At 69.9% G+C, this 56403-nt stretch carries 52 protein-coding genes (2 of these 52 cut by a window edge); 23 read left to right on the forward strand and 29 right to left on the reverse strand.

Going from position 1 to position 56403, the window contains the following annotated elements; all coding sequences use genetic code 11:
* Positions 1–2389 carry the 3' end of a trifunctional serine/threonine-protein kinase/ATP-binding protein/sensor histidine kinase gene (locus tag VZQ01_RS42555; RefSeq protein ID WP_426746509.1) on the forward strand. 2927 nt of this gene lie to the left of the window's left edge, so 2389 of the gene's 5316 nt are visible here — the last part of the coding sequence; the start codon falls outside the window, past its left edge; it ends in the stop codon at positions 2387–2389.
* 81 nt (positions 2390–2470) lie between these two features.
* Here VZQ01_RS42555 and clpX read toward each other — a convergent pair whose 3' ends face one another.
* The 3 genes from clpX to VZQ01_RS42570 all read right to left on the reverse strand — a co-directional run bounded on the left by clpX (position 2471) and on the right by VZQ01_RS42570 (position 5573).
* On the reverse strand, positions 2471–3748 hold the full coding sequence (gene clpX, locus VZQ01_RS42560; protein ID WP_141323921.1) for an ATP-dependent Clp protease ATP-binding subunit ClpX: 1278 nt from the start codon (positions 3746–3748) through the stop codon (positions 2471–2473).
* Positions 3749–3971: 223 nt separating this feature from the next.
* Positions 3972–4628: a hypothetical protein gene (locus VZQ01_RS42565; protein ID WP_223784435.1), complete on the reverse strand. Its 657-nt coding sequence runs from the start codon at positions 4626–4628 to the stop codon at positions 3972–3974.
* Between the two features lie 27 nt (positions 4629–4655).
* A complete protein-coding gene (locus tag VZQ01_RS42570) occupies positions 4656–5573 on the reverse strand; it encodes an AgmX/PglI C-terminal domain-containing protein (RefSeq protein ID WP_408890529.1) in 918 nt (305 codons plus the stop codon).
* A gap of 44 nt (positions 5574–5617) precedes the next feature.
* Here VZQ01_RS42570 and VZQ01_RS42575 point away from each other — a divergent pair, with 44 nt between their 5' ends.
* Positions 5618–6466: a tRNA pseudouridine synthase A gene (locus VZQ01_RS42575; protein WP_267696332.1), complete on the forward strand. Its 849-nt coding sequence runs from the start codon at positions 5618–5620 to the stop codon at positions 6464–6466.
* A gap of 25 nt (positions 6467–6491) precedes the next feature.
* Here VZQ01_RS42575 and VZQ01_RS42580 read toward each other — a convergent pair whose 3' ends face one another.
* The 9 genes from VZQ01_RS42580 to VZQ01_RS42620 all read right to left on the reverse strand — a co-directional run bounded on the left by VZQ01_RS42580 (position 6492) and on the right by VZQ01_RS42620 (position 11948).
* Positions 6492–6656: a ribbon-helix-helix domain-containing protein gene (locus VZQ01_RS42580; RefSeq protein ID WP_074956984.1), complete on the reverse strand. Its 165-nt coding sequence runs from the start codon at positions 6654–6656 to the stop codon at positions 6492–6494.
* 59 nt (positions 6657–6715) lie between these two features.
* Complete coding sequence (locus VZQ01_RS42585) at positions 6716–7240, reverse strand: hypothetical protein (RefSeq protein WP_426749036.1); 525 nt, start codon at positions 7238–7240, stop codon at positions 6716–6718.
* 101 nt (positions 7241–7341) lie between these two features.
* Positions 7342–8226, reverse strand: coding sequence for an ATP-dependent sacrificial sulfur transferase LarE (larE, locus tag VZQ01_RS42590; RefSeq protein WP_426746510.1), 885 nt, complete (start codon positions 8224–8226; stop codon positions 7342–7344).
* A gap of 103 nt (positions 8227–8329) precedes the next feature.
* On the reverse strand, positions 8330–9121 hold the full coding sequence (cysC, locus tag VZQ01_RS42595; protein WP_408890531.1) for an adenylyl-sulfate kinase: 792 nt from the start codon (positions 9119–9121) through the stop codon (positions 8330–8332).
* Positions 9122–9314: 193 nt separating this feature from the next.
* The gene (locus tag VZQ01_RS42600) at positions 9315–9737 is read right to left on the reverse strand and encodes a M67 family metallopeptidase (protein WP_426746511.1); all 423 of its coding nucleotides are present in this window, start codon (positions 9735–9737) and stop codon (positions 9315–9317) included.
* On the reverse strand, positions 9734–10366 hold the full coding sequence (locus VZQ01_RS42605; RefSeq protein WP_223749928.1) for a HesA/MoeB/ThiF family protein: 633 nt from the start codon (positions 10364–10366) through the stop codon (positions 9734–9736). The genes VZQ01_RS42600 and VZQ01_RS42605 overlap by 4 nt, the downstream gene beginning before the upstream one ends.
* A 6-nt stretch (positions 10367–10372) precedes the next feature.
* Positions 10373–10645 (reverse strand): MoaD/ThiS family protein, encoded by a 273-nt coding sequence (locus tag VZQ01_RS42610; RefSeq protein ID WP_223749929.1) that lies wholly within the window; start codon positions 10643–10645, stop codon positions 10373–10375.
* A gap of 7 nt (positions 10646–10652) precedes the next feature.
* A complete protein-coding gene (locus tag VZQ01_RS42615; RefSeq protein ID WP_223749930.1) occupies positions 10653–10892 on the reverse strand; it encodes a sulfurtransferase TusA family protein in 240 nt (79 codons plus the stop codon).
* Positions 10893–11180: 288 nt separating this feature from the next.
* Positions 11181–11948: a HesA/MoeB/ThiF family protein gene (locus VZQ01_RS42620; protein WP_223784429.1), complete on the reverse strand. Its 768-nt coding sequence runs from the start codon at positions 11946–11948 to the stop codon at positions 11181–11183.
* A 99-nt stretch (positions 11949–12047) separates the two neighbouring features.
* On the opposite strand from VZQ01_RS42620, the gene VZQ01_RS42625 reads away from it, so the two are divergent.
* The 3 genes from VZQ01_RS42625 (at position 12048) to VZQ01_RS42635 (ending at position 14717) form a co-directional block, all read left to right on the forward strand.
* Positions 12048–12545 carry a hypothetical protein gene (locus VZQ01_RS42625; protein ID WP_426746512.1) on the forward strand — a complete coding sequence of 166 codons (498 nt, stop codon included), beginning with the start codon at positions 12048–12050 and terminating at the stop codon, positions 12543–12545.
* 106 nt (positions 12546–12651) lie between these two features.
* A complete protein-coding gene (locus VZQ01_RS42630) occupies positions 12652–13935 on the forward strand; it encodes a sensor histidine kinase (RefSeq protein WP_046713561.1) in 1284 nt (427 codons plus the stop codon).
* Positions 13932–14717 carry a response regulator gene (locus VZQ01_RS42635; protein ID WP_223749933.1) on the forward strand — a complete coding sequence of 262 codons (786 nt, stop codon included), beginning with the start codon at positions 13932–13934 and terminating at the stop codon, positions 14715–14717. Before VZQ01_RS42630 ends, VZQ01_RS42635 begins: the two co-directional genes overlap by 4 nt.
* A 69-nt stretch (positions 14718–14786) precedes the next feature.
* On the opposite strand, the gene VZQ01_RS42640 is transcribed toward VZQ01_RS42635, so the two are convergent.
* On the reverse strand, positions 14787–16028 hold the full coding sequence (locus VZQ01_RS42640; protein ID WP_426746513.1) for a glycoside hydrolase 5 family protein: 1242 nt from the start codon (positions 16026–16028) through the stop codon (positions 14787–14789).
* A gap of 39 nt (positions 16029–16067) precedes the next feature.
* Here VZQ01_RS42640 and VZQ01_RS42645 point away from each other — a divergent pair, with 39 nt between their 5' ends.
* Together VZQ01_RS42645 and VZQ01_RS42650 are read left to right on the forward strand one after the other, a co-directional pair.
* Positions 16068–16949 (forward strand): ABC transporter ATP-binding protein, encoded by an 882-nt coding sequence (locus VZQ01_RS42645; RefSeq protein ID WP_267696339.1) that lies wholly within the window; start codon positions 16068–16070, stop codon positions 16947–16949.
* 1 nt (position 16950) lies between these two features.
* Positions 16951–20553: an ABC transporter permease/M1 family aminopeptidase gene (locus tag VZQ01_RS42650; protein WP_426746514.1), complete on the forward strand. Its 3603-nt coding sequence runs from the start codon at positions 16951–16953 to the stop codon at positions 20551–20553.
* Positions 20554–20574: 21 nt separating this feature from the next.
* Here the strand turns inward: VZQ01_RS42650 and VZQ01_RS42655 are convergent, their stop codons facing one another.
* Positions 20575–21108, reverse strand: a complete 534-nt coding sequence (locus tag VZQ01_RS42655) for a DUF2378 family protein (RefSeq protein ID WP_141325060.1) — start codon at positions 21106–21108, stop codon at positions 20575–20577.
* 58 nt (positions 21109–21166) lie between these two features.
* Positions 21167–22267 (reverse strand): ankyrin repeat domain-containing protein, encoded by a 1101-nt coding sequence (locus tag VZQ01_RS42660; RefSeq protein WP_223784424.1) that lies wholly within the window; start codon positions 22265–22267, stop codon positions 21167–21169.
* Between the two features lie 239 nt (positions 22268–22506).
* Between VZQ01_RS42660 and VZQ01_RS42665 the strand changes: the two genes are divergently transcribed.
* The 5 genes from VZQ01_RS42665 (at position 22507) to VZQ01_RS42685 (ending at position 31457) form a co-directional block, all read left to right on the forward strand.
* On the forward strand, positions 22507–24369 hold the full coding sequence (locus tag VZQ01_RS42665; RefSeq protein WP_426746515.1) for a methylmalonyl-CoA mutase family protein: 1863 nt from the start codon (positions 22507–22509) through the stop codon (positions 24367–24369).
* Positions 24369–26558, forward strand: a complete 2190-nt coding sequence (scpA, locus tag VZQ01_RS42670) for a methylmalonyl-CoA mutase (RefSeq protein WP_426746516.1) — start codon at positions 24369–24371, stop codon at positions 26556–26558. The genes VZQ01_RS42665 and scpA overlap by 1 nt, the downstream gene beginning before the upstream one ends.
* Positions 26555–27538 carry a methylmalonyl Co-A mutase-associated GTPase MeaB gene (gene meaB / locus VZQ01_RS42675; protein WP_223749941.1) on the forward strand — a complete coding sequence of 328 codons (984 nt, stop codon included), beginning with the start codon at positions 26555–26557 and terminating at the stop codon, positions 27536–27538. The genes scpA and meaB overlap by 4 nt, the downstream gene beginning before the upstream one ends.
* A gap of 75 nt (positions 27539–27613) precedes the next feature.
* Positions 27614–31081 (forward strand): methylmalonyl-CoA mutase family protein, encoded by a 3468-nt coding sequence (locus VZQ01_RS42680; RefSeq protein WP_426746517.1) that lies wholly within the window; start codon positions 27614–27616, stop codon positions 31079–31081.
* Positions 31082–31148: 67 nt separating this feature from the next.
* Positions 31149–31457 (forward strand): hypothetical protein, encoded by a 309-nt coding sequence (locus VZQ01_RS42685; RefSeq protein ID WP_426746518.1) that lies wholly within the window; start codon positions 31149–31151, stop codon positions 31455–31457.
* Positions 31458–31475: 18 nt separating this feature from the next.
* Here the strand turns inward: VZQ01_RS42685 and VZQ01_RS42690 are convergent, their stop codons facing one another.
* Entirely contained in the window at positions 31476–32102 is a 627-nt protein-coding gene (locus VZQ01_RS42690) for a TetR/AcrR family transcriptional regulator (RefSeq protein WP_223749942.1), read from the reverse strand.
* Positions 32103–32164: 62 nt separating this feature from the next.
* On the opposite strand from VZQ01_RS42690, the gene VZQ01_RS42695 reads away from it, so the two are divergent.
* Both VZQ01_RS42695 and VZQ01_RS42700 read left to right on the forward strand, forming a co-directional pair.
* Positions 32165–32590 (forward strand): PaaI family thioesterase, encoded by a 426-nt coding sequence (locus tag VZQ01_RS42695; protein ID WP_426746519.1) that lies wholly within the window; start codon positions 32165–32167, stop codon positions 32588–32590.
* A complete protein-coding gene (locus tag VZQ01_RS42700; RefSeq protein WP_408890542.1) occupies positions 32587–33120 on the forward strand; it encodes a pyridoxamine 5'-phosphate oxidase family protein in 534 nt (177 codons plus the stop codon). The genes VZQ01_RS42695 and VZQ01_RS42700 overlap by 4 nt, the downstream gene beginning before the upstream one ends.
* 225 nt (positions 33121–33345) lie before the next feature.
* Here the strand turns inward: VZQ01_RS42700 and VZQ01_RS42705 are convergent, their stop codons facing one another.
* From VZQ01_RS42705 to VZQ01_RS42720, 4 genes are all read right to left on the reverse strand, one after another.
* The gene (locus VZQ01_RS42705; protein WP_267696345.1) at positions 33346–34830 is read right to left on the reverse strand and encodes a DEAD/DEAH box helicase; all 1485 of its coding nucleotides are present in this window, start codon (positions 34828–34830) and stop codon (positions 33346–33348) included.
* A gap of 390 nt (positions 34831–35220) precedes the next feature.
* Positions 35221–37329: an elongation factor G gene (gene fusA / locus VZQ01_RS42710; protein ID WP_426746520.1), complete on the reverse strand. Its 2109-nt coding sequence runs from the start codon at positions 37327–37329 to the stop codon at positions 35221–35223.
* A 466-nt stretch (positions 37330–37795) separates the two neighbouring features.
* Positions 37796–38992 (reverse strand): cyclic nucleotide-binding domain-containing protein, encoded by a 1197-nt coding sequence (locus tag VZQ01_RS42715; protein WP_223749947.1) that lies wholly within the window; start codon positions 38990–38992, stop codon positions 37796–37798.
* 155 nt (positions 38993–39147) lie between these two features.
* Positions 39148–39636 carry an FKBP-type peptidyl-prolyl cis-trans isomerase gene (locus tag VZQ01_RS42720; protein ID WP_248545650.1) on the reverse strand — a complete coding sequence of 163 codons (489 nt, stop codon included), beginning with the start codon at positions 39634–39636 and terminating at the stop codon, positions 39148–39150.
* 190 nt (positions 39637–39826) lie between these two features.
* On the opposite strand from VZQ01_RS42720, the gene VZQ01_RS42725 reads away from it, so the two are divergent.
* The 7 genes from VZQ01_RS42725 to VZQ01_RS42755 all read left to right on the forward strand — a co-directional run bounded on the left by VZQ01_RS42725 (position 39827) and on the right by VZQ01_RS42755 (position 45476).
* Positions 39827–41023 (forward strand): metallophosphoesterase, encoded by a 1197-nt coding sequence (locus VZQ01_RS42725; protein ID WP_426746521.1) that lies wholly within the window; start codon positions 39827–39829, stop codon positions 41021–41023.
* Positions 41024–41147: 124 nt separating this feature from the next.
* A complete protein-coding gene (locus tag VZQ01_RS42730; RefSeq protein WP_223750037.1) occupies positions 41148–41693 on the forward strand; it encodes an RNA polymerase sigma factor in 546 nt (181 codons plus the stop codon).
* Positions 41690–42358: a DUF1109 domain-containing protein gene (locus VZQ01_RS42735; protein ID WP_141325045.1), complete on the forward strand. Its 669-nt coding sequence runs from the start codon at positions 41690–41692 to the stop codon at positions 42356–42358. Before VZQ01_RS42730 ends, VZQ01_RS42735 begins: the two co-directional genes overlap by 4 nt.
* A complete protein-coding gene (locus tag VZQ01_RS42740) occupies positions 42355–42684 on the forward strand; it encodes a Carotenogenesis protein CarS (protein WP_223749951.1) in 330 nt (109 codons plus the stop codon). Before VZQ01_RS42735 ends, VZQ01_RS42740 begins: the two co-directional genes overlap by 4 nt.
* Before the next feature lie 43 nt (positions 42685–42727).
* Positions 42728–43486, forward strand: a complete 759-nt coding sequence (locus VZQ01_RS42745; protein ID WP_426746522.1) for an RNA ligase family protein — start codon at positions 42728–42730, stop codon at positions 43484–43486.
* A complete protein-coding gene (locus tag VZQ01_RS42750; RefSeq protein ID WP_426746523.1) occupies positions 43483–44679 on the forward strand; it encodes a non-canonical purine NTP pyrophosphatase in 1197 nt (398 codons plus the stop codon). The genes VZQ01_RS42745 and VZQ01_RS42750 overlap by 4 nt, the downstream gene beginning before the upstream one ends.
* Positions 44676–45476, forward strand: coding sequence for a nucleotidyl transferase AbiEii/AbiGii toxin family protein (locus VZQ01_RS42755; protein WP_426746525.1), 801 nt, complete (start codon positions 44676–44678; stop codon positions 45474–45476). The genes VZQ01_RS42750 and VZQ01_RS42755 overlap by 4 nt, the downstream gene beginning before the upstream one ends.
* 12 nt (positions 45477–45488) lie before the next feature.
* On the opposite strand, the gene VZQ01_RS42760 is transcribed toward VZQ01_RS42755, so the two are convergent.
* On the reverse strand, positions 45489–47246 hold the full coding sequence (locus tag VZQ01_RS42760) for a hypothetical protein (protein WP_426746526.1): 1758 nt from the start codon (positions 47244–47246) through the stop codon (positions 45489–45491).
* 61 nt (positions 47247–47307) lie between these two features.
* Entirely contained in the window at positions 47308–48477 is a 1170-nt protein-coding gene (locus VZQ01_RS42765; RefSeq protein WP_426746527.1) for an AI-2E family transporter, read from the reverse strand.
* A gap of 102 nt (positions 48478–48579) precedes the next feature.
* Here VZQ01_RS42765 and VZQ01_RS42770 point away from each other — a divergent pair, with 102 nt between their 5' ends.
* A complete protein-coding gene (locus VZQ01_RS42770; RefSeq protein ID WP_223749957.1) occupies positions 48580–49065 on the forward strand; it encodes a hypothetical protein in 486 nt (161 codons plus the stop codon).
* Positions 49066–49095: 30 nt separating this feature from the next.
* Here VZQ01_RS42770 and VZQ01_RS42775 read toward each other — a convergent pair whose 3' ends face one another.
* From VZQ01_RS42775 to VZQ01_RS42805, 7 genes are all read right to left on the reverse strand, one after another.
* A complete protein-coding gene (locus VZQ01_RS42775) occupies positions 49096–49212 on the reverse strand; it encodes a hypothetical protein (RefSeq protein WP_046713536.1) in 117 nt (38 codons plus the stop codon).
* A 43-nt stretch (positions 49213–49255) separates the two neighbouring features.
* The gene (locus tag VZQ01_RS42780; protein ID WP_426746528.1) at positions 49256–50635 is read right to left on the reverse strand and encodes a DmpA family aminopeptidase; all 1380 of its coding nucleotides are present in this window, start codon (positions 50633–50635) and stop codon (positions 49256–49258) included.
* A gap of 104 nt (positions 50636–50739) precedes the next feature.
* Entirely contained in the window at positions 50740–52986 is a 2247-nt protein-coding gene (locus VZQ01_RS42785; RefSeq protein WP_223784414.1) for a D-alanine--D-alanine ligase family protein, read from the reverse strand.
* A complete protein-coding gene (locus tag VZQ01_RS42790) occupies positions 52971–53585 on the reverse strand; it encodes an RDD family protein (protein ID WP_223750038.1) in 615 nt (204 codons plus the stop codon). The genes VZQ01_RS42785 and VZQ01_RS42790 overlap by 16 nt, the downstream gene beginning before the upstream one ends.
* A 23-nt stretch (positions 53586–53608) precedes the next feature.
* Positions 53609–54112, reverse strand: coding sequence for a type IV pili motility protein SglS (gene sglS / locus VZQ01_RS42795; RefSeq protein WP_223749960.1), 504 nt, complete (start codon positions 54110–54112; stop codon positions 53609–53611).
* A 74-nt stretch (positions 54113–54186) separates the two neighbouring features.
* Entirely contained in the window at positions 54187–55155 is a 969-nt protein-coding gene (hemB, locus tag VZQ01_RS42800) for a porphobilinogen synthase (protein WP_223749961.1), read from the reverse strand.
* Positions 55156–55219: 64 nt separating this feature from the next.
* Positions 55220–55429, reverse strand: a complete 210-nt coding sequence (locus VZQ01_RS42805; RefSeq protein WP_141331311.1) for a hypothetical protein — start codon at positions 55427–55429, stop codon at positions 55220–55222.
* Positions 55430–55678: 249 nt separating this feature from the next.
* Here VZQ01_RS42805 and VZQ01_RS42810 point away from each other — a divergent pair, with 249 nt between their 5' ends.
* Positions 55679–56403, forward strand: the 5' portion of a protein-coding gene (locus VZQ01_RS42810; protein WP_223784412.1) for an ABC transporter ATP-binding protein. 220 nt of this gene lie beyond the right edge of the window; 725 of the gene's 945 nt are visible here — the first part of the coding sequence; it begins with the start codon at positions 55679–55681; its stop codon lies off the right edge, out of view.

Genomic DNA, 56403 nt, shown 5'->3' on the forward strand with positions numbered 1-56403 from the left:
GATGGTGCACTTCGTCTTCAACCTCTTCATCCGCCACTGGAAGGAGCCGCTGGGCACGTGCCTGGATGACTTCTTCGCCGGCGCGAGCAAGGGCCAGGAGACGGGCGACATCGAGTACTTCGCCTACAACGCGAGCGCCGGCTGCGCCGTGTCCCTCATCGGCCGGGACGGGCTCCTGGAGCATGGCCCCCGCGTCGACCGCTTCCGCGACGCGCTCGCGAGCCACCGGCACACGAACGTGCCGTTCCTCCAGTACACGCGGCACACCCTCGACGTGCTCACCGGCGCGTTCACCGGCGACGTGGAGGCCCGGGAGCGGGACATCGTCGCGCCGTACCACCAGGCCGGCTACTCCAACGGCATCGCCACCTGCGAGGTCATGCGCACCATGCGCCGCTGGCTGTGGCGCGACGCGAAGGGCGCCCTGGAGAGCGCGGCCGCGGTGGATGCCCGCGCGGAGCTCATCACCGGGCAGATCTACCTGCCCTGGTACAAGTTCTTCCAGGGCCTGGCCCTGCTCGAGTTGCACACGTCGCGAGGGCCGCTGGAGCGCCTGCGCGCGTCCCGCACCATCGACGCGCTCCGCAAGCAGATGCGCGGCTGGGCTCGCATCGCCCCGATGAACTACGCCGCGCGCGCGGAGCTGCTCGACGCGGAGCGGGCCCGGGTGGACGGCAAGCCCACCGAGGCCGCGGATGGCTATGACCGGGCCATCCGGCTCGCGAGGGAGCACGGCCTGTCGCTCGACGAGGCGGTCGGCTGCGAGCTGGCGGCGAGGTTCCACCTGGACCAGCGCCGCGAGCGCGTGGCCCATGGCTACCTGGAGGACTCCCGGGCCGCGTATGTCCGCTGGGGCGCGCGCGCGGTGGCCTCGCGACTGGAGCGCGAGTACCCGCACCTGCTCCCCACCACTCCCGAGCCCGTGCGGGCCGAGGAGTCCGCGGGCACGCCGCTGGCCTCGCTGGACCTGGAGTCGGTGCTCAAGACGGCGCGCGCGCTGTCCGGCGAAATCGTCCTGGACAAGCTCCTGCGCAAGCTGATGACGCTGCTCATCGAGAACGCAGGCGCGCGGCGCGGCTTCCTCATCCTCATGCGCCCCGAGGGGCTCTACATCGAGGCCGAGGGCTCGGTGGACGGCGCGCGGGTGCTGCTGGACCAGGGCGTGCCGGTGGAGTCCTCCACGGCGCTGCCGGCCTCCATCGTCCACTACGTGGTGCGCACCGGCGAGACGGTCATCCTGGACGACGCGGCGACGGAGGAGCCCTTCTCCGAGGACCCGTACGTGCGCACCGCGCATCCCAAGTCCGTGCTGTGCAGCCCGCTGCTCAAGCAGGGCTCGCTCACGGGCGTGCTCTACCTGGAGAACGACGCCACGCGCGGGGCCTTCACCCCCGAGCGACTGGAGGTCCTGCGCCTGTTGTCCTTCCAGGCCGCCATCTCCCTGGAGAACGCGGGGCTGTACGCGAGCCTGGAGGAGTACAGCCACACGCTGGAGCGCCGCGTGGATGAGCGCACCGCGGAGCTGCAGAGCAAGAACGTGGAGCTGGCCGAGACGCTCACCCGCATCCAGGAGATGCAGCGTCAGCTGGTCGCCCAGGAGAAGCTCGCGTCGCTGGGCGCCCTCACGGCGGGCATCGCGCACGAGCTGCAGAACCCGCTCAACTTCGTGAACAACTTCTCGGAGCTCTCCACGCGGCTGGCCGCGGAGCTGGACACCACGCTGCGCGCCCAGACGGGGAAGCTGGAGTCCACCACCGCCGAGGACATCCTCGAGACGCTGGAGGACCTGAAGCAGAACGCCCGCCGCATCCAGACCCACGGGCGCCGTGCCTCGGACATCATCAAGACGATGCTGCGGCACTCGCGCCGCTCCGAGGGCTCGCGCACCCGCGTGGACCTGAACATGCTGATTCGCGACAGCGTCAACCTGGCCGTCCAGGGCCTGCGCGTGCGCGAGGGCGCGGCCGCGGTGGAAACGGACACGGAGCTGGACCCGCGCGTGGGCACCGTCGAGGTGGTGGCCGGGGACATCAGCCGGCTCATCATCAACATCCTCGACAACGCCTTCTACGCGACGCTGGCCAAGCGCCGCGGCGAGGGCGACGCCTTCACACCCCGCATCCTGGTCTCCACCCGGAGGCTCGCCGCGCGCGTGGAGCTGCGGGTGCGCGACAACGGGCCGGGCATCCCCCTGGAGATTCGCGAGAAGCTCTTCGACCCGTTCTTCACCACCAAGCCCGCGGGCTCCGGCACGGGCCTGGGCCTGTCCCTGGTCCACGACATCGTCCAGGAGCACCAGGGCGAGATTCGCGTGGAGAGCGTCATGGGCGAGTACTCCGAGTTCGTCATCTCCCTGCCCTCGCTGTTGCCCACGACGGCCGCCGCGTAACGGACCGCCGGACACGACTCGGCCCCTGCCTCCCGTGAGGGAAGGAGGGGCCGAGCAGAACGGCACGGAGCAGAAGGGCCGCTAGGCCGTCTTCTTCTCCTTCTCCATCACGAGCTGAGGCGGCTCGTGGCGGGTGATGACCGTCTCGGTGATCTTGCACTCCTTGACGCCCTCGCGGAACGGCACGTCGTACATGATCTCCAGCATGGCGTCCTCGAGGATGGCGCGCAGGCCGCGCGCTCCGGAGTGACGGCGCATCGCCTCGCGGGCGATGGCGCGCAGCGCCTCCTTCGTGAAGGTGAGCTTCACCTTCTCCATCTCGAAGAGCTTCTGGTACTGCTTCACCAGCGCGTTCTTCGGCTGGGCGAGGATGGTGACCAGGTCCTCTTCCTTGAGGTCGTTCAGCGTGGCGATCATCGGCAGACGACCGATGAACTCGGGAATCATCCCGAACTTCATCAGGTCCTCCGGCTCCGTCAGCGCGAGCAGCTCGCCCACGCTGCGCTCCTCGCGGTGGGTGATCTTCGCGCCGAAGCCCAGGCCCTTCTCGCCCACGCGGCGCTTGATGACGCCGTCGATGCCGTGGAACGCGCCGCCGCAGATGAACAGGATGTTCGTCGTGTCGACCTGGACGTACTCCTGCTGGTTGTACTTCTTGCCACCCCGCGGGGTGACGTTGGCGCGGGTGCCCTCGATGATCTTCAACAGCGCCTGCTGCACGCCCTCGCCGCCGACGTCGCGCGTGGCGCTGGGCATGTCACCCTTGCGGGCGATCTTGTCGATCTCGTCGATGTAGACGATGCCGCGCGCCGCCTTCTCCACGTCGTAGTCGGCGTTGTGGAGCAGGTTCTGGATGATGTTCTCGACGTCCTCACCCACGTAGCCGGCCTCGGTGAGGCTGGTGGCATCCGCGATGGTGAACGGCACGTTGAGGAAGCGCGCCAGCGACTGGGCGAGCAGCGTCTTGCCCGAGCCCGTGGGGCCGATGAGCAGGATGTTGCTCTTGCTCAGCTCCACCTCCTCGCCCGACGGACTCTTCACGCCGGGGCGCGGTCGGGACGTGGGCTTCTTCTGGTAGATGCGCTTGTAGTGGTTGTAGACCGCTACAGACAGGACCTTCTTCGCCTGGTCCTGACCGATGACGTAGTCGTCGAGGAACGCCTTGATCTCCGAAGGCGTCGGCAAGCTGACCTGGGGCTTGCCCTCCTCTCGCTCGTTCTCGTCCGCGATGATGTCGTTACACAGCTTGATGCACTCATCGCAGATGTAAACCGTCGGTCCCGCGATGAGCTTGCGGACCTCGCGCTGCGATTTTCCGCAGAACGAGCAGGACAGGTTGACGTGGTGCTCCTTCTTCACTGCCGCCTCCGAGTTCGCCGACCCCAGACTTGCCGGAGCCACTTCGCCGTCCACCGCTCCCCTACCCACACGGCCTGCCCACGTCTCGAACAGCCGTCAGGCCCACCTACACCGGGGCCCTGAACCACTATAGGGCCCTGTCACCTGGGCAGGAAGCCCAACGGTGCGGGCCCGTTACGGACCGTACAGCGGCCGCAACGGGTGAGCGTTCAGTAACAGCGGCTCAGGCGTCCGTCACGCCCGAGGCGAGCTCCTCCACGTCGTCCGCCAGGGCGGCTGCCCGCTCGGCGACAGCGTTCGGAATCTTGCGGCACCCCGCCAGCTCGCTGGCGAGCTTCCGGGCCATGGACGCCAGCTTGCGCACCTGGAGGCTCTCGGGGGGAGGCTCGGGCGGCGGCCGGGGGAAGCGCTCCGTGAACTCCTTCTTGAGCTCCGTCGGGTTCTTCTCCGGGCTCCAGATGCTGTCACGTAGGGATTTGTATTCAGTGGGAGACAACTGGCCACGCTCCTCGGCGTCGGCCAGCACTTCGATGACCTCGAAGGCGGGCGCCTTCTCTGGGAACTCCTGGGCCCGCAGCTCCTCCTCGGGCTCGTGCTTGGCCAGGAAGCTGAAGGAGCGGGTGAGCTTGAGGGCCGTCTGCTTCTTGATGTGCAGTTCCTTGAGGCAGTAGGCCTCGAAGGTGGGATAGCCCCACTCCTCGAACTTCGCCTCGTCCCGGACGGTGACGAGCAGCTTGCCCAGCTCGGCCCAGGTGGACTTGAAGCGTTTGGCGGCGACCAGCACGGTGTGACGGAAGGTCCCCGGCGGCACGCTCAGCGCCTTCTTCGCGATTTCGGTCTCGGCAACGGATGCGGCGGACATGGCCCCGGTATGGGGCATGCCCGGGAGGTGGGCAAGAAAGTGGCCCTAGCCCCGCTTGCCGATGTTGAAGGACAGGCCGACGGTCGCCCGCTCCCCCTCGTAGGCCCGGAACGGCCACTTCTGCAGCTCCGTCAACAGGCACTCGTAGAGCGGGCCCTTCTTGAACTGGGGGTTGTCCACCCAGAGCTTGTTGACCTTGCCGTCGTTGCCGATGACGAACTCGAGCGGAATCTTCGCCGCGAGCCCCGGGCTGCGCTCGGCCTCTTCCTTGAAGCACTTGAAGAGCGTGGACTTGTTGCCGGCCACGACGCGGTTGATGGCGGACTGGTCGAACTGCTGCGCCACCTCCATGCCGTCGGGGTCCGTGCCCACGCTGCCCGCGGGGCGCGGCGGCCGGCGGTCATCGGTCCGGGACGCGGAGGCCACGGCGGTGGGCTTGCCGGTGGAGGCGCCCGTGGGCTTGGTGCCCGCGGGCGTACCGGGCTTCACGGCGCCCTGCGTCGGGTAGTCGAAGAGCTCCTCGTCGTCCTGCCGGGCCTGGGCCACGCGGATGACGGGGGCCTCCATCTCGATGCCCTCGAACTCGTCCTCGCCGAACCAGCCGTGCACCGCGGCGTTACGCGCCACGTAGATGCCGACGGTGCCGAGCACCAGCGCCAGGCCCGCGGCCACGCCGCCGAGCACCAGCACGCGCTTGTGGTTCTTCTCCCGCTCCACCAGGACGGCCGCGTCCACGCGGGCGCGCGCCTCCGAGAGCGCCACGTGGACCTTGAAGGGCTCCACCTCGCGCATCGGATGGAAGTCCCGCTCGCCGGCCAGGGCCAGCGGGGACTCGGGGGTCAGCTCTCCTGTCTTGAGCTTCTCCACGATGACCGAGCCGCTGACAGGTCCGAGGACCAGGTCACCATGTCGGAAGAGCCACTGCCCATCCACGTCCGCCGCGAGTTCTTGTCCAGCCGCCATTTCGCGCGCGATTATCCCGTGTAACCCCGCGACCTCGCAACGCCGTGCTCACTTCGACCTCCAAGCGGATTCCTGTCGCACTGTGGATCTGGTACCGCGGCGGAAACTTCCGCGGCTTCCAGCGTCAGACGGAGGGTCCCACCGTCCAGGAGGCGCTCGAGACGGCGCTGCGGGCGGTGGGCGTCCCGGCCTCGGTGATGCCCTCGGGGCGGACGGACCGGGGCGTCCATGCCCGCATGCAGGTGGTGAGCGTCCGGCTGGAGGCCGGGGATTCGCCCGAGTCGCTGGCCAAAAGGCTCCCGGAGCACCTGCCGCCGGGGCTCGGGCTGTGCCTGGTCCGCCGGCCCCAGGGATTCCATGCCCAGTGGAGCGCCAGCGGCAAGGTGTACCGGTACCGGCTGCGGCTGGGGGGGGCCCAGACGGAGGACTGGGCACCCTACTCGCTCGACGTTCCGGGCGAGCCAGGGTTGTTGGGACGAGGCGGCGCCGTGACGCCCGAGCGGGTGGAGGCGCTGCTCGCCAGGGCCCAGGGGACGCGGGACTTCATCGCCTTCCATGAGAAGTCCAGTCCCCAGAAGCCGCGCACGCTGGAGTCCGCCACCCTGCACGAGCGGGGCGGAGGGCTGTACGAGGTGCGGCTGGTCGGGGACGGCTTTGCTCGCTACCAGGTGCGCTATCTGGTGGGGGGCGCGCTCAAGGTGGCGGCGGGGCTGTTGCCGGAGGAGGCATGGCACGCGGCCCTGGAGACGGGGGCGGCCATGGAGGGCTTCAAGGCGCCCGCGCACGGCCTGATGCTCTGGGAGGTCCACTACCCTCCGAAGGTGGATCCCTTCACGGCCCCAGAGCGTCTCCACCCTCCGGGGTTGCCGCCGGAGTCACCCTTCTCGGAGTGACACGGGGCGGATCCACGAGCAGCCGTCAATCGACGAGCCGCTCCTCGTACTTCGCCAGCAGATCCGAGATGGCTTCCCGGAGGTACTCGCTCTGGCGGATGCGCGTGGAGCGCGACAGCTCCTTCAGGGCGTCGAGCTTCTCGCGGTTCAGCCGGAAGACCACCGAGGTGAGGCGGGGATTCAGTTCCAAGTGCGCAACCTCCTACAGATGCGCACACCATCTCACAGCCCTTTCTGATCGCAAGATTTTCACTCGGATCCGCTGACCGGGAAGATCCACTGCACCCCGGTGAAGCCCTCGGCGTCGGCGCGCAGTCCGGATCCGAACCCGAGCGTGAGCCCGAGTCCCCCGTACACCGCGATCCGCTCCGAGAAGGTGTGTCGCAAACCGAAAGCTACGCGAGGCCCCACCCACGGCCCAGAAAACGGCCGCACGACAGCGCCGAGATCCACGAAGGACTGCCACGCCTCCATTCCGAAGACGCTCCGGAAGCCCCCCACCACGGAGAGATCCGGCCCGCGGAGGCTCCCTCGGATCAACACGAAGACCTCGTCCCCCCCGTGCCCCACCGAGAGGCTGGCCCCCAGATCCAGCTGGGCATCCAGCCCCTTCACCACGTCCGCGTCCGACTCGCCGATCAGCTCCGTGTAGGACAACCCCGGACCGAGGATCAGCGAGAAGGAGCGCCGGTCCCGGTACGGCGAGTCCACGTACTCGGCGGCGTGGGCGAGGCCAGGGGTGAGCCCCAGGAGCACCACGCCCGCGGCGCCCATCAGCCAGGAGGACCGCTCGCGCCGCGAAGACTGCTCGACCGTCATGATCTGCTCCGGAGTCCCAGCGGCCTTGCGCGCCGGGCGGAGAAGGGAGTCCGGGATCAGCTCACCACGGGCAGCGCGAAGCTCGGCGTCGCGGGCTTCGTCACGCCAGCGGCCTCGTTCATCCGGCCCGAGCGGAACGGCTCCAGATCCAACGCCACGAACTTGAACCCCAGCGCCAGGAACGCGGTGTTGATCCTCTGGCGCACGTCGGCCGCGAGGAAGCGCTCGTACTCCTCGGCCGCCACCTCCAGCCGCGCCACCTCGCCGTGGTAGCGCACGCGGAACTGCCGGAAGCCCAGCTTGCGCAGCTCCGACTCGGCCGACGCGATCTGCAACAGCCGCTCGCGCGTCACCGATGTCCCATACGGGATTCGCGACGCCAGGCACGCCATCTGCGGCTTGTCCCACGTGGGCAGCCCCAACGCCTGGCTCCACGCGCGGATCTCCTCCTTCGTCAGGCCCGCCGCGGCCAGCGGGGACTCGACGGCGTGCTCCCGCGCCGCCTTGTGCCCCGGACGGTGATCCTTGAAGTCGTCCGCATTGAAGCCGTCCAGCACCACCGCCAGCCCCAGCTCCTGACGCCGCGCCTCGCAGAGGTCGTACAGCTCCGTCTTGCAGAAGTAGCACCGGTTGGTGGGGTTGGCCGCGTACGAGGGGTTCGCCAGCTCGTTGCTGCTCACCACCACGTGCCGGGCGCCCAGCTTCGTCGCCAGCGCCCTCGCCTCCTCCGCCTCCTCCGGGGCCACGGACGCCGACAGCGCCGTCAGGGCCAGGGCCTTCTCGCCCAGCTCCTCCACGGCGATCTTCAGCACGAACGTGGAGTCGACGCCGCCCGAGAACGCCACCAGCGCGCTGCCGTGGGTGCGCAGCGCGGCCCGCATGGCCTCCAGCTTGGGGCGCGACGACTCACACAGGGCTTGGATTCGCTCGGGGCTCAGCATGCTGGACTCCTAAAACGGAAGGGCCCCGGATTGCACGCGCATCGCGCGGCAACCTGGAGCCCTTGTCATGAACACTGACGGGGCCGGGTGCCGGCCCCCTTGCTCAGCGAGCCTTGCTCTTCGCCGCCGGCTTCTTCGCGGGGCTGGCGGGCTTGGCCACCCGGGCCGCGCGCGTGGCGGGACGGGACTTGGCGCCCTTGTCCGCCTTCGCGGGCTTGGCCTTCGTCGCGGCGGCCGGCTTCGGCTCCTCCGCGCGACGCGCCTTCACGCCGCCGTTCTTCTCCGGCTTCTCGGCCTTCTCGCCCTTGGCCGGCAGCGGGTTGGCCTTCATCTTCTTGCCGGTGATGATCTTCAGCTCCTCGGTGGACATGTAGCCAAGGTCCAGGAGCGACTGGAAGATCTTCGCGGCGCCGTCCTCCACCGACTCGACGTCTGAGTGGATGGTGACCTCCGGCGACGTGGGCGGCTCGTACGGCTCCGTGATCCCGATGAAGTTGGGGATCTCCCCGTTGAGCGCCTTCTTGTAGCGGCCCGTGCTGTCACGCTCGATCAGCTTCTCGGTGGGGCAGTCGACGTAGACCTCCACGTAGCGGCCGATGGCGCGGCGGTTCTCCTCGCGCTTCGCCTTGTACGGACTCACGCAGGGCACCAGCGCCGCGACGCCGTTGCGCGTCAGCACGTTCGCCACGAAGCCGAGCCGGCCCGCGATGACATTGCGCTCGTCCTTCGAGTCGCCCAGCCCCGCCCACAGCTCATCGGCGAGCTCACCCTCGTCGAGAATCTCCACGTGACGGCCCACCTGACGGAGCCGCGCCGCGATGTACGCGGCAGTGGTGGTCTTCCCCGTACCGGACATGCCGGTCAGCCAAAGGGTGAATCCAGTGTTGGAGGCCATAAGGATTTTCAACTCCCTGCGTCCGGAGCGCTTCTTGCACGCCGCGTTGGGACGCCGCAGATCCAGAAGATGCGAGTGGTTATAGACGAAAACCCACGCACTTGACAATTCACGCGCACCTTTCCGCAGGTAGGGGTAACGGGCAGCCAAGTGCCTGCACCTCCTCGGCTTTTTCGTTCTTGCAATGCGGGATTCAAACCTGTCGCGTTCGAAATTCTCCCCCGCTCCACTCGTACTCACACACGCAGGTGACACAGCCTCGGTGTACGGATGCGATGAGGTAGGAAACTCCCGGCAGCAGCGGATGCCCTGTCGGGGCCGCCCAGGCCCGATCTTCCGGGGAAAAGGTGGGAGGGCTGTCGACATGTGAGTGGAAGACGGCGGTGATCCGCTCGCCACTCGACTCCGCTTCGAGGCACACCTTCAACCACTCGTGGGGCTCGAAGGCGTACGCCACGGAGGGCCTGGGGGACACGTTGCGCAGGGGCAGGACGCGGGCGGCGCTGGACGACGCCAGGATCACGCCACAGCCCTCCAGGGGATAGGACGCCTCCAGGTGACGGAGCACCTGCGTGCGCACCGGCTCCGGCCAGCGCGGATCCACCCAGGGGTTCACGGCTCGGCGCGAGCGGCGCAGCGCGAGCAGCGACGCAGCGCCATCTCCTCCAGGCCCCCCGGAGGCACCAGCCAGCGGCCTCCCAGCGAGGGGGCCAGGCCCAGGCGGAGGTTCTGGAAGATCATCGCGCCCAGGGCTCCGAGCGCCACGCCCAGCGCGCCATCCGGCGGCGAGCCCAGGTGCCGCACCGTCTCGCCGAAGCACCACACACAGCCTTCGCTTCCGCGGAACACGACGCCGGCCCTCGCGCCGTCGCCGCAGAGGGCCACCCACGGGGCCTCGCCGCTCCAGGCCGTGGGCAGCTCGGCCAGGAGGCCTCCCCGACGCTCGGGGTTCGCGGCGTCCGGGTTCAGCGCGGGGACCTCGCGGGCCAGGGCCTCCGGGACGGGCTGTCCCACGTCCCCGGCCGACACCAGGAAGCCGGGAGCCCACGGGCCCAGGGTCAGCGAGCCCACGCCCGCGACCGGGGTTCCTCCTCCCGCCAGGTACGCCGTCGCCGTCATCCCCGAGGCGCCCGTGGCATCCACGCGCGCGGGGCCCGTCAGGAGCGCTTCCTGACCTCGACCGCCGACATCGCGCAGGAGGATCTGCCGCGAGTAGCGCTGGATCTGATCTTCACGCAGAGCCATGCGCCCTCACCCTCCCGCCATCGCGGGGATGAGCGTGAGCCGGTCCGCGTCCTTCACGGGCGTGTCCAGCTCGCGAAGCGCGCGGATGTCGTCCTCGTTGAGGAAGACGTTGACGTAGCGCCGCACGGCGCCGCGCTCGTCGAGCAGCTTCGCGCCGATACCGGGGTAGCTCGCATCCAGGTTCGCGAGCACCTCGCGCACGGTGGTGCCCGGGACCACCACGTCCGCCTGGTTGCGCGTCAGCGTGCGCATCGTCGAGGGAATCCGAATCGTCGCCATGAACCACTCACCTTCCCTGCTTGCGCAGCACCAGCCGATGCGTCCCGTCGTCGCGAGCCTCGAGTGACACCACCTCGTGCCCCTCTTCCCGCGCGCTGCGGGGGACGTTCTTCAGCGGCTCGGCGCCTCGGAGGAGGACCTCCAGCAGCGCGCCCGGCTCGAGGGACTCCAGCCGCAGCTTCGTGCGCACGTAGGTCATCGGACAGACCTCGCGCGTGATGTCCAGCGTCGCCGTCGTGTCACCCATGCGCGTGCCCCGACTCCGTGAGGGCACGAGCGCCAGCGCCTTCCCGCGGCGTCGACGCGTCACCGGCTGCACGAGGGTGCAGGGAACGTCGCCTCGAGCAGCCGTTCACTCGGGGCCAGGAACGAAACACCGTCGCTCCACCGCGACGCGTGTCCTGGTCCGACCACCTCCCAGCCAGCCGCGAACGTGTCCTCTCCCGCGCACCTTTCGCGTACGCCAGGCTCGGACACGCCTTCACCCTCGCCTCGAATCCAACCACGCGCCCCATCGCCCCCGCCCCGCACCGACTCATCGCGCGCATGCCGAGGCCTCGTCCGGGAAGCTCGGAACGGCGGTGACCTGACAGCCCGGGCACTCCTCCGCGCGAGTCACCCGCGTCACGCGCCCCAGCATCGTCCGCCCGTCCAGCACATGCAGCGCCGTCTCACCCGGTACCCGCCGCGCCGCGCCCGCCAGCAGCTCCAGCACGAGCAGCGCCTGCACCGAGCCCACCAGCCCCGCCAGCGAGCCGAGCACCCCCGCCTGCGCACACGTGGGCACCGAGTCCGGCGGAGGCGGAGCCTCGTAGAGACAGCGCAGGCACGGGCCTCCCGGCTCCACGCGCATCGCCTGCCCCTGCATCCGCAGCACGCCGCCGTACACGAGCGGCACGCCGGTCAGCACCGCCACGTCCGAGAGGAAGAACTTCGTCGCCACGCCATCGGTCGCGTCGATGACCGCGTCGTGCGAGCGGAACAGGCCCTCCGCGTTGTCCGCGTCCACGCGCTCGGGCAGCACCTCCGTGCTCAGCCCGGGAAACGCCCGGGAGAGCCCCCCCGCGGCGGACTCCGCCTTGTTGCGGCCCACGTCCTCGGCGCGGTGCCACAGCTGCCGGGGCAGGTTCGTCACGTCCACGCGGTCCGGGTCCGCCAGCGTCAGGTGGCCGACACCGGCCTGGGCGAGCGCCAGGGAGACAGGGCAGCCGAGCCCGCCTGCTCCCACGACGAGCACCCTCGCGCGCTCTATCCGGGACGCGTGGGGAATGCGGGGATGGTGGTGTTCTTCTGGGCCGTGCATCGAATGCTGCTCCGCGAAGGCGGATGCGAATAACGTGCGGACCCCTGCGTCGCATCAGGCGACCGTTGGGCGCAGGCGCCCCTACCAGCTGCCACACATATGAAAAACCTGACCGGCGTGCTCGTCTTTTCCACCACCCTGTTGCTCATGCTCGGGTGCCACAAGAACACCGGCGAGACCGCCGGCCCCGCGGATGCGGCGACCCAGCCCTCCGCCGAGGCCACGGTCCCCGCCGAGGCGACGAGGCTCGTCGACAGCGGCTCCACCCTCGAGGCCCCCGTCGCGGGCGCCGAGAAGACCGGGACGGACTCCGGCACGCTCGTCGCCGGGTCCCCCGACGCCTCCACCCCGGCCGCGGGGACGAACCTCAAGGACGCGGGGGCTCCCGAGTCCCGCCGCGCCGCGCTCGAGGCGTGCGTGGACCGCTGGCTGAAGAAGCAGAACCTGGACCCGTACGGCAACAAGGAGGGCACGATGTACGCGGGCGGCACGCCCCTCTTCGACGAGCGCACCGGCGAGTCCACGGACCGGCTGGAGTTCATCTTCCGGAGCAGGCCCGAGGCCCGCAAGGTCTGCATGCAGCCATCCTCCCGATGACGGAGGCGCGCGGGGACACCCGTCCGCCTTCTCGCTCGCCGAGAAGGTGAACGGACCACCCCAGGGATTCCCGCACACCCGGCGGCTCTCGTAAGCTGCCGGCCCAATGGATTCGAATCTCGCCCTGGGCGAGGAGACCCCGGCCAATGACCTGCGTGCGCGCGTGCGCGAGGTCCTCTCGCGCCGCAAGCTGACGGACAGCGTCTCCACGGAGCAGGCCACCGCGTCCTGGGAGCAGGACCGGTTCGTCGCCCGGGCCCGCGCCCTCTTCTACGCCCGCATGATGTTCCTCACGCTGGGACTGCTCATCCTGGCGGTGCCCACGTGGAGCGGCTACTTCGGCCTCACCGGAGCCCTCTCCTTCCTGGGCTACTTCACGATGCTGCTCTACAGCGTCGCGAACCTGCTGGTCATCGACCACCCCAAGGCCGGCCGCTGGGTGACGTACACCACGCTGTGCCTGGACCTGGTCATCCTCGTGGTGCTCATCGCCAAGCCCCAGGTGGGCGGCGGTCTGCAGAGCCCGCTGCTCGCCACCCAGCTGCTCTTCACCACGCTGTTCTCCATCCTCTACCCCAAGCCGCTCGCCATCCTCCCGCCGCTGCTCGCGCTGCCGATCACGACGCGGCTGGACCTGCTGCTCAACCGCAACGTGACGGCGGTGGAGCTGCTCACGCTGCTCTGGTACCTGGCGCTCAACTTCATCATCGTCTACGTGCTCGTATACCTGAACGAGCGCGAGGCCGCGGCCCACCGCGAGGTCGTCGCGCTCCAGGGGGACCTCAAGGAGCTGGCCGTCGTCGAGGAGCGCAACCGCCTGGCGCGGGAGATCCACGACGGCCTGGGCGCGTCGCTCTCCTCGATGATCATCCAGGCCGAGTACATCCTGAACCTCGCGCGCGAGGACGGGCTGCGCGAGGAGATCCGCGAGCTGAAGGCCACCGCGGAGGAGTCCATCGACGAGCTGCGGCGCAACCTGCGGATGATGCGCGAGGACTTCGAGCTGTCGCAGGGCCTGGAGGACTACGCCAAGACGTTCCAGGAGCGCACGGGCCTGCCCATCCGCTTCGAGCGCACGGGCGCGCAGCGCAAGCTGTCCCCCGACGTGCAGCTGGCCCTCTTCCGCATCCTGCAGGAGTGCCTCTCCAACGCGGTGAAGCACGCCGAGCCGAAGCTCGTGCAGGTGAAGCTCGACTACGGCGAGGACCGCGTGCACCTCATCGTCCAGGATGACGGCAAGGGCTTCGACCCGAAGCACACGCCGCGGGGCCACTACGGCCTGCTCAACATGCGCGAGCGCGCCATGAAGCTCGGTGGTCAGCTCATCGTCGATTCGTCACCCGGCTCGGGCGCCCAGGTGGCCTTCTCCCTTCCCTGCCCCCCGACATGACCGGAGCCCCCGTGGACGCCCCGCAGCCTCCCTCCACTCCCGCGCAGCCGCCCATCCGCGTGTTCGTCGTCGAGGACCAGACCAAGATCCTCAAGAACCAGCTGCGCCTCTTCGAGGGCCACCCGGAGATCGACATCGTCGGCACCGCGCTGTCCGGCGAGGCCGCGCTGGAGGACGTGCCCCGGCTGATGCCGGACGTGCTGCTGCTCGACCTCGGCCTGCCGCGCATGAGCGGCATCGACGTCACGCGGGAGATCAAGGCCGTCTACCCGAAGATGGAGATCCTCATCTTCACCATCTTCGACGAGGAGGACAAAGTGCTGGAGGCCGTGAAGGCGGGCGCCTCCGGCTACATGCTCAAGGGCTCTCCGGTCGACAAGATCATCGAGGCCATCAAGGAGGTCCGCGCGGGGGGCACCGTCATCCAGCCCAACCTGGCCCGCAGGCTCCTGCGGCACTTCCGCGTGGAGCCGGACGCCACGCCCGTCCCCTCCGAGCCGCTGGCCGCCGCCCCCGCCGCCCCGCGTCCGGAGGCCCCCGCGCCCACGCCCGCCGAGAGCGCCTCCGCCGAGGAGCCGCTGCTCAAGCCCCTGTCGGACCGCGAGCGCGAGATCCTCCAGCTCATCGCCAAGGGCGTCTCCAACAGCGAGGCCGCCCGGCTCCTCAACCTCAGCAAGGCCACCATCCGCACGCACCTGGAGCACATCTACCGGAAGCTCGAGGTGACCAACCGCGTCGAGGCCGTCACCGAGGGCATCCGCAAGGGCCTCATCTCCGTCTGAGCCGTCGCGAATCCACAGTGGCCCGTGGCCCGGAGTGGCGCGAAGCGCGCCGCACCGGGCCTTCGTGCGTCAGGGCCTCGTCGAACCCGCGGCCTCGATGACCAGGTCCGCGTAGCGGTTCAAGGGGTCATCGGGCGAGGTGCCGTCGCGGAAGTAGAAGGTGTGGTCATCCCACGCGTCGGGTCGGGCGTCGTTGGCGAACATCCACAGCGCGCCGCCGCCCACGCCCACGCCGCGCATGCACTCCAGCCAGCCGCGATACAGCGCGCGACGCTGGGACAAATCCAGATCCCCCGCGTTGCGCAGGCCCAGCTCCCCCACCAGCAGCGGCTTGCCCAGGCCGTGCGCGATGGCCGCGTGCTCGCGAATCCACCGGGCCCCCGCCTCCGCCGTGCCCGCGCCATCCAGCCCCCACGACTCCGGATAGAAGTGCACCGACGCGAAGTCGATGTACGGCGACGCCGTGTTGCGCGTGAAGCTGGAGCCCGGCGTGCGCAGCATCGTCGTCCCCACGCGGGACCAGTAGGCGCCGTCGTACCCTTCCGATGAGGGCTCGAAGCCCTCCTCGCCCGTGCCCACCAGGTGCCCCGGGGCTCGCGACTTCACCTCGCGCGCCATCTCGTCGACCCACGCGCGCAGCTTCTCGCCGCGCGCATCCAGCCCCCGCCCCCGAGGCTCGTTGAGCAGCTCCCACGCCAGCACCGCCGGATGGTCGCCGTAGCGGATGCCGTCCTCGGTGTTCACCCGCTCCAACGTCCGCGCCAGGTGCTCCTTGTAGAGCGCCCGGACGACGGGCTCGGTGAAGAAGCGCGGGTCCCCCTGCACCGGGTTCGGCAGCCCCGCCCAGCTCACGTACTGGCGCGTGCCGCCATAGGCATCCCAGTAGTTGCCCAGCGTGAGCACCAGCCGGACCCCATGCACCCGGGCCCGGGCGAGCACGCGGTCCAGCCCTCGCAGGGCGACCTCGTCGTATTGGAGCGGCGCGACCTGGATGGTGCTGTCCCCCACCTTCTCCGGCGCCTCGTTGTGCCCGTTGGTCCGGAGCGCCACGACGCCCATCGCGGCGGCCTTGGCGAACACCTCCTCGACGATGGGTGATTCGGACAGGCCCCGGCGCACATCGCGCGCGGCCTCCTCCTGGAGGAAGTAGGCGTTGAGCACCATGCTCGTCGCGGGCAGCCGCCCCAGCCGCTGCGGTGGAGCGCTCCCACAGTCGGCCGCCGCGGCCTCGAGCATCACGGGCTCTCCCTCGCCACACGCGCACAGCAGGAAGAGGGGCGTGAGACACAGGAGCCAGCGCCGTGAAGACATGGAGCCCATGGTAACGGATGGGCTAGGTTGATGCCCGACATGGAGCTCCGACTCGAAGGCGTGTCCAAGACGTACCCCAACGGTACGCGTGCGTTGAACGACGTCACCCTCACCATCCCGCGCGGGATGTTCGGGCTGCTGGGGCCCAACGGCGCTGGAAAGTCGACGCTCATGCGCTCCATCGCCACGCTGCAGGACGTGGACGGTGGGACGATGACCTTCGACGGCATCGACGTGCGACGTGACAAGGACCGGCTGCGCGACGTGCTCGGCTTCCTGCCGCAGGACTTCGGCGTATACCCGAAGGTGACGGCCTGGGACATGCTGGACCACCTGGCGCAGCTCAAGGGCCTGGCCCAGCGGCGCGCGCGCCACGACGCGGTGAAGGCGCTGCTCACCAAGGTGAACCTGTGGGAGCACCGCGACCGCAGGCTCGGCGGCTTCTCCGGCGGCATGAAGCAGCGCTTCGGCATCGCCCAGGCGCTGCTCGGAGACCCCAAGCTGCTCATCGTCGACGAGCCCACCGCGGGCCTGGACCCCGCCGAGCGCTTCCGCTTCCACAACCTGCTGGCGGAGATCAGCTCGGACGTGGTGGTGCTGCTGTCCACGCACATCGTGTCGGACGTGGCGGACCTCTGTCAGGACATGGCCGTGCTGGCGCAGGGCCGCGTGGTGGCGAGCGGCCACCCGCTGAAGCTGGTGGACCAGCTGCGAGGCCGGGTGTGGAAGCGCTTCGTCACGAGCCAGGAGGAACTCGACGCGCTGTCGAAGCAGCTGGAGGTCATCGCCGTGCGGCGCGTGGCGGGACAGCGACTGGTGCACGTACACGCCCCGAGCGCGCCCGAGGGCTTCGAGGCGGCGAGCCCCGACCTGGAGGACGTCTACTTCCACGCGCTGTCCGGCGCGTCGAAGGCGGCGTGACATGTTCAGCGCACTCGTGACCTTCGAGCTGCGTCGCCGGGTCAAGATGATCTCGACCTGGGTGTACGCGGCGGTGCTCGCCGGCGCCGGCCTGTTGCTGATGCTGGCGACCGGCGGCGTCTTCAGGAACATCAGCGCCAGCTCCGGCGCCGAGCGCGTGCTGGCCAACAGCCCGTACACGCTCTTCAACTTCATCACCGTGCTGGGCCTGTTCGCCCTCCTCATGGTGGCGGCCGTCTTCGGCCAGGCCGCATACCAGGACTTCGGCCACGGCACGTGGATGCTCATCTTCACGAAGAACGTGAAGAAGGTGCCGTATCTGCTGGGCCGCTTCCTCGGCGCGTTCGTCTTCAGCGCGGTGCTGATGTTGTCCATCATCCCGGGCCTGCTGGTGGGCGCCGGCGTCGTGTGGCTCATCGACAAGACCCAGCTGGCGCCCCACCAGTCCCTCGCCTACCTGTGGCCGTACGTGGTGGGCGTATGGCCCACGCTGTTCTTCGCGGGCACGGTGTTCTTCTCACTGGCCGCGCTCACGCGCCGCATGGCCCCCGTGTACGTGGGCGTCGTCGTGCTGGTGCTGGGCTACCTGGCGCTCAGCTCCGCCATGTCCGACGTGGCCAACCGGCCGCTGGGCTCCATCCTGGACCCGTTCGGGTTCATCACCGTCGACAACGTGACGCGCTACTGGACCCCCGCCGAGCGCAACCGCGACCTGATTCCGTTCAGCGGGGTGCTGCTCGTCAACCGGCTGTTGTGGTCCACCGTGGGCGCGCTGCTGTTGGGCCTCACGGTGCTGCGCTTCCGGCCCGAGGTGGAGGAGCACCGCGGTGGCCGCGCGACGAAGGCGGAGGAGGCGCCCCAGGCGCCCGTGGGCATCCCCACCACTCGGGCCGCGCCGACCTTTGGCAGCTGGGCGCGCACGGCCGCGGCGTCCGCGTGGCTGGCCTTCCGGGACGTGCTGCGCTCGCCGGTGTACTGGTCCTTCGTGGTGGCGGGGCTCATCTTCGTCACGCTGGGCGCGCTGGTGTCCAAGCAGCTCTACGGCACCTCGACGTGGCCCGTGACGTGGCAGGCGCTGGAGGTGGCGACGGGCACCTTCAAGCCCTTCGTGCTCATCACCCTCACCTTCTACGCCGGTGAGCTGGTGTGGAAGGAGCGCGACGCGGGCCTGGGCGACATCGTGGACGCGACGCGGGCCCCGACGTGGGTGGGCTATGCGTCCAAGCTCGGCGCGCTGCTGCTCGTGGTGCTCTCGCTCAAGGTGGTAGTCGCGCTCGCGGTGCTCATCACGCAGGTGAGCCGGGGCTTCTTCCAGATCGAGTGGGGCCTGTACTTCACGGACATCGTCCTGGTGGACTTCACGCACGAGGTGCTCCTGTGCGTGCTGGCCTTCTTCGCGCAGGTGCTCATCCACCAGAAGTACCTGGCGTACCTGGTCATGGTCATCCACTTCGCCTCGCAGGCCGCGCTGGGCCTGTTCGGCGTGGAGGACCGGCTGGTGCGCTACGGCTCGGACACGGGCGTGCTGTACTCGGACATGAACGGCTACGGCCACTTCGTGTCCAACCTCGTGTGGTTCCGCCTGTACTGGTACGCGCTCGCGGTGCTGCTCGTCGCGGTGGGCTACCTGCTCATCGTGCGGGGACGCACCACGCGGTGGAAGGAGCGGCTGCGCGAGGCGCGGGCCCGACAGAGCTGGGCGTGGACGGCCGGCGCCAGCGTGGCGCTGCTGGCGTTCCTGGGGCTGGGCGGCTTCATCACGTACCAGACCCGCGTGGTCAACCCGTTCGTCACCGAGAAGGACATGGAGCGCGCGCGGGCCCGCTATGAGAAGGAGTACAAGTCCTTCCTCGCCCTGCCCCACCCGCGCGTGACGGACGTGGACGTGACGTTCCACATCCATCCGGAGGAGCAGCGGCTGGAGGCGCTCGGCACCTACCGGCTGCGCAACAAGACGCAGGAGCCCATCGCCAAGGTGCTGCTCGACATGCCCACCGACGTGCGCGTGCGCAAGCTGAGCCTCGCGGGCGCCGAGCGCACGGAGCCCACGGACCGGGAGCTGGGCCTGTTCGTCCTGGAGCTGCCCACGCCGCTGGCCCCGGGCGCGGAGGCCGAGCTGGTCTTCGACCTGGAGTTCCACGCGAAGCGCCTGAAGCACGGGGCAGCGCGCACGGACATCGTGAGCAACGGCACCTTCTTCAACAGCGGCAACCTGCCGACGCTCGGCTACCAGGAGGACTCGGAGCTGTCCGAGGACAAGGACCGCAAGGAGTACGGGCTCGCGCCCAAGGAGCGGCTGCCGGACCGGGATGACCCGAAGGCGCTGGCGAACAACTACATCACGCCCGACGCGGACTTCGTCTCCTTCCAGGCCACGGTGAGCACGTCGCCGGACCAGATCGCCATCGCCCCGGGCTACCTGGAGAAGGAGTGGACCGTGGGGGACCGGCGCTTCTTCCGCTACAAGATGGACCAGCCCATCCTGAAGTTCTACTCGGTGCTGTCCGCGCGCTACGAGGTGATGCGCGACACGTGGAAGGGCGTGGCGCTGGAGATCTACCACCACCCCACGCACACGTACGTGCTGGACCGGATGATGCGCGGCATGAAGGACGCGCTGGCGTACTGCTCGGAGAACTTCGGGCCGTACCAGCACCGCCAGGCGCGCATCCTGGAGTTCCCCCGCTACGGGAGCTTCGCGCAGTCGTTCCCCAACACGATTCCGTACTCGGAGGCGGTGGGCTTCATCGCCCGCGTGCGCGACGGAAGCCCGGACGACGTCGACTACCCGTACTACATCACCGCGCATGAGATCGCCCATCAGTGGTGGGCGCACCAGGTGGTGGGCGGGCGCGCGCAGGGTGCCACGATGACGTCGGAGACGATGGCGCAGTACGCCGCGCTGATGGTGATGAAGCACCGCTTCGGCGCGACGAAGATGAAGCGCTTCCTCAAGTTCGAGCTGGACAGCTACCTGATGGGCCGCGCGATGGAGCGCAAGAAGGAGGTGCCCCTGTCGCGGGTGGAGAACCAGCCGTACATCCACTACCAGAAGGGCAGCCTCGCCATGTACGCGCTGCAGGACTTCATCGGCGAGGAGCGCGTCAACCGCGCGTTGAAGCGCTACGTGGAGAAGGTCCGCTTCCAGGGGCCTCCGTACACGGGCTCCGCGGAGCTGATCGGCTTCCTGCGCGAGGAGACGCCGCCGGAGTACCAGTACCTGCTGGAGGACCTCTTCGAGACCATCACCCTCTACGACAACCGGGCGGTGTCCGCGACGATGCGCCAGAACGCGCAGGGCGGCTGGGACGTCACGCTCAAGGTCCTCGCGAAGAAGTTCCGCAGTGACGACAAGGGCGAGCAGACGGAGCTGAAGTTCTCCGACTGGGTGGACGTGGGCGCGCTCGACGAGGACGGCAACGCGGTGTTCCTGGAGAAGCGCCAGGTGAGCCAGGGTGAATCCGAGCTGAGCTTCACGGTGCCGGTGAAGCCCGTGGAGGTCGGTATCGATCCGCTCAACAAGCTCATCGACCGCACGTCACAGGACAACGTGACGGAGCCCACGGAGGGCGCAGCCGTGGCGCTGGGCACACCCCAGCCTTGAGCCCGGAGTGCCCCGGGGGCTTCACCAGCGAAGACGCAGGTCGAAGCCCTCGGTGCCCTCGTAGCGCTCCACCTCCACGGTGGCCGTGGAGGCGCCCGCCTGCTTCAGCGCGACCTCACACGTGCCCGCGGCGGCCTCGGCGGGGAAGACGTAGCCGCGGAACTTCGCGCGCCAGACCTGCGGACCCAGGTTCTCCACCGTGATGTCCACCGGCTCCATCACCGAGCTGAAGCTGAGCGCCACGCGCTTCATCGCCCGCTCGGGTCCCGCCACCTTCAGCGCCATGCCCACCACGCGGCCCACCAGCGTGTCGAAGTACTTGCGGACCAGGTCTCGCCCCAGCTCTCGCTGAGCGGCCTTCGGCGCGAGCCCCGCGTACGTCGTGCGCAGCGCCACCGCCTGACACGCGGCGAACACGGACGCGGGATAGGTGGCGCGAGGCCGGTCCACGTCGTAGCCCGCCGCGAGGAGCTCGGCGCGCTGGGCCGAGTCGGGGTTCATGCAGCGAATCAGCGACTCGAACAACGTGGACTGGACTTTGACTTCAGTCGGCATTCGGGCCGTCACCCTAGGGGCAATCGCATCATCCGGTCATGACGCGTTGGTTCAAGCACTAGGAGTCAACGCGCTCCTGGACCTCGAAATGCCCCGCCTTGACGACATGCTGTTTCACCACGAGCTTCGGGGTGCGCAGGGTGCCCCGGACCTCGAGCGCGTAGTCGTTGTTCCTCGCCTCGACGAGGGAGGCGTCCAGGTCGCCGCCGATGATGACGGGCCCCTCGGTGTGGAAGCTCTCGCACTGGAAGGAGCCCCCGACGAACAGCGAGGCTCCGACAGGGTTGGCGGCCTTGCCCTTCACCGTCAGGTTGCCCGTCACCAGGAGCGACTTCACGGTGAGCGGACCGTTGAGCTCCAGGTCTCCGTGGTGGGCATGGGAGTCCTTGGAGAGCTTCTTCACCGACTTGTTCTTGGGCGCCTCGGCGCTGACGGCCTGGATGAGGCCGATGGCGGCGAAGACCAGGTCGGGGTTCATGGAGGAGCGGTCCTCGATACCCGCGTAGAGTTCCTCCAGCGAGACGGCGTGGGCCTCCACGAAGACAGCTTCCATGATGCCGCGGAGCATCTCCCAGGACGCTGCGCCGACACCCGCGGGCGGCTCGCTGGAGAGGTACTTCATCACCTTCTCCTCGGAGAGACCCTTGAGCTTCTTGGGCGGCGGCGGGCGCTGGTCCTTGGTGGGCAGCAGCAGTTGCACCAGCATGGCCGGGACACCGCGGCTGTGACGCGAGCTCCGGGCGATGCGCAGCGCGCTGCTGCCGAACGGTGAAGGGGTCCGCGGGTCCACGCCCTGCTCGATGATGAAGCGCACGACGCGGTCCGCGCCGAACTCCGCCGCGCGGTGCAGCGGCATCTCGTTGCCATGGGCCACGCGAATGTCCGCGCCGTGGGCCATGAGCAGTTGGATGAGCGCCACGTTGTTCTGCGTGACGGCGGTCAGGAGCGGCGTGTGGTGATTCTGGTCCGCGAAGTCCAGGCTCAGCCCCGAGGCGAGCACCTGACGGATCTCCTCGAGCGTGACCTCGTTCTCCGCCTGCTCCTTCGCCAGTCGCCGCTCGTAGTCAGCCGGGTCCCAGGGCCGGATGTGGTCCTCGATGAAGTTGTGGCTCTGGACCTTCCTGATGAGCTTCAGCAACTCGTACTGTTGTTCCGTCATGGCGCGCGTACCCGGTGGATCGTCTGGGGCAGCATTCTCGCGCCTCGCGGGTGAAAGCAACCCCTGCCCGCCCGGAGCCCCACCGGCCCATGACTCCCGGCTTGTTGACACCCCGGCGGCCGGGGCGATGCCAACAAGGCCCTCCCCCGCTCACCGCCATTGAACGGGCGCGTTTTTGCGCCTATGGGACGGGGACGGCCGCCCTGTCATCGGCCACATCCCCCCCGCGAGGACACAGCATGTCGCAGGTGCCTCTTCACATCGCCGCCGAGTTCCCGGCCCGCACTCTCGAGGAGTGGCGCCGGCTGGTGGACAAGGACCTGAAGGGCAAGCCCTTCACGGTACTCCAGTCGCCGCTGGAAGGTGGACTGGCGCTCCAGCCCCTCTACGCGCAGGCGGACACGGCCGCGCCACAGCCGCCAGGCGTCGCCCCCTATGTCCGGGGCACCCAGCCCCTGGGCCACACCGAGGGTGGCTGGCTGCTGTGCCAGGAGTACTCCGAGCCGGACGTCACGCTCGCCGCCGAGGCCCTCCGCACGGACCTGGAGCGAGGCACCCAGGGAGTCTGGCTCTGCCTGGGCGAGGCCCATGGCATCCCGGTGAAGGACGAGGCCACGCTGGCCCGACTGCTGGCCCACGTGCCGCTGGACCGGACTCCCGTGCACCTGGAGCCGGACTCGGCGCCGCTCGCCACGGCGTCCCTGCTGATGGCCGTGGCCGACAAGGCGGGCGTCAAGCCGAGCGGCTCGCTGGGCATCGACCCCTTGGGCATCCTCGCTCGCACCGGCGCGCTGCCGGAGGGCGTGGCGGCGGTGCTCGCGGAGGCCGCGCCGCTCGTCACGTCGCGGGCCCAGAGCGCGCCGGAGCTGCGGGTGCTGCTGGTGTCGACGCGGGCCTACGCGGACGCGGGGGCCACGTCGGTGCACGAGCTGGCGTGGGCCATGGCCACGGGTGTGGAGTACCTGCGCGGAATGGAGCGCGCGGGCGTGGCGGTGGACGTGGCGGCGCGCTCGGTGCAGTTCGCGCTGTCCGTCGGCGGCCAGTTCTTCCCGGAGATCGCCAAGCTGCGCGCCGCGCGGCTGTTGTGGGCCAAGGTCGTGGCCGCGTCGGGTGGCCCGCCCGAGGCGCAGGCGATGCGGCTGCACGCGCGCACCGCCATCGGCACGAAGACGCAGAGAGACCCGTGGGTGAACATCCTGCGCGCCACGGCCGAGTCCTTCGCCGCCGTGGTCGCGGGCGCGGACAGTGTCAGCACCTCCCCGTTCGACGAGCCGCTCGGCACGCCGGACGAGGGCTCGCGCAGGCTCGCGCGCAACACGCAGCTCATCCTGCGCGACGAGTCGAGCCTCAACCGCGTCGCGGACCCCGCGGGCGGCAGCTACTACCTGGAGCAGCTCACCTCGGAGCTGGCGCGCGCGGCGTGGACGGAGCTGCAGCGCATCGAATCGCTCGGCGGCCTGGAGAAGGCGCTGGCCCAGGGCGACATCGCGAAGGTGCTCGCGGAGACGCGGGCCGCGCGTGAGAAGGCCGTGCGCAGCCGCAAGCAGCCCATCGTGGGCGTGAGCGAGTTCCCCTTCCTGGGCGAGGCGCCCGTGCGCCGCGAGGCCCGGACACGGAGCACCGTCGCGAGCAGCGAGGGACTGAAGCCCACGCGCATCGCGGAGCCCTTCGAGTCCTTGCGTGACGCGAGCGACCGGTACGTCGCGGCCCACGGACAGCGGCCCACCGCGTTCCTGGCGAGCCTGGGCACGGTGGCCGAGCACACGGCGCGCTCCACGTGGGTGGTCAACGCGCTGGCGGCCGGCGGCATCGAGTCGAAGGAGAAGCACGGCTTCGCGGACCCGGCGGCGGTGGTGACGGCCTTCGCCGAGTCGGGCGCGACGCTCGCGGTCATCTCCGGTCCGGACGCGATGTATCCCGAGTGGGTGCCCGCGCTGACGGCGGCGCTGAAGGCGAAGGGCGCGCGCACGGTGGCGGTGGCGGGACGCCCTGGTGAGCACGAAGCCGCCTTCCGCGCGGCCGGCGTGGACCTGTTCATCTTCGCGGGAGCGGACCTGTTCGCGCTCCTGAACTCGCTGCACGCGCAGCTCGGAGTGGCCTGATGAGTCCCCACGTCCCGAACTTCTCCGGCATCGCCTTCGATGCGCCGGAGACCCTGCCGACCGCCGCCGCGCTCGAGGCGCAGCGCGAGAAGGCCCGCGCCACGCTGAAGGACGCCGAGCACTGGGACACGCCCGAGGGCATCCCCGTCAAGGCGGTGTACACGCCCGAGGACCTGGCGGACGTCGAGCACCTGGGCTCGCTGCCGGGCCTGCCGCCCTTCGTGCGCGGCCCCTACTCCACCATGTACGTGCAGCAGCCGTGGACGGTGCGCCAGTACGCGGGCTTCTCCACGGCCGAGGCGTCCAACGCCTTCTACCGCCGCAACCTCGCGGCCGGACAGAAGGGTTTGTCCATCGCCTTCGACCTGGCCACGCACCGGGGCTACGACAGCGACCATCCGCGCGTCGCCGGTGACGTGGGCATGGCGGGCGTGGCCATCGACTCCATCAAGGACATGCGCATCCTGTTCGACCGCATCCCGCTCGACCAGATGAGCGTGTCGATGACGATGAACGGCGCGGTGCTGCCCATCCTGGCGCTCTACGTGGTGGCGGCCGAGGAGCAGGGCGTCAAGCCGGAGCAGCTCAGCGGGACCATCCAGAACGACATCCTCAAGGAGTTCATGGTCCGCAACACGTACATCTACCCGCCGGGCCCGTCGATGCGCATCATCGGCGACATCTTCCGCTTCACCGCGGAGAAGATGCCGCGATTCAACAGCATCAGCATCAGCGGCTACCACATGCAGGAGGCCGGAGCGACGCAGGACCTGGAGCTCGGCTACACCCTGGCGGACGGTGTGGAGTACGTGCGCGCGGGGCTCGCGGCGGGACTGGGCGTGGACGCGTTCGCGCCGCGCCTGTCGTTCTTCTGGGCCATCGGCATGAACTTCTTCATGGAGGTGGCGAAGATGCGCGCGGCCCGGATGATCTGGGCCCGGCTCATCAAGGGCTTCAGCCCCAAGAGCGACAAGAGCCTGGCGCTGCGCACCCACTCGCAGACCTCCGGCTGGAGCCTCACCGCGCAGGACGTGTTCAACAACGTGGTGCGCACGTGCGTGGAGGCCATGGCCGCGACGCAGGGCCACACGCAGAGCCTGCACACCAACTCGCTCGACGAGGCCATCGCCCTCCCCACGGACTTCAGCGCGCGCATCGCCCGCAACACGCAGCTGTATCTCCAGCTGGAGAGCGGCACCACGCGCGTCATCGACCCGTGGGGCGGCAGCTACTACGTGGAGCGGCTCACGCACGAGCTGGCGCAGAAGGCGTGGGGACACATCCAGGAGGTCGAGGCGCTGGGCGGCATGACGAAGGCCATCGAGGCGGGGCTGCCCAAGCTGCGCATCGAGGAGGCCGCGGCCCGCACGCAGGCGCGCATCGACTCCGGCCGTCAGGCCATCATCGGCGTGAACAAGTACCCGCCCGAGCGTCCCGACAACATCGAGATCCTCAAGGTGGACAACTCCGCGGTGCGCGAGGCGCAGATCGCCCGGCTCAAGGAGCTGCGCGCGGAGCGCAACGCGGACGACGTGCGCCGCAAGCTGGAGGCGCTCACCGAGGCGGGCCGGCGCAACGAGGGGAATCTCCTGGCGCTCGCCATCGACGCGGCGCGCGCGAAGGCGACGGTGGGAGAGATCAGCGACGCGCTCGAGAAGGTCTTCGGGCGCTACGAAGCCACGGTGAGGAGCGTGTCCGGCGTGTACTCGAGCGAAGCGGGCAAGGACGCCCAGGGCATCACCGAGGCCCGCGCCGCGGCGGACGCGTTCCTCGCGCGCTTCGGCCGCCGGCCTCGCATCCTCATCGCGAAGATGGGCCAGGACGGGCATGACCGAGGACAGAAGGTCATCGCCACCGCGTTCGCGGACCTGGGCTTCGACGTGGACATCGGCCCGCTGTTCCAGACGCCCGAGGAGTCCGCGCGCCAGGCCGTGGAGAACGACGTGCACGTGGTGGGGGCCAGCTCGCTGGCGGCCGGACACCTGACGCTGGTGCCGCAGCTCAAGCGCGCGTTGAGAGAGCTGGGCCGCGAGGACATCATGGTCGTCGTGGGCGGCGTCATCCCCGCGCAGGACTACGACGAGCTGCGCGCCGCGGGCGCCGCCGCCATCTTCGGCCCCGGCACGGTCATCTCGAAGGCGGCCCTGGAGCTGCTGGAGAAGCTGACGGCGGCGCAGGAGGAGGCGTGAAGCAGCTGACGGTGGACGCCTACGTGGACGGCGTCCGCTCGGCGGATCGCTCCGTGCTCGCGCGCGCCATCACCCTGGTGGAGAGCGGACATCCGCGCCACCAGGCGCTCGCGCAGGAGGTCCTCACCCGGCTGCTCCCCTTCACGGGCGGCAGCCGGCGCATCGGTATCAGCGGTGTTCCCGGCGTGGGCAAGAGCACCTTCATCGACGCGCTGGGGATGCACCTGGTGGGCGCGGGACGGCGCGTGGCGGTGCTCGCCATCGACCCGTCGAGCACCATCTCCGGCGGCAGCATCCTGGGCGACAAGACGCGCATGGCCCGGCTGTCGCGCGAGGCGGCCGCGTACATCCGCCCCAGTCCGTCCAGCGGCACGCTGGGCGGGGTCGCGCGCAAGACGCGGGAGACGCTGCTGTTGTGCGAGGCGGCGGGCTTCGACGTGGTGCTGGTGGAGACGGTGGGCGTGGGCCAGTCGGAGACGGTGGTCGCCGACATGGTGGACTTCTACCTGGTGCTGATGCTCGCGGGCGCGGGCGACGAGCTGCAGGGCATCAAGCGCGGCATCCTCGAGGTGGCGGACATGCTCGCCATCAACAAGGCGGACGGCGACAACCTGCCGAGGGCCGAGCGGGCCCGCTCCGAGCTGCGCGCCGCGCTCCACCTGATGCGTCCGGGCAACGAGCCCGTGGTCACCACGTGCAGCGCGCTGGAGGGCCAGGGCATCGGCAAGCTGTGGGAGGCACTGGAGGCGCAGGTGGGCAAGCGCGTGGCCTCCGGGACACTGGAGCAGCGACGGCGCGCGCAGCAGGTGGGCTGGATGTGGTCCATGGTGCAGGACGGTCTGCGAGCGGCCCTGCATGCGAACCCCACGGTGGCCGCCCTGGTGCCGGTGCTGGAGGCGGAGGTCCGCGAGGGACGCGCCACGCCGACGTCCGCCGCACTGCGGGTGCTGGAATCCTTCCTCCCGACATCGAGGGCTTGACAGTCCGCGTCGAGCCCCGGCGGGCCCCGCTTCAATCGCTTGCCCGACATCCACCGCGCTCCTACTGTACGCGCCGTGCGAAACGTCCAGTTGACCCCGGTCCCCGGGCCCTACAAGCCGCGATTCCACGTGCGAATCGTGACGGCCGCCTCCCTGTTCGACGGGCACGACGCGGCCATCAACGTCATGCGCCGCCTGATGCAGGCCTCGGGCGCCGAAATCATCCACCTGGGACACAACCGCTCGGTCGCGGAGATCGTCGACTGCGCCATCCAGGAGGACGCGCAGGGCATCGCGATCACCTCGTACCAGGGCGGTCACGTCGAGTTCTTCAAGTACATGATCGACCTGCTGAAGCAGCGCGGGGCGAACATCAAGGTCTTCGGCGGTGGCGGCGGCACCATCCTGCCGACGGAGATCGAAGAGCTGCACGCGTACGGCGTCACCCGCATCTACTCCCCAGATGACGGGCGGGCCATGGGCCTGCAGGGGATGATCGACCACCTCATCCAGGAGTGTGACTTCGAGAAGCGCCCGGCGGACTTCGCGCCGACGGCGGCGGCGATGCCGGTGCGCGAGCCGATGAAGATCGCCTCGCTCATCACCATCGCGGAGAACTTCGCGTCGGTGGGAGACCAGCTCCGCGACGCGATGACGAAGCTCAGCTCGAAGCAGCCGCGCGTGCCCGTGCTGGGCATCACCGGCACCGGCGGCGCGGGCAAGTCCAGCCTCGTTGACGAGCTGGTGCGGCGCTTCCTCGCGGACTTCCCGGACAAGACGCTGGCGGTGCTGTCGGTGGACCCGTCGAAGCGCAAGTCGGGCGGCGCGCTGCTCGGCGACCGCATCCGGATGAACGCCATCGACAACCCGCGCGTGTACATGCGCTCCATGGCGACGCGGCAGAGCAACCTCGCGCTGTCCAAGCACGTGGGCGACTCCATCGAGGTGTGCAAGGCTGCGGGCTTCGACCTCATCGTGGTGGAGACCTCCGGCATCGGTCAGTCCGACACCGAGATCACCGAGCACTCGGACGTGTCGCTCTACGTGATGACGGCCGAGTACGGCGCGGCGACGCAGCTCGAGAAGATCGACATGCTCGACTTCGCGGACGTCATCGCCATCAACAAGTTCGACAAGCGCGGCTCGCTGGACGCGCTGCGCGACGTGCGCAAGCAGTGGAAGCGCAACCACAACGCCTTCACCACGGCGGATGACGCGGTGCCCGTGCACGGCACCATCGCGTCGCAGTTCAACGACCCGGGGATGAACCAGCTCTACCGCGCCATCATGGACGCGGTGGTGAAGAAGACGGGCGCCCCGCTCCAGTCGCACCTGGCCCAGACGCCGGGCATGAGCGAGAAGAAGTGGATCATCCCGCCCGAGCGCACCCGCTACCTCGCGGAGATCGTCGAGACGTGCGAGGCGTATGACGGGTTCGCCCGCGCGCAGGCGGCCATCGCCCGGCGGATGTACCAGCTCCACGGCACCATCGAGGCGCTGCGGCAGAACGTCGGCAAGAAGCGGCTGGAGATCGTCGAGCCGAAGGACGCGTCCGACGTGGTGCACGTCACCGAGCGCGTCGAGGGCGAGCCCGCGTACCTGAGCGAGCTGGTGGAGCTGTACAAGGACCTGGAGTCGCGGCTGGACCCCGATTGCCGCCGGCTCCTGAGCGAGTGGCCCGCGACGAAGCGGCGCTACGCGGCGTCCAAGTACCAGTACCAGGTGCGCGACAAGGTCATCGAGCTGGACCTGTTCACCGAGTCGCTGTCGCACCTGCGCATCCCGAAGATCGCCCTGCCCCGCTACGAGGACTGGGGTGACATCCTGATGTGGCTCCTGCGCGAGAACGCGCCCGGCGCGTTCCCGTTCACCGCGGGCGTCTTCCCGCTCAAGCGCGAGGGCGAGGACCCGGCGCGCATGTTCGCCGGCGAGGGCGGCCCGGAGCGCACCAACAAGCGCTTCCACTACGTGTCGCGCGGACTGCCGGCCAAGCGCCTGTCCACGGCGTTCGACTCGGTGACGCTGTACGGCGAGGACCCGGACCACCGGCCGGACATCTACGGCAAGGTCGGCAACTCAGGCGTGTCCATCGCCAACGTCGACGACGCGAAGAAGCTCTACTCGGGCTTCGACCTGGCGGACCCGACGACGTCGGTGTCGATGACCATCAACGGCCCCGCGCCGATGCTGCTCGGGTTCTTCCTGAACGCGGCGGTGGACCAGCAGTGCGAGAAGTGGATCCGCGCCAACAACAAGGTGGAGGAGGTCGAGCAGAAGATCGACGCGCTCTACCAGAAGCGTGGCGTGCCGCGTCCGCGCTACCAGGGTGAGCTGCCGCAGGGAAATGACGGGCTGGGGCTCTTGCTGCTCGGCGTGTCCGGCGACGAGGTGCTGCCGCGCGAGGTGTACGAGAAGATCCGCGCGTCGACGCTCCAGCAGGTGCGCGGCACGGTGCAGGCGGACATCCTGAAGGAGGACCAGGCGCAGAACACCTGCATCTTCTCCACGGAGTTCGCGCTGCGGCTGATGGGCGACATCCAGCAGTACTTCACCGACAAGAAGGTGCGGAACTTCTACTCGGTGTCCATCTCCGGCTACCACATCGCGGAGGCCGGGGCGAACCCCATCTCCCAGCTGGCCTTCACACTGGCCAATGGCTTCACCTTCGTCGAGTACTACCTGTCGCGCGGGATGGACATCGACGACTTCGCGCCCAACCTCTCGTTCTTCTTCTCGAACGGGATGGACCCCGAGTACACGGTGCTCGGCCGCGTGGCGCGCCGCATCTGGGCCAAGGCCATCCGCGACAAGTACGGCGGCAATGACCGCTCGCAGAAGCTGAAGTACCACATCCAGACGTCAGGCCGGTCGCTGCACGCGCAGGAGATCGCCTTCAACGACATCCGCACCACGCTGCAGGCACTGCTGGCGTTGAACGACAACTGCAACTCGCTGCACACCAACGCCTACGACGAGGCCATCACCACGCCCACCGAGGAGAGCGTGCGGCGCGCGCTGGCCATCCAGCTCATCATCAACAAGGAGTTCGGCCTGTCGAAGAACGAGAACCCCAACCAGGGCTCGTTCATCGTCGAGGAGCTGACGGACCTGGTGGAGGCCGCGGTGCTCACCGAGTTCCGCGCCATCTCCGAGCGCGGCGGCGTGCTGGGCGCGATGGAGCGCATGTACCAGCGCTCCAAGATCCAAGAGGAGTCGCTGTACTACGAGACGCTGAAGCACGACGGCTCGCTGCCCATCATCGGGGTGAACACGTTCCTGGACCCGAAGGGCTCGCCCACCGTGACGCCGCCGGAGGTGATTCGCGCGACGAAGGAGGAGAAGGACTACTCCATCACCTCGCGCGACGCGTTCTGGAAGCGCAACGCGGACGTGGCTCCCGCCGCGCTGGAGGCCGTGAAGCGCGCGGCGCTCGACAACGGCAACATCTTCGCCGCGCTGATGGACGCCTGTAAGGTCTGCACGCTCGGGCAGATCTCCCGCGCCCTGTACGAGGTCGGCGGGCAGTACCGGCGGAACATGTAGTCTGTCAGCGCGCTGAGCGCCCCACGTCTCCTCGAGGAACTTCTCGAGGAGACGTGACATGGGATGGATGACGGACGCACTTCAGGCGCTGACACAAGGCAAGGACATCACCGTACGCCCCAGGGGTGGCTCGATGCGCGGAGTCATCGAGGACAACCAGCCCGTGACGCTGGCTCCGGTGAATCCGTTGGAGGTGCGCGCGGGAGATGTCGTCTTCGTGCGCTGGAAGGGCGGCGCGCTGCTCCACCTGGTCAAGGACGCCACGCCCGAGCGCGTCTTGATTGGCAACGCGCTGGGGAGGCTCAACGGGTGGGCACGGCGCTCCGATGTGCTCGGACGGGTGGCCCGGATTCATCCGCGGACCTCCGGGCCTTGAGGCTCGGAGCCGCGTGACTCAAGGTCGTCGCGGTGTCGCCCCACCCTTCCGTGCGCTCGTGGGGCGCTTTTCGACGGACTGCCAGGCCGCACGGGCCAGGACGGGTATCGCGGTGCGCGGGTCGGTCTTCGTCCTGCCAGCGAGCCACTCCCGGAGCATCTCCTGCGCCGGTCCCCGGAGGATGGCGAGGAAGAGCTCGAAGGGCATCTCGTCGAACGTGCCGTCGCGGACGTGGCCCTGCCACCAGTCCTTGAGCTGACGGAAGAAGCCCTTGTTCTGCTCGCGGATGCGCGTCTCCGCCGCTGTGACGGCGGCTCCACTTCGAGCCTCCACCAGGAAGCGGGCGGCGTCGGGACGCGACAGGGACCAGTCCAGGTGGTGGCGCACCAGCGCCTCGATGCCCTCGCGCGCGCCGGGATGCTGCTCCAGTTCCTTCAAGAGGCCCGTCTGGTACTCGCCGAGCACCTCCAGGTAGAGGGCGGCCGCGATGGCCTCCTTGCTCTCGAACAGGTGGTAGATGCTCCCCGTGCTGGCCCCGGAGCGCTCTCGGATGGCCGCCATCGTCGTGCCCTCCACGCCTCGCTCCAGGAAGCACTCGAGCGCCGCCTTGAGGACCTCTTCTCTCCGGTGACCCGGGTTGCGCATGGCCGCACCCTACATTAGAACATCATTCTAGAACGATGTTCTAGTCAGCCCGGGAGGGCACCGTGGACTCACTCATGGAGATTGGGCAGCAGCTCCTCGCCAGGCAGGGCTTCAGCAACCTGATGGGGACCCGGCTGACGCGGTTGACGAAGGGCGAGGTGGAGCTCGAACTGCCCATGCGCCCGGATCTGCGCCAGCAGTATGGCTTCGCGCACGGCGGCGTCCTGAGCTACCTGGCCGACAACGCGCTCACGTTCGCCGGTGGCACCGCGATGCTCGACGTGCCCATCATCACGTCGGAGTTCAAGATCAACTACGTGCGGCCGGCGCTCGGCCATCAGCTCGTCGCCAGGGCTCGCGCGGTGCACACGGGACGACGACAGTCGGTGTGCCAGTGCGAGATCTTCGCGGTCGACGACCAGGGGGAGACGCTGGTCGCCGTGGCGCAGGGCACCATCGTCGTGATGGGGAGCAGCAAGGAGTCATGAGCGCCCTGGCACCTGCTGACCTCGGCACCACCCTGCCCCGGGATATCGGGGAGCAGTGGACTCGAACGCGCCAGCTGTTCTCGCGGGCCTTCACCAGCTCGCTCCACTTCTCCATCGCGACCGTCGATGAGGATGGAGCACCCCATGTCACGCCCATCGGCTCCGTGCTGCTGGGTGAACCTGGCCGTGGGGTGTTCTTCGAGGTCTTCACCCGACGGCTCTCGAGGAATCTCGCGCGCGATGCGCGGCTGAGCATCCTCGCCGTGGACAGCGGCAGGGGGTTCTGGCTCCGCTCGCTGTTCAGGGGACACTTCGCGCGGGCGCCCGCCGTGCGACTCGTCGGCCGCGTCCTCGGGTCGCCCCGTCGCGCCACGAACGAGGAGCAGCAGCGCTTCGCGAGACGGGTGAGCGCGGTCCGATGGATGAAGGGGCATGACCTGCTGTGGGGCCGACTCGAGTTCGTCCGCGACTTCGCGGTCGAACGAATCGAGCCCGTTCACCTCGGCGGGATGACGGCCCACCTCGAGTAGGCAGGTCCGGCCCGAACCCGACAACCGCCGAGCCCTGCGCGCGGACTCAAGCGTGAGTCCGTGCCGCCCCCAGGCTCAGCGTCGAGGCTCGAAGGCGATAGCGCCACGAGCGCTCGCACCGTTGCACGAGGAGGCGCCTCCAGCGCGATGACGCGGGAGGCGACGTTCCACGCGGGCACCCGTCGCCCCTCAGGAAGGAGTCACGGATGCCACGGAGCCACTACCTCACAGCCACTTCGGCGCTTCGCGACGCGCGGGAGGCGCGTCAGCGGGCTTCGACGGCCCCGCGGAGGCCGCGGGCCTGGGCGAGGAGCCACCCGGTCCACGCGGCGCCTGCGCATTGCCACGGTTCGGACCCGAGCCACCCGGACGCGCCGAGCGATTGCCGCCCTCGGACCGACCCTGGCCACCGCCGCCACCGCGGCCCCCCCGACGACGACGCGAGGCACCACCGGGCGCGTTGCCACCCCGGCCACCACCGCCGCCCTGCCCGCCTCGCGCCTGCGCGCCAGGATTCGGACCGCGCGACACCGGCGCCTCCACCGTGGCCGAGGCCCCGGGACGCGGCGGCGCCATGCCCGAGCGGTACGGATGGTCCTCCACCACCGGCACGCTGCGCCGGATGGTCCGCTCGATGTCGCGCAGGTACGCGCGCTCCTCACCGTCGCAGAAGGACACCGCGGTGCCCGTCGCACCCGCCCGGCCCGTGCGGCCGATGCGGTGCACGTACTGCTCCGGCACGTTCGGCAGGTCGTAGTTGACGACGAAGCTCAGCCCGTCGATGTCGATGCCGCGCGCCGCGATGTCCGTGGCCACCAACACGCGCAGCGTCCCGGAGCGGAACTCGTCCAGCGCGCGCTCACGCGCGTTCTGGCTCTTGTTGCCGTGAATCGCCGCGGCCGTCACACCCGAGCCCTCGAGCTGCTTGGCCACGCGGTTCGCGCCGTGCTTGGTGCGCGTGAAGACCAGCGCCCGCGAGATCTTTCCGTCCTTCAGCAGGTGCGTCAGCAGGCCGCGCTTCTGCTCGCGCTCCACGAAGTACACCTGCTGCGCCACCGTCTCCGCGGTGCTGGAGACAGGCGTCACCTCCACGCGCACCGGGTCCGTCAGCAGGTTGCGCGACAGGTCCACGATCTCAGGCGGCATCGTCGCGCTGAAGAACAGCGTCTGACGCTTCGCCGGCAGCGCCTTGATGACCTTGCGCACGTCGTGGATGAACCCCATGTCCAGCATGCGGTCCGCCTCGTCGAGCACGAACACCTCGAGCGAGCGCAGGGACACGTAGCCCTGGTCCATCAAATCCAACAGACGGCCCGGCGTCGCCACCAGCACGTCCAGGCCCCGCTGGAGCGACTGCACCTGCGCCGCCTGCCCCACGCCGCCGAAGATGACCGCGTGCTTGAGCGGCAGGTTCTTGCCGTACGTCATGAAGCTCTCGCCCACCTGACCGGCGAGCTCGCGCGTCGGGGTGAGCACCAGGCAACGAATCGGTCGGTGCCCGCCCGCGGGCGCCTTCGCGGACAGCCGCTGGAGGATGGGCAGCGCGAACGCCGCCGTCTTCCCCGTGCCCGTCTGCGCCACGCCGAGGACGTCCTTGCCCAGCAACGCGTGGGGAATCGCCTTCGCCTGGATGGGCGTGGGGGTGGTGTAGCCCTCCGCCTTGACCGCGCGCAGGAGGGTGTCGTGAAGCTGCAGTTCGTCGAAAGTCATGTCTTCCTGGGAAACAGTGAGCTCACCGCCTTGCGGTGGTGAGCAAGCCCGCGCAGCGCGCTCTTCCGACCCATGCCGGAGGCGCCTGGCGGTGCGCGGCCGGACCTCACTGGGTCCGGACCACTCGGGGAACGTCAGGGAACAGGGAGGCTGACCCACCCATTCCGACGTCTTGGCGCGAGACCCTGCCCGCTCCCCGGGCCAAAGTCCCGCGGAATCAACGGCGGGGTGTACGTTTTGCGCCACTCCCCTCGGGGGCGCCAGGACGCCCGCCGGGTCTCCTGTCTGACGAGAAGGCTCGCGGCTTGTACCCACGTACAAGCAAGCGAAATCGCTCGCGCTCGAAAACAACGAGACCCCGGGCCGATACGAGCCCCGGGGCCTCCTGCATCATGCGTGAGTCACGGCCAAGGACGGCTGGAGCGCGTCCGGCAGAGGCTCGTACTCACCCAGGCGCATGCTCGCCTGGGCCCTGCCTTGAGTCCGACCACGCAGGCTCGTCACGTAGCCGAAGAGGCTGGCCATGGGGACGCGCGCAGAGACGACTCGCGCGTTGCCCCGCTCCTCCATCCCCAACACCCTGCCCCGCCGCGCGGCGAGGTCACCCAGCACGTCGCCCAGGTACGCCTCGGGCGTCGTCACCTCCACCGCCATCACGGGCTCGAGCACCCGCACGCCAGCGGCCCTCACCGCCTCCTGCAGCGCCAGGGAGCCGGCCGTGGAGAACGCCTGGGGCGTGGAGTCGCGCACGTGCGTGTCTCCATCCACCAGCCGGACCTCCACGTCCACGAGCGCCACGCCGTCGCGCACGCCCTTCTCCATGGCCCCCGCCACGCCCTTCTGGATGGCCGGCACCAGCTCCCTCGGGATGGAGCCACCCTTCGTGTCGTCCACGAACACGAGCCCCGCGCCCCGCGCCGCCGGAGCCACGTCCAGCACCACGTACGCATACTGACCGGGCCCGCCCGATTGACGGACGTGGCGGTACTCCTGGCGCACCGCGCGCTGGAGCGTGTCGCGGTAGGCCACCTTGGGCTGTCCCACGCGCGCCTCCACGCCGTACTCCGTCCTCAAGCGGTCCACGACGACCTCCAGGTGAAGCTCACCCATTCCGGACAGCAGCACCTGGCCACTCTCCGGGTCCACGCCCACGCGCAGCGACGGATCCTCCGCCGCCAGACGATGCAGGCCCTCCTCCAGCTTCGGCAGTTCCGCCGGTGACTTCGCCTCCACGGCCAGGTGAACCACGGGCTCCGGGAAGCCGAGCGACTCGAGCACCACGGGGGCCTCCAGGTCGCTCAGCGTGTCTCCGGTGCGCACGCCCTTCAGGCCGAGCGCCGCGGCGATGTCTCCCGCATGGACCTCCTCCACCTCCTCCCGGCGATTGGCATGCATGAACATCAGCCGGCCCACCCGTTCCCGCTTGCCGGTGGCGGAGTTGAGCAGGACGGTGCCCGCGCGCAGCGTGCCCGAGTACACGCGCAGGAAGACGATGTTCCCCACGTTCTTGTCACTCATCATCTTGAACGCCAGCGCGGCCGGAGGACTGTCGTCCGCGGGCTCACGCGTGGTCCGCTGCTCCGTGCCGTACACGGAGCCCTCCACCGCCGGCAGGTCCGACGGCGCGGGCAGGTAGTCGACGACGGCGTCCAGCAGCATCTGCACTCCCTTCTTCTTGAACGCCGCACCGGCGAGCACCGGCACCAGCACGCGCGACAGCGTCCCCGCGCGCAACGCACGCACGAGCTCCGCCTCGCCAATCTCCTCCAGCCGTCCGTCCACGAACTTCTCCATCACCGCGTCGTCCAGGTCCGCCGCGGCCTCGATGAGCCGCAGCCGCCAGCGCTCCACCTCCGCGCGCGCCTCCTCGGGAATGGGGATGCCATCGCGGTACTCACCGCCGTCGCCGTCGAAGAGGACCGTCTTCATCCGGACCAGGTCCACCAGCCCCTGGAACTCAGCGCCCGCGCCCATGAGCGGCCACTGCACCGCCACCGGGCGAGCGCCCAGCCGCTCCCGGATGGACTCCAGGCTCATGACGAAGTCCGCGCCCACCTTGTCCATCTTGTTGATGAACGCGATGCGCGGGACGCCGTAGCGGTCCGCCTGACGCCACACGGCCTCGGACTGGGGCTCCACGCCCTGGCTCGCGTCGAACACGGCCACCGCGCCATCCAGCACGCGCAGGGAGCGCTCCACCTCGATGGTGAAGTCCACGTGTCCCGGCGTGTCCAGGATGTTGATGCGGTGGGGCAAACCCGCCGAGGGCCCCGTGCGAGGAGACCAGAACGCGGTGGTGGCCGCGGAGGTGATGGTGATGCCGCGCTGCTTCTCCTGCGGCAGCCAGTCCATCTCCGTGGAGCCGTCGTGCACCTCGCCCGTGGAGTGGATGCGACCGGTGAAGAACAGGACGCGCTCGGTGAGCGTCGTCTTGCCCGCGTCGATGTGCGCCATGATGCCGATGTTGCGATACCGCTCGATGCGAGTGCTGCGAGGCATGAAGGACTCCCGTTCCCGTCGGGCAGCGAGGCCCGCGGGGGGTGATGAAGTGAGGAGCCGGTTGGTGATGGACGACGGACGAGGCGCCGTCGAGGTGCCCGTCCACGCGCGACGCGCCGGAGGGGCGTGAGAGCCCGCTCAGGGACGCATGGAACGAAGGCACACGACGGCCCTCATCGAGCCAGGGCGGAACCGGACTTCACGACACACGGGAACCAGCAAACCCGCGCGCCGGAAGGACTCCGGCCCGCCTGCTCAAATGTCGAGCAGAACCTCGTGACGGGGGGCAAGGCACACGTCCGCCGCCGGCGCGGGGACGCGCATCAGCAGGGCTGTGAAGGAGACGGGCCTCATGATGGGATTGAGATAAAGCAGACGACTGTGATTGTCAATTCGCCCCAGGGCACGCGCGTCCAGGCGGGCACGCGCAACGTCCCAGGGCGCAAGGCATCGCGAGCCTGCGCCGTCAGGTGCTGAGGGCCCGCACGCGCGCGGCGAGGTTCTGCGTGAACAGCCGGAAGATGCGCAGCGCGGCGCCCTCGTGCGTGTCCAGGTAGTGCTGGAAGCCCGCCCGGGTGATGCGCAGCGCGCGCACCGACGTGCGCGCCTTCACCCGCGCCGATACGGGCGCGTCCTGGACCAGGGAGATCTCCCCCAGGTAGGCCCCCGGCCCCAGCGTGTTGAGCCGGCGCGCGTCGTCCTCCGTGCCGGTGTAGACATCCACGGTGCCCTCCAGCAGCACGAAGAGGCCCACGCCCGCCGCGCCCTTCTCCAGCATGACGGCGCCCGCCGGGATGAGGACCTGGCGCGCCACGCGGTAGAGGTCCTTCATGTCCTCCAGCGACAGCTCGCCGAAGATGGGGATGGCCTTGAGGTAGTTGTACCCGTTGGCCTCCGGCGACGAGCTCTGCGCGGGGAGCCGGGCGATGACGGCCTCTGCCTCCGCGTCCATGCCCATGCGGCGCAGCAGCCGCGCCTTCTCCGCGGCCAGCGCCGGGTCTCCACGCGCCGTCTCCGAGGCGCGCAGCGTGTCCGCGAGCAGCGCCAGCGCCCGACGCGTGAAGCCCTCCGCGTCCAGCAGCATGCACATGCGCAGCACCGACTCGATGTGGCGCGCGTCCCCCGCGGGCACGCACCCCAGCGCCTCCACCTCCGCGTGGGGCTGGCCCAGCTCGCGATACAGGAGCGCGCCCTCGTGCGGACGCCCCAGGCGGACCAGGCAGTGCGCCACCTGCTCGCGCGAGCCGAGCCCCCGGTACACCTCCAGGGCCCGCTCCAGCGCGCCACCCCGCTCGAAGGCCGCGGCCGCGCGCTCCGGCTCACCCGCGCGCAGGAAGGCCTCCGCCGCGTCCACGTACTGTCCGCCCTGGACGTAGAGCGCCGCCATCCGCGACTCCTCGCCACAGCCCTGCAACAGCCGCGCGGCGCCCGCGAAGTCACGCGCCCACGACAGGACCTCCGACAGTTGCTGGCGCTCTCGCGCGGGGGCCAGCGCCGCGTCCCGCAGCAGCCGCTCGCGCTGGGCCGCGCTCAGCTCTTCATAGAGCCGGGCGGCCGTCGCGGCGGACTCCAGCCCCATCAGGGCCTGCAGCGCCTGGAGCGTTCCCTCCGCCCCGGCCTTCTCCCCATTACCCTCGACCACTTCCGACTCGGAACCCGACATTGCGTCCCCCTCGCCGGAGGATGAAACCCCCAAGTCGGGACTCCTCCTCGGACGACCCGACTCCCCGGCAGACGTGGGACGGCTATATCACCCCTTGTTTCACCGAGGAGCCTCCGGGGCGCCCGTCAAGTGGACGCGAGGACGAGGCGCGGCCTTCAGCGGACCGAGACGAGCTCCGTGTCGAAGATGAGCACCGCGTAGGGGGGAATCCTCGGCGGGTTGCCCTCCGCGCCGTAGGCCAGGTCATACGGGAGGATGAGGCGGCGCTTGCCCCCCACGCGCATGCCCACGATGCCCTGATCCCACCCCTTGATGACGTACCCCGCCCCCAGGTCGAAGGCCAGCGCGGGCCCGCCCTCGGAGGTCGTGAAGCGCGTGCCGTCCGGAAACCAGCCCGTGTAGTGCACCTGGACGCGCCTGCCCGCGACGGCCTCGGGGCCCGTGCCCACCTCCTGGTCCAGGAGGAACAGGCCGCTGTCCAGGCGCGTCATCGCCGCCAGGTCCACGTTCAGGCTCGCCGCGTACGTCACCTTCGTCGGATCACCATCGTCCGGGTTGCCCACCGGCGTGGGCTCCTTGGGGTCATCTCCACACCCCACCAGCGGGAGCACCAGGGCACAGAGCAGCACGAAGCGACGAAGCATTGGAGGTCCTCGGAAAGGAGCGCGGGCCGCGAGGCCCGCGCTGAACGGTCCCAAGCCTGCCCCGATGCGTCCGTTCGCGAAAGCGGAAGTGCGACCGCCTGCCTGCCGCCAGGGGCGTCTGGAGCCATTGGAGGGACCGCTGGCGAAATGCACGGGCACGGGCCGAGGGCTTCCGCTATTCAGGAGCGCGATGCCCCGCTGGCTCAGCCTCCTCCTGTTCTTCGTCCCCGTGCTCGCGCTGATGGCGGGCGCCCATGTCTACCTCTACCGCCGGCTGGTGAGGGACCTCATCCCGAGCCAGGCGCCGCGGCGCGCCGCACAGGTGCTCTTCTCGCTCGGCTTCCTCGGCGCGGTGGGCTTCCGCTTCCTGGGGAGCCTGTTCCCCTCGGACCTGACGCGCGCGGTGGGCATCGGCCTGCTCGCGTGGATGGGGCTGGTGATGTACCTGCTCTTCTTCACGCTGGGGGCGGAGCTGCTCGAGCGTGGCAGGCGCAGGCTCGCGCGCCGTGCCGCACCGCCCGCCGAGCAGCCCTCCTCGGGTCCGCCCTCTCCCGAGCGCCGCGCCATCATCACCGGTGGCCTGGCCTTGGGCGCGGGCCTGGCGGGCGTGGCGACGACCTCGTTCGGCGCCTGGCGGGCCTTCCATCCGCCCGACGTACGCGACACCCCGGTGCGCCTGCCCCGGCTGCCTCGGGCGCTGGACGGCTTCACCCTGGTGCAGCTCACCGACATCCACGTGGGGGACGTGCTCCAGCGCCACTTCGTGGACGAGCTGGTGGCGCGCACCAACGCGCTGAAGCCGGACGTCATCGCCATCACCGGGGACCTGGTCGACGGCACCGTGGCGGACCTGGGGGCCTACGTGGCCGGCTTCGGCGCCCTGCGCGCGCGACATGGGGTGTACTTCGTCACCGGAAACCATGACTACTATTCGGGCGCATCGTCATGGGTCGCCTACCTGGAGCGTCTGGGCATCAACGTGTTGCGCAATCGCGCCGTGTCCATCGGCGACGCGAGCGCATCGTTCATGCTCGCGGGCGTGGACGACTGGAGCGCGGACCGGATGGGTCTGCCCGGATACGACCTGGACGCGGCGCTGCGCGAGGTGAGCCCGGACCAGGCCTCGGTGCTGCTGGCGCACCAGCCCTCCAACTTCGACGAGGTCGCCCGGCGAGGCGTGGGACTCCAGGTCTCCGGCCACACCCACGGTGGCCAGATGTTCCCGGGCAACGTGGTGGGAGACCTCATCTGGCGGGAGCGCAACGCGGGGCTCAGCCGCACGGGCGACTCGCAGATCTACGTCAGCCGCGGCTGCGGCTTCGTGGGCCCGCCGATGCGCGTGGGGGCCCCGCCCGAGATCGCCCGCCTGGTGCTGATGCCCGGATAGGCCCTGGCGGGCTGGCGCGCCGCCTCGTCGGGCATCCCTGCATCGGGTGCCCGACACAGGCTCTCCGAGGGGCCTGGAGGACTCCGGAAACACATTTCAGGGTGGGCCGTCCATGAGCCGGGTGATGGGGAGTCCCTCGGACGAAGAGCTCATGGAACGGTTCTGCGCTGGTGCACAAGACGCCTTCGAGGCCCTCTTCGCCCGTCACTCGGGGCGGGTGCAGGGCTTCCTGACGCGGATGGTGCGCGACGGCTCGCTCGCCGAGGACCTCTTGCAGACCACCTTCCTGTCCGTCGTCCGGGCCCGCGGCCGCTATGAGCGCGGCACCCGCTTCTCCCCCTGGTTGATGACCATCGCCGCCAACGCCGCGCGCGATGCACTGCGCCACCGTCAGCACGTGGACGCCTACTCCTCCGGAGAGGGCACAGGCGCTCCTACATCCGCGCCCCCACCCTCCGGGGACCCGTCGCTGCGCCGGCACCTGCTGGACGCGTTACAACAGCTTCCTCCCGACCACCGCGAGGCGGTGGTGCTGAGCAAGGTGGAGGGCTGGTCGTTCGAGGAGATTGCCGCGCTCCGGGGCATCAGCGCCGGCGCCGCGCGGCTGCGGGCGCATCGGGGATACGAGAAGCTCCGGGAGCTGCTCGGAGGGCTGGGAGAGGCGCGATGAAGACGCCCATGGACATCGACGCCCTGCTCCAGGAGGAGCCCCGCCCGCCGGACACCGCGGCGCTGGAGCGCGCCCTCGCGAGCGCCCGGAGCGAGCTGGCGCTGCGCAAGCCCGTGCGGAGCTGGCGCACCCTGGCCACGTGGATGATGGCGTCCTCGGGAGGCATCGCGCTGCTGGCCGCCGGGGTGATGCTGGCGGTGGGCGCGGTCAGCGCGGCGGCCCTGTGGACGCGCGCGCCGCTGTTGCTCCTGTTGCTCGTGACGAGCGGCGTGTGTGCCTGGGGCGCGCTGTCTCCGCGCGGACGGGATTTGCGTCGGGCCGCCGTGGGACTGGCCATGGCCTGCGCGGCGACGCTCGTGCTCGCGCGCGGCTCTCCGACGACGCCTCCGTCCCTGCCCGGCTGGGTGTGCACCGCGAGCCACCTGGCCGTGGGCATCATCCCCCTGGTGATGGCCGTGGTGGTGCTGCGCGGGGCCGCGTTCCAGCCGCTGCGCGCCCTGTGCGCGGGGTTGTCCGTCGGCACGACGGGCGCCTTCGTCGGCGAGCTGGCCTGCGAGCAGGACTGGCGCCACGTCGCGGGCTACCACCTGTTCGCCTGGGGGCTCATCTGTGTGGTGGCCCTCGTCGTTTCACGCACCCTCAAGCCCCGCTCCTACGCCCCATGAACGACCCCTCTCTCATCGTGAGCACGAACGTGGACGGCGCGCCGGTGAGGATTGGCGAGCGCGTGAAGGTCGTCGCCCACTCGTCCGACGGCACCATCAGCGCCGGCTTCCTGGGCCACACCGGCGTCGTCGTGGCGCTCGTGTACGACGACCCCGTGGCCCAGTACCCCGCGGACCCGCTCATCCAGGTGCGCGTCGACGGCCTGGGCGAGGACCTGTTCTTCATGGACGAGCTCGTGCCGGAGTGGGCCTCCGCGCCCCTGCCGCGCCCGCCTCGCGAGAAGAAGGCCGAGCGGCCCCGCCCCACCGTGTGGCGCGTGCAGTGAGCGCCCGGCACGGCGCACCGGAGCAGGGCATGATTCCGGGGTGGTGACACCGCCCGACGCTCCACTCCGCCCGCTGGGTCGCAAGGCCTACGGCTCGATTCCCCACCTGCCCGGCTCGCGCACGGGTCCCGCCGACCACCACCTGAGCACCGCGCTGGCCCGCGTCTGCACCGAGCACCTTCGCGACGAGAAGGACCGCGTCATCGTCCTGGAGAAGCTGGACGGCTCGTGTGTCGCCGCCGCGAGGCTCGGGGATGAAGTCGTCGCGCTCGGTCGCGAGGGGCGCCTCGCCGCGAGCTCCCCCAACGAGGCCCGTAGGATGTGGGCGGACTGGGTCGCCCTCCATGCCGAGCGCTTCAGGGCCGTGCTCCAACCCGGCGAGTGGATGGTCGGCGAGTGGCTCGCGCTCGCCCATGGCACCCGCTACGCGCTGCCGCACGAGCCGTTCGTCGTGTTCGACCTGATGCACCAGGGACAGCGCCTGCCGTGGGAGCAGCTCACCGCCCGAGTCGGTGCGGGCGGCTTCGTCACGCCAGGGCTCATCCACGAGGGCGGCCCGCTCGACATCGAGTCCGCCCTGGGCCGCCTCGCGTCGGGAGGCTTCCATGGGGCGGAGGACCCCGTGGAGGGCGCGGTGTGGCGCCTGGAGCGACAGGTCGGCAAGGGTGTCAGGGTGGAGCTGCTGACCAAGTATGTCCGTCGCGACAAGGTGGACGGGAGCCTCCTGCCCGAGAACACCGGGCGACCCGCCCACTGGAACTGGCGCCCGTCGGCGCCCTCTGCGCGGGAAGTGCTTCCATGAGCCGGGCCATCTTCGTCACCGGGAACCGCTTCAAGGCCGACGAGGTCGGCCGACTGCTGGCGGGACTCGACGTCTCGCCCAGGAAGCTCGCGCTGCCCGGCCTCTCCGACGCGGAGCTCCAGGGCCCGGGCCTGTTGGACCTCGCGAGCATCGCGAAGCGCAAGGTGCTGGCGGCGTACGCGCTGCTCGGCACGCCGTGCTTCGTGGAGACCACCGCCCTGGAGCTGGATGACGGCACCTGCTTCACCGGCGCGCGCTTCAAGAAGGAGCTGCTCGAGCGGGGCATGCAGGACTTCCTCTCCGAGCACGGTGGCCGTCGTGGGCGCACGCGCGTGGCCGTGGCCTTCAGCGAGGACGGGCATCCGGACCACGTCCGCATCTTCGAGGACGCCATCGAGGGCATGCTGCTCACCGAGCCGCGTGGCAGCGGCGGCTTCGGCTGGGACAACGCGTGGCTGCCGGATGGCTATCAGCGCACGCTCGCGGAGATGGAGCGCAACAAGTTCTTCCTCAACATGCGCCACCGGCCCTACCTGGAGCTGGCCGACCTGCTGCGCCCCGCGTCCCCGGGCGGCGCCTACGAGGCCCACCTCACCGTCTCCGCCCGCTCGGAGGAGGACCTGCGGCGCTTCCGCGCGTTCTGCGACGCGGCTTCCGTGAAGTGCATCTTCATCGAGCTGGGCCGAGGCGCCGAGCCGTTCCAACCCATGACGGCCTCGTACCACCACGGCACGCTCCGCCATGCGCTGGAGGAGGTCAGGGACATGGCGCGCGCGCTCGCCAGCGATGGCTTCGACGTGACGCGAATGAAGCTGGAGGCCCTGGGCAAGAACCGCGACATGCCGGAGGACGACGCCGCGGCGCTCGCCCAGCCGTCCAACTACTTCGAGTTCCACGTGAAGGTCCTGCTCCCCGCGCACGGCGCGGACCTGGAGGCCCTGCAGGCCCGCTGCGCGAGCCATGGTGCCCACCTGTCCCGCAACGCGCGCAAGGTGCGCGAGGACGGCGCCTCCGAGCGCTTCGTCACGCTCCGCGTCCACGGCCTGGGCAAGGTGAAGGCGGACGCGCGCTTCGACGCGCTCTTGGAGGACCTCGCGGGGCTGGGTCTGCCGCTGACGCAGCGGCTGCGCGAGTACACCGTCTACGACTCCAACCACGCGCTGGACCGGGGCTGGCTGGAGACCTCGACATGAGCCCCCTGCCCTTCCCGCTCCGCGCCAGCGCCGCCGCGCTCCGTCGGCTCGCGCGCACGTCCCAGGCCCCTCACCTCATCCTGCGGGGCGGGCTGATGATGCGACTGTGGAGCGGCCCCGTCCCGCGCTCGGTGGAGGACCTGGACTTCCTCGCGGCCTTCCCCTTCCACGAGGGCGACACGGTGGACCGGTTCGTGGACGTGCTGGGCGTGGACGTCGGAGATGGCTTCGTCTTCGGCGCCCTGCGCTCGGAGGTCATCTGGGCGGAGACACCATTCCCCGGCGTGCGCATCCACGTGGAGACCTGGCTGCCCGGCGAAGAGTCCCCTCAGTTGCTGCGCATCGACACCGGCTTCGGCGACCCGATGAATCCGCCGCCCGCCTGGTTGGACTACGCGACGGACGACGGCACCACCGCGCGCGTGCTCGCGTGTCGTCCCGAGACGTTGCTCGCGTGGAAGCTCCACGGCCTCTTCGAGCGAGGCAAGGGACGCTTCCGCCCCAAGGACCTGTTCGACGTGTACCTGCTCACGCGTCACGCGCCGCTGGAGTCCGCGCTGTTGCCCGCGGCGCTGCGGCTCGCGTTCGACTCGCGCGGAGACTCGCTGGACGTGATGGAGCGGCTGGTGTCCGGCGAGCTGGGCCAGAGTCCGTGGAGCCTGGAAAAGTGGGCGCGCTATCGGGCCAGTCAGGCCGAGGGACGCCCCGAGCGACTCTCGGAGGTGGTGACGGCGGTGTCCGTCGCCATCCGTCCGGTGTGGGCCGCGGCGCGAGCGCTTCCATCCTCGCGCCCGTGACCTGCCTGGGCGTCAGTACGAGGCCGTGAGTCCCCAGTGGATGCTGGAGTACGTGTCCTCGGCCACGCCTCCGTTGTCCCAGCCGATGCGAGCACCGGGGCCACTGAAGGTGTCCTTGTAGTGCGACAGCTTGAAGCGCAGCTGGTAGCCGAACGGGCCCCACAGCTCGCCGGCGACGCCCAGCTCCGCCTCCCAGCCGAACGTCGACACTGACGTACCGTAGTCACTCACCTCCAGGTCCAGCCCGCCGCCCTCGTCATCGAACCCCTGGCCGGGCTTCGGGCTGATGAAGAGCTGCCCCGCGGCCTCCAGCCGCACCTGGCGAAGCAGCGGCACGGAGACCTCCAGGCCCACCGCCGGGTACAAGCGATGCGTGCTGGACAGCGGACTGTCCGCGTCCTCCTCCACGTCGAACGCGCGCGTGAGCAGGCCCGCCTTCACCCCGGCGTAGCCCAGCAGCTGGCGCGACGAGCCGAAGCCGAAGAAGTAGCGGTACATCGCCTGCGCGGTGAGCACCGAGTCGGTGGCCACCACCTCACGCGTGGCGGACTGGCCCACGTCGTTGAACAGCGTCACGTTGGTGGACGCGTACCCGCGCCGGTAGCCCAGCACCGCGCCCAGGCCGCGCAACGCGGAGGGACGGCGCGCGAAGGGCAACAGCTCCAGCTCCGCGGAGATGCCCAGGTACGGCACGGAGGACTCGTAGTCGGCGCGATCGCCCACCTGCTCCTCCTCGGGCTTGCGGTCGAACTCGCCGCAGGACTTCACGCCCGGACGCGTGCAGTACTTCCGCCACGTCGTCGTGCCGCCCAGCGTGAGCCGGGCCAGCGGCGGACGCGGCGGCTCCTCGCCCACGGTGCCACCCGAGCCCGTGTCCAGCTCCACCTCGAGGAACGGGTCCGTCGTCGTGTGCGACTCGGGCTCCTCGTCCATCGGCGGAGGTCCGTCCTTCGGCTGGGGGCCGATGGCCACCATCTCGGGCGCCTTCGGAGCGGGCTTCGGGCGCTCGGGCTCCAGCGGCTTCGGGCTCTCCACGGGACGCTCCGCCACGGGCTCCAGCGGCTTCGGCGTCTCCATCGGCTTCTCGGACGGAGGCGTCGGCGTCCGGGGCGCCTCGGCGACGGGCGTCGGAGGCGTCACGGGCTCGACGGGAGCGAGCGGCTCGGACGGGGTGACGGGCTCCTCGAACGGACGCGTCGCGCCACTCAGCGCCTCGACCACCGCGGCCACCGCCAGCTTCACGTCCGCGGGCGCGAGCCTGCCCCGCGTCAGCTTCACGTCCTGCTCCCCCAGCACGGTGCCGCTCGCGTCCAGCACGCGCACCGTCAGGCTCGAGCCGCTCACGGTGCCAGTGACGGCCGCGTCCAGCTTCATCCTCGGCGCCACCCGGGCCAGGGGCGCGTCGGTGAACAGGGTGTTGCCCTTCAGGCCTTCCTTCTTGCCGAGGGTGGCGTACTGCTTCAGCGACGCCACCTTCACCGGCTTCGCGCGGCGCAGGGCCGACTCGAGCTGTGCCCGGACCTTCCCGCCGCGATCTCCCTCCACCGTCAACACGACGAGCTGCTTGGGGGCCTCCCTGGGCGTGGCCGTCTTCCTGGACTTCGCCTCCCGCGCCTTGGCCGGCTTCGCCTTCGCCTTGGGCGCCACCACCTGGGCGGGCACCGCGCGCTTCTTCTTGACGACCTGCGCCAGCGCTCCCGGGGAGGCCAGCGTCACCGCCGTGAAGAGCACCAGGCCCCAGCGGACCATCGCGTGTTGGGAGTTCATCATTCGGGACTGGAAGGTTCACCCAGCCCGCACGCGATGTCCAGGCTTGCCCGGCGGTCCGCTCTCAGGCGTTGAGGTGCGCCGGGGCTCCCACCACCGAGGGAGCGGACACGGGCCGCCCCTCCGACTCAGGCTCGTTCCCTTCGTCGTCGGTGGCCTGCCGCGCCGACCCGGTGGACTCCGCCACGTAGGCCGCGCGACCGATGCCCAGGAAGTCGCGACGGTAGATGCGCACCATCGCCATGAAGATGGACGCGATGAGCGGCCCCACCAGGAGCCCCATCATCCCGAACACGGCCAGACCGCCGAACATGGACAGGAAGACGAGCAGCGGGTGCAGCGCCATGCGCGAGCCGCACAGCCGGGGGCGGATGACGTTGTCGATGGTCCCCACCAGGAAGGTGCCCCACGCGAGCAGGAAGACGCCCTCGCTCACCTTGCCCATGGCGATGAACACCACGCCGATGGGGCCCCACACCAGCGCCGTGCCGCCCACGGGCACCAGCGCCACCAGCACCATGGCCGCGCCCCACACCCCCGCGTGCGGCACCCCGGCGATGAGCAACCCCACGAAGCCCACCGCGCCCTGGATGAGCGCCGTGACGGTGTTGCCGTAGACGATGGCGTACGCGACGTCGGTGAACTCGCGCGAGAAGGCCTCGAAGTAGCGGCGGTCCAACGGAATCAGCCGCGTCACCTCCGCGACGAGCCGGCGACCGTCGAGGAAGAAGTAGTACATGGCCACCGTCATCAGGAACATGTTGATGACCAGCTCCGTGCCCGCGCCCACCAGGTCCTTGAGCAGGGCCGCGCCGCCCGTCACCGCCGCCATCAGCGAGCGCTCCGTCTGCGCGCTCTCCAGGTCGAACCGGATGTAGCGGCTCAGGCCGCGGGGCAGGCTGGAGGCGAACTGGTGACGCAGGTCCACCCGCTCGAGCAGGTCCTGCGCCTGGCCGACGAACTGGAACACCTCACGCGCCACCATCCACCCGACGAGGGCCAGCGGCGCGAGGATGAGGAGGAATACCGTGAGGGTGGACAACCCGGCGCACAAGGGCTTGCGGCCCCGCAGCTTCTGACACAGGTAGTCCTGCACCGGCAGGAACAGGACGACCAGGAAGCCGCCCAGCAACACCGGCATCAGGAACGGCAACAGAATCCTGGAGAAGAGAATCAACGCCAGCGCAAACAGCGCCGCGAACACGTAGTTCGACCACCGCCGCGAATCAGCCACCGCCCCACCCCACCCCGCCCGACGAGCCCACTGCCCGCTTCCAACCTAGGAATCGCGCTTCCCGCCGGGAAGTCCGACATCCCCCACATGAGGACACCACCCATGACTACTGGACGTTTGACGCTGACGGGCCTCGCGGTACTGGCCACTGCCCTGGGACTCGGCGCCCCGGGCTGCGGAGACTCCGCCGCGCCGTGCACCGACTGTCCGGCGATGGAGGGCCGCTATCGCATGGCCTTCGGCGACGCGGGGGTGCCCGCCGAATGCCTCAACCTGGGTGTGGAGCTGCCGCGCAACAGGCCCCTGGACGTCACCCGCTCGGCGGACCGTCTCATCGGGAACCTGGAAGGCGTGGGACTGTTGGGGACCATCTCCGCCGAGGGCTCCTTCTCCATGGCCGGCACGGGCCCGGGACAGGACGGCGGGAGGATGGACACGCTGAGCCTCGCCGGTCGCTACACGTCCCCCGAGGGGGACGGCGGCACGGCGCGACTCGACGGGACGTTCACGGGGAACTTCTCGCGCCCGGGCGTGGAACCGCCCCAGCGGTGCAGCTTCGTCACCCCGTTCTCGGCGACCCGGGAATAGCGCCACGGGCCGCCAACGGGGCGGACCTGCCTACTTCTTCTTCTCGGCGGCGGCCTTGGCCTCCGCCTTGTTCTTCTTGGCCCGCTTCTTCCAGGCCTGCTTGATCTTCATCTGCACGCGGCGGTGCTTGCTCTTGCTGCGGGCCATCGTTGACTCCTGTGCTCCATGACGGAGACGTGAAAAGAGGCGCTTAACTATCAGAACCTGAAGGGCTCCCGGAAGAGGAACCCTCCGGAGGGGGTCCGGAGACCGTTTCGGGGCCTGGGGCCGCCCCCTCGGCCACCTCGGGAGCGGGGCGCGTCGGGTAGGGAATGCCCTCCGCCCCCCGGACCTGGGTGGGTCTGGCGGCGGACACCGTCACCTCCCCCTCCCGGTCCTCGTCGGTGGGCTTCTCGCGGGAGGCGGGGGCGCTGCTCTGCTGGGGGCGCTTCTTGACCGAGGCGAAGATGGGCTTGAACGCGTCCAGGAAGCGGCGGACCTCGTCCAGGGGGAGCGCCGGGCAGTGGTTGCCGTTGGCGCCCGTCATGGAGGTGGCCATGCACATGGCGTTGAGGATGGCCTCCTCGGTGGCCTCCATCACCGCCTCGTAGAGGGGGTCCAGGCGCTGATCCAGCAGCAGCTTCAGCTTGTAGACCATCTTCTGCGTGCGGCGCGGGATGATGTTCGCGGTGGAGAAGCCCACCACGATTTCGCCCGAGCCGTGCGCCGCATAGCTGCCCACCCGGCCGATGCCCAGGCCCACGCGCTTGCACAGGCGGTTGATCTGATGGCTGAGCAGCGGCGCGTCCGTGGCCACCACCGCGATGATGGAGCCGTAGGTGGTGCCGCGCTTGGGGGCGCCCTTGAACTTCTCCGCCAGCACCTCGCCCATGGGCAGGCCGCCCACGCGCAGGTTGTGCATCTTCCCGAAGTTGGACATCACCAGCACGCCCAGCGTGTAGCCGCCCAGCACCTCCGGCAGCTTGCGGGAGGACGTGCCGATGCCGCCCTTGAAGTCGCACGTCACCATGCCGGTGCCGCCGCCCACGTTGCCCTCGGCCACCGGGCCGGACGCCGCGTTGCGGATGGCCTCGAAGACGTGCTCCTCGCGCACGTGCCGGCCGGAGATGTCGTTGAGCCACGAGTCGTCGCACTCTCCGACGACGGGGATGATGACGTCGTGCTCGTCGCCGATGCCCGGGTAGCGCTCCACCAGGTGGCGGGCCACGCCGTCCGACACCGCGCCCACCGCCATGGTGTTGGTGAGCAGGATGGGCGTCTCGATGAGGCCCCACTCCATGAGCTGCGTCATGCCGGAGACCTCGCCCGCGCCGTTGAGCACGAAGCCGCCTCCCGTCATCCGCTCCATGAAGATGTTGCCCTTGTTGGGCATGATGGCCGTCACGCCCGTGCGCACCGGGCCGTGCCCCGGCCTCAGCGGGCCGTCGCCCTGGATGAGCGTGCAGTGGCCGACGAGCACGCCCTCCACGTCGGTGATGGCGTTGTATTTGCCGGGCTTGAACCGGCCCAACGGAAGTCCCAGCTCGCGGGCGCGAACCCGCGGTCCCATGTACTCGGGGATGTGCACCATGCCGGCCACACTAGCGGACCATCACCCACCGTCAACCACTCCGACCGCGTAATATCTTCAGGCGCTCGAAAGGCCCTCCTCGGAGGGCCCCGAGAGGCCGAGCATCACGCCTTGGCTTCGATGCGCGGCACGCCGTCCGTCGACGCGGGCGCGGTGCTGGCATCATTCACGGGAGTGTTCGAGCCATTCGGCGCAGCGCTGCTCCCGGGCGCGACCGGAGCCGAGGTGGCGACAGGCGCGGCGTGCTCGTCGAGCGCGGGGCCCTTGTGCAGCCCTGGCTGCACGACGGGATGCGGGTGCTCGCTGGCGGCGCGGCGCGACGCGCGCTCCTTGTAGCGGCGGATGGCGGGGGCCATGATCTCACCGATGAGCGCGCGGTAGTCCATGCCCGCGCCTTGCGCGATGAGCACCAGGTCGCTCCACCCGGGCGTGAGGCCGGGCAGCGGGTTGCACTCGATGAAGTAGATGCGCCCCTTGTCGTCCATGCGGAAGTCGATGCGCGCGACGTCGCGGCATCCCAGCGCCATGAACGAGCTGCGCGCGGCCGTGCGCAGCTTCTCCAGCAGCGCGGGCTCCAGCTTGGCCGGCGCGTCGTAGCGGATGCGGTCCGTCCAATCCAGCTTGTGCTGGAAGCTGTACACGGGGTTCTTCTCCCCCTTGTCCAGGAAGACGATCTCCATGGGCGGCAGCACGCGCGGGCGCCGCTCGCCGAGCAGGCCCACCGTGAACTCACGCCCGCCGATGTACTCCTCGATGAGCGCCGGCTGCTGGTACTTGCTGGCGATCTCGCGCACCACCTCGCGCAGCTCCGCCTCGCTGTGGCAGACGCTCTTGGTGACGACGCCCTTGGAGCTGCCCTCCGCCACCGGCTTCACGATGAGCGGGAAGGTGGTGAACTCCTTGTTGAGCCGCTCCTTGCCCGTGGCCATCAGCTGGAAGTTGGGCGTGAGGATGCCCGCCTGACGGACGATCTTCTTCGCCAGCGCCTTGTCCAAGGCGATGGAGAGCGTCGCCGGATCGCTGCCCGTGTACGGGATGTCCAGGAGCTCCAGCATGGCCGGCACCTGGCTCTCGCGGTTGCGGCCCTTGAAGCCCTCGGCGATGTTGAAGACGATGTCCAGCGGCGTGCTCGACAGCACCGTGGGCAGCTCCGCGGTGGCCTCCAGGTCGATGACCTCGTGACCCCAGGAGGCGATCGCCTCGCGGATGGCCTGCAGCGTGTTGGGCGAGTCGTACTCCGCCTCGCTGTCCTCCACCGCCTCGCCGTGGGCGCTCGGCTTGACGCGCTTGACGTTGTACGTGAAGCCGACGCGCAAGGGCCCCGTCTTGCGCGCGGGCTTGCCCTGGCGCCGGGAGGAGTCCTTGATCTTGTAGCGCTTGGCCGCGCTCTGGATGATGGAGTTGATGACCCCGTCCAGGTGCAGACCGTCCAGCTCCGCGGAGGCGTAGATGCCCGCGCCCGGCTCCAGGCTGGGCAGCGCGTTGATCTCCAGGAAGTACGGCACGCCCGCGTCGCTCAGGCGGAAGTCGATGCGGCCCAGATCCCTGCAGTCGAGCGCCTGGTAGATCTTCTGCGCCATCTTCCGCACGTCCTCGGCGGTGCGCGCCGGGATGCGCGCGGGCGCGAGCACCGAGACGGCGCTCTCCTTCTTCGTCTTCAGCTCGTAGTCGTAGATGGCGTAGCGCCGGCCCGCCGTCACCGCCGGGTCCACCACGTACTCCACGGGCGTGAGCACGCCGTCGTAGTCGTTGTCCACCGCGGCCAGGAACGGCACCGTCAGGTCGCGGCCCGGGATGTACTCCTCCACCAGCACGCCGGCGGGGTACTTCTCCAGCGCGGCGGACACCTTGGCGCGCACCTCGTCCAGCGTCTCCGCGATGGAGTCCTGGGTGATGCCCTTGGAGGAGCCCTCGAAGTTGGGCTTCACGATGACGGGGAAGCGCAGGTTCTCCGCGGTCAGCTCGCTGAGCTTCTCCACGTACTGCCAGCCCGGAGTGCGGATGCCCTGCTTGGACAACACGAGCTTGGTGAGCTGCTTGTCCAGCGTCACCGCCAGCGCGTACGCGTCCGAGCCCGTGTACGGGAAGCCCAGCTCGTCGAAGAGCGCGGGATAGAACGCCTCGCGGAAGCGGCCGCGGCGGCCCTCGGCGGTGTTGAAGATGAGGTCGGGGCTGTACGCCTCCAGCCGCGCCACGGTGCGCGAGGCGGGGCCGCTGACCTCGAAGCGCTCCAGCCGGTGGCCCAGCCGCTCGATGGCCGCCGCCAGCGCGTTGACCGTCTCCTGGGTGTCGAACTCCGCTTCTTCTTCCGAATCAGACAACCTGAGATTGTGGGTCAGCGCGATGCGCACGGTAGCCCCCTTCTCTTCTTGAGCGAGCGACCGCGGCGCACCTTCGCCGCGGACATGAGTCTGCCCGGCGCGCGCTGATGCGCCACCGGGTCGCGGGCTGCAACGGTTGCGCCCGCCACAACCTTCCCGTCCACCACCTGCGTCTGCGCCCAGGTGTCGCCGAGCCGCCAGCCGAGCGGATCCCTCACCACGCGCCACGCCTCGATGCCGCCGATGACGACCAGCCCCGCCACCGCGGCCACCGGCCCCAGCGGCTCCGGCATCATCCCCAACAAGACGATGAGCGACAGCGGCGCGTTGCGCAGCGTGCTGTCGCGGTGTCGCGCCGCCGAGCGCGTGGGCAGGTGCATCACCTTCACGCCGAAGATGCGCTTGCCCACGCTCTGACCCTGGATCATCCCGTCCGCGAGCAGGAGGAACAGCAGCGCGACGACGGAGCCCGCGCGGCCGCACACGACATACAGGCCCCACGCCACCGCCACGTCCACCGCGCGCGCGCCAAGGCGCAGCCACAAGGACGCCTTCGGGTACGGCGAGCCCGGCTCACTGTCCTCGACGACGAGCCTCAACGCGCGGCCACCGCCACGGCTGGCCGCCATCAGGATGCGCTCTGGGGGCGCGCTCACTCCTCGGGCTCCAACGTGAGACCCTCCTCGGGTGGCTCCGGCTCGTCCAACCCCGCCAGCCGCGCCAGCCGCTCATGCGCGCTCAAGGGATGAAACGGAGGATGGGAACCCTCGCCCGGCGTCCACGCATTCCCCGCCGACGTCGACCCCGACTCGGACAGGCGCAAGAGCTTCGCCCGCGCGGCGTCCTCGTCCGGCGCCGCCGCCACGCCTTCCCGGGTGAAGAAGATGAACGCCATGGCCGGCCGCTTGGAGGACTCGCGCATCGCGAACTGCACGCCGTCCAGGTTCCAGCCCTTCGCCGTCCACTCGTTCAGGGTGCGCTCCAGCGCCCCCTCGTCCACCGTGGACAGCTCGACCACTTTGTACTGCAACGAAGCCCCGGTACGAATCACGGGGGCGCGCCGGGTGCCGGAGCGCTTCGGCTTCGCCGGACCGCGCCGACGTTGGGGCGGGGGCTTCTCCGACTTGCGTCTGGGACGCTTCTTCTTGGTGGGCATCGTGCGCCGGCTATTTGGACGCAACGCCCGCGGCGGATCAAGCGCAACCCGCGCGCGGGCCCTGGTGGTGTTGGCTACAGGAGCTTCGCGGCTTCCAGCGCGTGGTAGGTGATGATGAGGTCGGCGCCCGCGCGCTTGATGCCGGTGAGCGTCTCCAGCATCACCCGTTCGTAGTCAATCCAACCATTCTGGCCGGCGGCCTTGAGCATGGCGTACTCGCCGGAGACGTTGTAGGCGGCCAGCGGCAGGTCGAAGCGCTCGCGCACGGCGCGGATGACGTCCAGGTAGGCCAGGGCGGGCTTCACCATCAGCATGTCGGCGCCCTCCTCCACGTCCAGCGCGGCCTCCTTGAGCGCCTCGCGCACGTTGCCCGGGTCCATCTGGTAGCCGCGGCGGTCTCCAGACTTGGGCGTGCTCTGGGCGGCCTCGCGGAAGGGGCCGTAGTAGCCGGAGGCGTACTTCACCGCGTAGGACATGATGGGGACGTCGATGAGGCGCACCTCGTCCAGCGCCTTGCGGATGGCGCCCACGCGGCCGTCCATCATGTCCGAGGGGGCGATGATGTCCGCGCCCGCCTGGGCGCAGGTGACGGCCATCTGCGCGAGCAGCGGCAGCGTGGCGTCGTTGACCACGTGGCCGTCCTCCAGCACCCCGCAGTGGCCGTGGTCCGTGTACTCGCACAGGCACACGTCCGCGATGACCTGGAGGTCGGGCTCGGCCGCCTTGATTTCACGAATGGCGCGCTGGACGATTCCGTCGCGCGCGTAGCCCTGGGTGCCCTGAGCGTCCTTGTGGTCGGGGATGCCGAAGAGGATGACCGAGGGGACGCCCAGGGACTTCGCCAGGCGGGCCTCGGCCACGGCGTGCTCGAGCGAGAGGTTGAAGATGCCCGGCATGGAGGCGATGGGACGGCGCACGTCCCGGCCCTCCACGACGAAGAGGGGGTAGATGAAGTTCCCCGGGTCGAGGCGCGTCTCGCGCACCATCTCGCGCAGGACGGGCGAACGACGGAGGCGGCGGGGGCGGTGGACGGGATGGGCCATGGTGCTCGCCGGTATAAACCGGCGCGCCCACGCCTTCATCGTTTCCGTCCGGGCGCCCGCCCGCTCACCCTGCGACGAGCCTCCAGCTGTGCTGATGACGCCGGCCTTCCCGGGCGTGGCGCTGGGCGCGGGCCTCCGCGAGGTCCGCCTCGTGCAGCGCCCGGGCGTAGCGCACGCGCGCCGCCTCCCCGCCGGACGCCAGCTCCTGCTCGGCGGCCGCCAGCTCCCGACGGGCCTCTTCACGCTGCTGCTCGACGCGTTCCGCGTACGTCATCCACTTCCTCCTGCCTTGGGGTGTGCCGGCGGGGATTGCACGGGACGGACCAGCGGAGGGCCACATCGCAAGGGGGCGAAACGACGAGGTGTCGCGGCGCGGCAGCGACCTCGGGCGTGCGAAACCGATTTCCCAGGGCCGCGAAAACGAGGTCGCGGGGATTCGAAGCGGGTGCACGGCCGCACGCCCCTCCCCCGGAGGACCGACACAGGCAATCGCCGCACGGCTGGCTCGTCTACAGTTTCGACCGTGACATCCCAGACGCCCGCCATCGAAGTGACGAACCTGCGCAAGACGTACCAGCGCGCCTTCCGCAGGACGGGGAACATCGCCCTGCGGGGCATGGACCTGTCGGTTCCCCAAGGAAGTGCCTTCGGCCTCATCGGCCCCAACGGCGCGGGGAAGACGACGTTCATCAAGAGCCTGCTCGGCATCGTCCAGCCCACCGAGGGCACCGTGCGCGTCCTGGGCGGCACGCCCGAGGATGCCCGCATCCGCGCGCGCATCGGCTACCTGCCCGAGCGCCTGCACCTGCCCGGCTCGTGGACGCCCACCGCGTTCCTCGCGATGGTGCGCCAGCTCAAGGGCCTGAAGCCGGACGCGCCGGGCCACCTGAAGCTGCTCGAGCGCGTGGGCCTCTCGGACGCCGTGGGCCGGAAGATTGGTGGGTACTCCAAGGGCATGCGTCAGCGCTTGGGGCTGGCGGCGGCGCTCGTGGGGGAGCCGGAGCTGCTCATCCTGGACGAGCCCACGGACGGCATCGACCCGATGGGGCGCATGGAGGTGCGGCGCATCCTCCAGGAGGAGGTCCGGCGCGGCACGACGCTCTTCCTGAACTCGCACCTCTTGGCGGAGACGGAGCGCGTGTGCGATCGCGTGGCCATCCTCGCGGACGGCCGCGTGGTGCGCGAGGGGCGGCTGGAGGAGCTGGTGCGCGGCGGCTCGCGGTGGGTGGTGCGCTTCGCGCCGGGCAC

The organism is Myxococcus faecalis (genome assembly GCF_050039385.1).
GTDB classification, from domain to species: domain Bacteria; phylum Myxococcota; class Myxococcia; order Myxococcales; family Myxococcaceae; genus Myxococcus; species Myxococcus fulvus.

Bases quoted from the DNA above. Each gene is read 5' to 3' on its own strand.
- VZQ01_RS42570 (WP_408890529.1), bottom strand. From the start codon at position 5,573: ATGGCGGCTGGACAAGAACTCGCGGCGGACGTGGATGGGCAGTGGCTC.
- scpA (WP_426746516.1), top strand. From the start codon at position 24,369: ATGAGTCCCCACGTCCCGAACTTCTCCGGCATCGCCTTCGATGCGCCG.
- VZQ01_RS42665 (WP_426746515.1), top strand. From the start codon at position 22,507: ATGTCGCAGGTGCCTCTTCACATCGCCGCCGAGTTCCCGGCCCGCACT.
- VZQ01_RS42655 (WP_141325060.1), bottom strand. From the start codon at position 21,108: ATGCCGACTGAAGTCAAAGTCCAGTCCACGTTGTTCGAGTCGCTGATT.
- VZQ01_RS42770 (WP_223749957.1), top strand. From the start codon at position 48,580: ATGACTACTGGACGTTTGACGCTGACGGGCCTCGCGGTACTGGCCACT.
- VZQ01_RS42760 (WP_426746526.1), bottom strand. From the start codon at position 47,246: ATGATGAACTCCCAACACGCGATGGTCCGCTGGGGCCTGGTGCTCTTC.
- VZQ01_RS42615 (WP_223749930.1), bottom strand. From the start codon at position 10,892: ATGGGTGACACGACGGCGACGCTGGACATCACGCGCGAGGTCTGTCCG.
- VZQ01_RS42690 (WP_223749942.1), bottom strand. From the start codon at position 32,102: ATGCGCAACCCGGGTCACCGGAGAGAAGAGGTCCTCAAGGCGGCGCTC.
- VZQ01_RS42610 (WP_223749929.1), bottom strand. From the start codon at position 10,645: ATGGCGACGATTCGGATTCCCTCGACGATGCGCACGCTGACGCGCAAC.
- VZQ01_RS42685 (WP_426746518.1), top strand. From the start codon at position 31,149: ATGACGGACGCACTTCAGGCGCTGACACAAGGCAAGGACATCACCGTA.
- VZQ01_RS42630 (WP_046713561.1), top strand. From the start codon at position 12,652: ATGGATTCGAATCTCGCCCTGGGCGAGGAGACCCCGGCCAATGACCTG.
- VZQ01_RS42635 (WP_223749933.1), top strand. From the start codon at position 13,932: ATGACCGGAGCCCCCGTGGACGCCCCGCAGCCTCCCTCCACTCCCGCG.
- VZQ01_RS42730 (WP_223750037.1), top strand. From the start codon at position 41,148: ATGGGGAGTCCCTCGGACGAAGAGCTCATGGAACGGTTCTGCGCTGGT.
- VZQ01_RS42805 (WP_141331311.1), bottom strand. From the start codon at position 55,429: ATGACGTACGCGGAACGCGTCGAGCAGCAGCGTGAAGAGGCCCGTCGG.
- larE (WP_426746510.1), bottom strand. From the start codon at position 8,226: ATGCTGAGCCCCGAGCGAATCCAAGCCCTGTGTGAGTCGTCGCGCCCC.
- VZQ01_RS42625 (WP_426746512.1), top strand. From the start codon at position 12,048: ATGAAAAACCTGACCGGCGTGCTCGTCTTTTCCACCACCCTGTTGCTC.
- VZQ01_RS42740 (WP_223749951.1), top strand. From the start codon at position 42,355: ATGAACGACCCCTCTCTCATCGTGAGCACGAACGTGGACGGCGCGCCG.
- VZQ01_RS42650 (WP_426746514.1), top strand. From the start codon at position 16,951: ATGTTCAGCGCACTCGTGACCTTCGAGCTGCGTCGCCGGGTCAAGATG.
- VZQ01_RS42750 (WP_426746523.1), top strand. From the start codon at position 43,483: ATGAGCCGGGCCATCTTCGTCACCGGGAACCGCTTCAAGGCCGACGAG.
- VZQ01_RS42605 (WP_223749928.1), bottom strand. From the start codon at position 10,366: ATGGCTCTGCGTGAAGATCAGATCCAGCGCTACTCGCGGCAGATCCTC.
- VZQ01_RS42775 (WP_046713536.1), bottom strand. From the start codon at position 49,212: ATGGCCCGCAGCAAGAGCAAGCACCGCCGCGTGCAGATGAAGATCAAG.
- VZQ01_RS42620 (WP_223784429.1), bottom strand. From the start codon at position 11,948: ATGCACGGCCCAGAAGAACACCACCATCCCCGCATTCCCCACGCGTCC.
- VZQ01_RS42640 (WP_426746513.1), bottom strand. From the start codon at position 16,028: ATGTCTTCACGGCGCTGGCTCCTGTGTCTCACGCCCCTCTTCCTGCTG.
- VZQ01_RS42720 (WP_248545650.1), bottom strand. From the start codon at position 39,636: ATGCTTCGTCGCTTCGTGCTGCTCTGTGCCCTGGTGCTCCCGCTGGTG.
- cysC (WP_408890531.1), bottom strand. From the start codon at position 9,121: ATGGCCTCCAACACTGGATTCACCCTTTGGCTGACCGGCATGTCCGGT.
- VZQ01_RS42755 (WP_426746525.1), top strand. From the start codon at position 44,676: ATGAGCCCCCTGCCCTTCCCGCTCCGCGCCAGCGCCGCCGCGCTCCGT.
- VZQ01_RS42705 (WP_267696345.1), bottom strand. From the start codon at position 34,830: ATGACTTTCGACGAACTGCAGCTTCACGACACCCTCCTGCGCGCGGTC.
- fusA (WP_426746520.1), bottom strand. From the start codon at position 37,329: ATGCCTCGCAGCACTCGCATCGAGCGGTATCGCAACATCGGCATCATG.
- VZQ01_RS42735 (WP_141325045.1), top strand. From the start codon at position 41,690: ATGAAGACGCCCATGGACATCGACGCCCTGCTCCAGGAGGAGCCCCGC.
- VZQ01_RS42645 (WP_267696339.1), top strand. From the start codon at position 16,068: ATGGAGCTCCGACTCGAAGGCGTGTCCAAGACGTACCCCAACGGTACG.
- VZQ01_RS42790 (WP_223750038.1), bottom strand. From the start codon at position 53,585: ATGGCGGCCAGCCGTGGCGGTGGCCGCGCGTTGAGGCTCGTCGTCGAG.
- hemB (WP_223749961.1), bottom strand. From the start codon at position 55,155: ATGGCCCATCCCGTCCACCGCCCCCGCCGCCTCCGTCGTTCGCCCGTC.
- sglS (WP_223749960.1), bottom strand. From the start codon at position 54,112: ATGCCCACCAAGAAGAAGCGTCCCAGACGCAAGTCGGAGAAGCCCCCG.
- VZQ01_RS42585 (WP_426749036.1), bottom strand. From the start codon at position 7,240: ATGGGCGCCGCGGGCGTGGTGCTCCTGGGGCTCACCCCTGGCCTCGCC.
- VZQ01_RS42715 (WP_223749947.1), bottom strand. From the start codon at position 38,992: ATGTCGGGTTCCGAGTCGGAAGTGGTCGAGGGTAATGGGGAGAAGGCC.
- VZQ01_RS42565 (WP_223784435.1), bottom strand. From the start codon at position 4,628: ATGCCCCATACCGGGGCCATGTCCGCCGCATCCGTTGCCGAGACCGAA.
- VZQ01_RS42660 (WP_223784424.1), bottom strand. From the start codon at position 22,267: ATGACGGAACAACAGTACGAGTTGCTGAAGCTCATCAGGAAGGTCCAG.
- VZQ01_RS42780 (WP_426746528.1), bottom strand. From the start codon at position 50,635: ATGGTGCACATCCCCGAGTACATGGGACCGCGGGTTCGCGCCCGCGAG.
- VZQ01_RS42725 (WP_426746521.1), top strand. From the start codon at position 39,827: ATGCCCCGCTGGCTCAGCCTCCTCCTGTTCTTCGTCCCCGTGCTCGCG.
- VZQ01_RS42700 (WP_408890542.1), top strand. From the start codon at position 32,587: ATGAGCGCCCTGGCACCTGCTGACCTCGGCACCACCCTGCCCCGGGAT.